The organism is Gilliamella sp. ESL0250 (assembly GCF_013345045.1).
Lineage (GTDB): Bacteria > Pseudomonadota > Gammaproteobacteria > Enterobacterales > Orbaceae > Gilliamella > Gilliamella apicola_H.
The window spans coordinates 1-56,093 of the sequence record NZ_JAAEDV010000016.1 but is presented as its reverse complement, the minus strand read 5'-3'; the positions used below and the strand labels follow the sequence as shown (position 1 = coordinate 56,093).

Genomic DNA, 56,093 nt, shown 5'->3' with positions numbered 1-56,093 from the left:
ATTACAATTTTTGGTGTTAATCATAAAACTGCGCCAGTCGCTTTAAGGGAAAGGCTTGCTTTTCCTACTGAGATTGTCGATAAAGCGCTATATAGCTTATACCAACATCCTTTGGTTGAAGGGTGTGTGATTTTGTCTACCTGTAATCGAACAGAAATTTATTTGAGTTATGAGCATCAAACCGACTATCTAAGATTAAAACAGTCGGTAGAAAGTTGGTTGGGGCAATTTCATCATCTTGATATTGAGCTATATAAAGACTCACTTTATTGGCATGACGGTCAACAAGCTATCGAGCATTTGATGTCGGTTGCTAGCGGTTTAGACTCAATGATCATTGGTGAGCCACAAATTTTAGGACAAGTTAAGCAGGCATATAGTTTTGCTCAAAAACAAAACTGCTTATCTGTCCAATTAAAAAAACTATTTCAAACAGTATTTCATGTGGCAAAAATTGTTCGAAGTGAAACTAATATTGGTGCTAATACGGCATCTGTTGCTTATGCCGCTTGTTTAGTTGCTCGCCATCTTTTTGTTGATACGTCTAGCTTAAATATTATGCTTGTTGGAGCAGGGGAAACAATAGAACTTATCTCGCGCTACTTAAAACCGCATGGGTTTAATCAAGTGATTATTGCTAATCGCACCCGTGAAAAGGTATTAAAACTTGCGGTAGGTATCGATGCAGAAATCATTTCATTGCCTGATATCGCTAATCGACTTAAAGATGTTGATATTGTGATTAGTTCAACAGCGAGCCCTTTACCCATCATAGGTAAAGGTATGGTTGAACGCACCTTACGAGCTAGAAATTATCGCAAAATGCTGTTTATTGATTTAGCTGTTCCCCGCGATGTCGAGGAAGAGGTTAATCAGCTTGATAATGTGCATCTTTATACTATTGATGACTTACAAAAAACGGTTGAAAGTAATTTAGAGCAACGCGCTATTGCTGCTAAAGAAGCACAATATCTTATTCAAGAACAAGCTGAACATTTTATTGATTGGCTTAAGACTAGGCATGCCGTTACTTATGTTAAGCAGTATCGTAGTAATGCGGAACGTATTAAGCGTGAGTTACAAATAAAAGCCTTAAATGCCATTAAGCAAGGCGCTAATATTGACGATGTTTTTACTGAATTTTCCCATCGTTTAACCAATAAATTAATTCACGCACCGACTCAAACATTACTTCATGCTGCTACACATGATTGTACTGACTGTTTTAAAGTGCTTAGTAAAGGTTTAGGCTTAAAAGAACATTAGTAAATCAATTGCTTTGCCTAAAAAGACGAGGAATAAATTGGATCAGATTGAATTTTTTGAAATCCCAAGTCCTTGTAAACGGGTTTGCGAAACCGATAAGCAAGGCTATTGTATTACCTGTTATCGCTCAAGAGAAGAAAGATTTAACTGGTTAACCTTGAGTGATAGCCAAAAGCAAGAAGTCTTACGTTTATGTAAACAACGGGCGTTGAGGCGCCGTTATCTAGTTTTACAGCAACAACGACAACCACAATTGAATCAAATCACATCACAATTTGATCTTAATTTCTGAAATCTATTTATCTATTTTTAACTGTATATTGTAATCTTGTTTAACTAAGAGTAGGATTTTTTGTACATATAAAGATGGCAATTATTGAGTCACCTTTTTTAATTTTATTGGAATTTAGAATATGAAAATGTGTATTGCTTGTGGCATGCCAATGATAGCTATTGCTGATTATCCATTGCTTGATATGTCTAAAAGCTATTGTAAACATTGTGCCCGTAAAGATGGCACAATGAAAACATTTAACGAAAAATGGCATGAAGTCACATTACAATATGCTAAAAATCACAATATTGATAATGCTGCAGCTAAGCAAACGGCTTATATAATCCTTAAAAAATTACCCGCATGGAAATCTAGATGGCAGCTTGTTTTTTAGGCATATAAAGCACTTTACGATAATACTTGTTGCAGATATTACAAAGCTAAGTATAATGCTTACGTTTACTTATTTACACGTTTAATGCCAGTGTGGCGAAATTGGTAGACGCAGCGGATTCAAAATCCGCCGCCCTTAAAAGCGTGTCGGTTCGAGTCCGACCACTGGCACCAAGTATAAAAAAGAACACCAGCTAAAAGCTGGTTTTTTTATGTCCAAAATCTCATCAAGACACGATTCTACAATATTTAGTTTGGTAACTGACTCTACCGAAATCAATCCCAATTGACCCAAATCGATCACGAAACTGAATGTGATAGCGCAATCATTGATCGAAATAAACGATCAATAAGCATTAATTGATCGAAAAGATCGATATGACAATATCCCTCTATTCATTAATAATTAAATAAAAATAATAATTCTTTTTTATTTCTTGTTCCGTAGATTGGAAAAACAATTTGATAATTTAACACATAATTAAAATATAACGCGTGGGTGTAAAAGCTATCGGATTTTTGTTCAGATAACGAATAAAGTTCTATTTGTGAATTTAGTTAATACTATATTTACAAAAAATTATATTACTTTATAAGAATTAATTGATTAAAAATAACGCAACATTTCTATTTTGGGAAAGGATTATAATAGGTAAATAGACGATGGGCAGAAAGAAAGATTCAAATGTTAGTGCCGGACAAAAACTGTTGAAAATGTATCACATTTTGCTATCTGATCATAAACCGCATTACCAATCAGATTTAGCCGAAATACTGAACTGTTCTGCTCAAACAGTCATACGGCTAGCTGAACAGATTGAGTTATCTTTCCCTGAATGTTTCTGTTCTGGCAAGGAAAAAAATCGTCGTTGGTATAGTCTGCAGATCAAACATAAAAATACACTAGGTTTAAATTATCAGGAATTACGATATCTAAATTTGTGCCGTGAACTATCCAAACCCTTTATTCCACCAGAGATTGGTGAACGTATTGATCGAACATTATTGCATCTTTCTATGTTGTTATTAGAGTTAGATACAAGAGAACACTTTTCACTAAGTAAACCTATTGCTTTTTTTAGTAAAGGGAAGATTGATTATTCAGAGAAAGTTAGCATTATTGAGGACTTATTAAAGTGTATTGAAAATAAGACTTTTTGCCACATTCATTATATTGCTAGTGGTAATCAACAAGGAAAAAACCACTATTTTATTCCGCAAAAAGTAATTGCAATGAATCATGCCTTATACGTTTATGGCGCAATTTCAAATAACGTTGCGACAGAATTAAAACACAGTACTTGTTTGGCAATCCACCGAATAAAAAAATTAGATTTTATTAACCAAAAAGTTGCTATATCAGTACCAGATCACATTCAAAATAAAACTACGTTTGGTTTACCAGAACATGAACCTCGTACTTTTTCAATTCAATTTACCAAATCAGCGGCTGGTTATGTCAAAGAAAGAATTTGGTGCGATGAACAGAAAATCGAAGAAATCGAAAATGGCGAAATTATTCTTACTATCACCACATCTAGTGAACGTGAGTTAAACGCTTGGGTTAGGGGGTTTGGAGAGCAAGCAAAAATGCTCACATCTTAAGTTTGTTGTAACACAAATATAATATATTTTTAATTAACATGAATTTAACGAGGAAATAACAATGGCATTACCTTTTATTATTGCAGGTGCAGCTGCAGTCGCTGCAGCAGTTGGTGGCAAAAAAGCATACGATGGTTATCAAAAAAAATCTGAGGCCGATGAAATTTTAGATGGATCCAAAAATCGATATGACAAACGAGAAAATGAAATTAAGGTATTAAATAAAGTTTCAGAACAGAAATTAGAACAGTTAGGTACATTGGAACTTAATATTGGTAAGTCATTTGGTGAATTTAAAAAAATTTCCGACGAATTATTAAAACAATTAAAACGCAAAGACAATAAAGATCTAACGTTATCTATTCCTAAATTTAAGATAGATAAAATTGAAGAATATTCTTTTTCTACAGTGGAGTTTTTAGGTACGGCTGTAGCATCTGGTGCAGCAGGAGCTGTTGCAAGTTTTGCAGTATATAGCGGAGTGATGGGGTTTGCAGCTGCTTCAACAGGAACACCTATTGCCGCTTTATCTGGCGTAGCTGCATATAATGCCACTATGGCTGCTATTGGAGGTGGATCACTTGCTGCTGGAGGTTGGGGAATGGCTGGTGGAGCAATGGTTTTAGGAGCAGCAGCCATTGCGCCAATGATTGCTATTGGTGGTTTTGCTTATGATAACTATGCTGAAAAAGCATTAGTAAAAGCAAAAAAAACAAGATGTGAAATTGACACGGCAATAATAAAAATGAATTTAATTGATAAACATTTATCTAATACAAATAACTATGTGGATAAAATTTATACGTCGTTAGAAAAAATTAATCAGACCTTTAATGAATATTTTTCTGCATTAAAAGAGATACATGAAAAGATAGTGGTTCTGGGTGGATGGCAAGCAATAAGCGATATGAGGGAAAAAAGCCTAAGAATTATTAATAACGGTTATTTATTAGCAGCTATTATGACCGATATTATTACAACCCCTCTATTTAAAATCAAAAAGGTATCCGAAGATGGTATTATTGAAGTTGAAAAAGATAGTGATGGGTTCAATATTTTTAATCAAGAAGTATTAGATAATGTATTAATTAACAAAGAAAAAGAATATAAAGATTTTATTCTAGGAGTGTAATGATAAAAGCCAAGGGAACTTGGCTTTTTTTGTTGATTATATTAACGAGGATTAAAAATAATGATGAAACAGGAACTGGATTGGAGCGAAGAGTTACATAATACTGTTGTCAAATCTTTGGTGACTTCATTTGGATTAGATTTTTTATTATTTAAGGATAATGTAGGAGGAGATGTTGATACTGTTCATAATGCACGACAAAACATTTACGCAACTAATAGAGAAAGAATAAGAAAAGAGCAACAACCAAAATATGATTCACATGAATATCATTCTCATGCCAATTATATTGAGACAAATCGACAAGGAAAAATCGCTCATCAAGCAAATACTTTAAAAGATGCTTACACAGGGGAAATATTTGCTCAACATAATAAAAAAAATTTAGATCATGTTATTGCTGCAAATGAAATACATCACGATCAAGGCCGAATATTAGCAGAATTATCAGGAACTGACCTTGCTAATGACAGTAGTAATTTATATTTCACCAATGAAACATTAAATAAATCTAAAAAAGCAAGTTCAATGTCTGACTTTGTCAGCAAACTTCAAAATGAACTTACCCAAACCCGTCAAGAAATAGCTATATTAAAACAGAAAAAATCGTTAACAGATCAAGAAAAAAAGTCATTAGAAAAGTTAGAAAATAAAGAAAAAGCAAACTTCAATAAGATGCTTGAAATAGACAAAAAAGCACGGGCTAAATACGAGAGAACTGTCAATATAGCCTATTATACTAGCAGTAAGTTTGCTAAAGATGTCGCTTATCAATCAGCACTTTCTGGTTTTAAAATGGGAACAAGACAGATGCTAGGGCTTATCCTTGCCGAAGCATGGTTTGAACTACGAGATCAATTCCCTTCTATTTATGTAAATAATAAATATAACTTTTCTATAAAAAATTTTTTAAATGATATTAGTGATGTATTTAATGCTATATGGGAACGAATAAAATTAAAATTTAAAGATTTTTTTAATTCTTTCAAAGATGGCGCTGTTAGTGGTGCACTATCGAGTGTAACCTCTACTGTTACCAATATATTTTTCACTACGCAAAAAATGCTTGGAAAAATGATTCGGGAAATGTGGGGCCATATTACGGCAGCTATAAAATTAATCTTTTGCAACCCTGATTCATTGCCTTTAGGTCAATTAGTCAAAGAAGTAAGTAAAATTATTAGTGCTGGAATTTCCGTTGTTTGTGGTACTGCTATTTATAGCATATGTTCACAATTATTTGCTTTTCCATTTGGCACTGAGTTATCTGCATTTTGTAGCGCACTAGCCACTGGTATTTTAACATTAGCATTTAATCACTATCTAGATAAAGGGGCTCTTCCTCAAAAAATTTGGGCATTTTTGGATAAATTTAAGGATAAATACGAAAGAACACTCGATTTTTTTAGAGCTTTAAATGTTGAGTTAGATAATTATTTAAAAGAATTGGCAAGGCTAGAGTTCAATATGGATACACAACAATTAGCGTCGTTTACATTGCATCTTACCACGACCAATAATGAACTAGAACGCAGCTTTCTGTTAAAAGAAGAAGTCACTCGCCGAGGAATTAAATTACCATTTGAAGCTGGCAATTTAGAATCAGTGCATTCATGGGTAAAATCATTATGAGTCATACCTCCCCATTTCCTTGTTATCAATGTGGAGCTTGTTGTTGCAATGTTAATCGCTCGCAAGAAACGCAATTTCTTGATAGTGGTAATGGGGTATGTCGTTATTATGACTATAACACTAAATTATGCACCATCTATGATACAAGACCTGAAATTTGTCGTGTAGATAAACAATATCAGCTCAATTATAAAGATAAATATAGTTGGGCAGAGTTTATCGAGATAAATACTATTGCATGCAAAATATTGAATTCGAAATAACAAATGAATTAGTAATAACAAAATTAGATCTGAAAATATTTTTTCTAATTCCGTATTAAGGAAACTCTTATTGTTATAGTGTTGTGATTATCAATAATTAATAAGGAGAGTATTAATGGCTATTTATAGAGATGATTCAGATCTAGTATTTTTAAAACAATGCACTAACGAAGATTTGGAACTATTGATTTCAATATTAACTGTTGATCCTAATGATAATGTCACTCGATTTACTGAAACATTAACGAGTGATACAAGCTATAAACGCCATTATCCTAATCATCAATTATATTGGAAATCTATTGCTGCAGAACTTCAAACATTTGGCGCAAATTCTGGAATGAACCTATTAAGGCAGGGAAAAGGGGTTTGTTACCGCGAAATATTAATAGATGTGTGTAATCAAACTAATACAACTTTAAATGAGCCATCCTCTTTTTTTATTGAAAAAATTGAAGATGCTTTATTGAGTTCGCTCCTTAAGCAATCATTAGAAAATATAAGCCAAAACGATCTTAAAAAAATAGCGGCAGAATTAGGTAAAGTCAATTCCAAAGTTACTCCAGCCATAGTAATGATGAGTCTTCAGAATTTTATAACTTCATCCTATTTAATGTCGAGCTATTTGACATTTAGCATTTTAGAAAATTTTGGATTTAAAGTCGGAAATTTAATCAAAACGACATTCCCAGAACCTTATCCTAAAAACACTCTGCAACTAGTATCTTCTATCTGTTTAGCAATAAACCATTTATGGTTACTCTTTAATATTACAGGTCCAGCTTATCGCGTAACAATCCCTGCTTGTTTATATATAGCGACCTTAAGAAAAAAATACAATGATGCAACAATAACGAATCAGATATTAAAAAATGACATAGATATTAAAAAATTTATGGGAAAAAATCTTTAAAAAGATCTTTTATTTTCCTTATAAGGGAAATACTTATTGTTATAGTATTACTAGTAAAAACAAATAATAAGGGCTTAATTATGTCAATTTTTAAATTAATTAGTGTGGGAACAGGACTTCTTTTAACAACAACCGCCGTATATACTGCACAAGATCAAATAGCAAAAGCGTGTGAAGAAGATGAAGAGCTTAAGTCAATCAAAACAGAAGGACGGGTATTAGCTAGTTTTGTAACATCGGTTATTGTTGGTGGAGTTGTGAATAAGCTTATTAATCGTGTTTTTAATTAGATATTATAAATAATAGGATGAAAGATATTATGAAAAAATTTATTACATTAATTTTTTTATATGGTGTTTTATGTGGTAACTCTGTTGCAAATATAGGTGAATATTCATTTAAAAAATATCCAGTTGAAGGTAGTAATGGAAAGTTGATTGAATATAAATCTCAACTTAATGAAACATTTAGTTTTTCATTTTTTGTTGACACGAAAAAAGAAACTGCTGTACCTGTTATATCTGATAAGTTAAAAAAATATCAGGCTGTAAGCGTGCGTTTTTGTGTAGATGAAACAGATGATTGTTGGCGAGTTCCAATATATGGCGATTTGTTAAATGTATTTGTCGATAACATTAATAACAAACAAAACGTTTGGGATATTGAATTTCTTGATAAAGATAAGTTACTCACAACAGGTATAATGAGTATACCTCAGTTAGGTGATCTTTCTAATTATGCTGGTATCGATGAAACTGATTATGATGGATTGCTACCTTACGTAATTTGGCAAACTGATGTTAAGGCTTATGAATAAAATATAGTGTAGGAATTACTCGCGTTGTTTATAGTAATTTAAGAAACGACAGTGATGAATATACATAAAACTAACGCCTATATCATAAAAAAATTTCCGTCCCGATTTAGCTAAACTTTTTATGGTCAGGCGTCTAACCATTTATAGCACCGAAAGAGCTCATTAAGTATTAAATAACATAACTCTCATAGAATATAAAACATGAAAACAGTTAGTATCATTTTCTAGGTGAGCAGTGTGCTCACCATGGGTATTTACACAGGTGTCGTTTTTTAGGTTCTATTTTTTGTAAAAAATATTCAGGATTCTATACCTTTTGGTGATTAATTGAGACTTGGTGGTATCCCATTTGTCAAAATATGTAATCTCTATCGTATCAGTTAAAAATTTACGAAATCTGCTAGCTATTAAATGAATAGGTAAGTTGAAAACGTGATTTGTACTTTAATGAAGATGTAGCATAATCAGCTAATAGTTCACGATTCAAAAGATAAAAAACAAAAATTTAAGTGATTTCTGGCAAAACGCTGTATAAATTTTTGGAAGATTATTTTTATCATGAAGTGTAAACAGCCTGATGTTTTCCTACAGGATTTTGAATTTATGGTATTACTACAAATAATATTAAAAATAATAGCTAAAATAGTTGTTTTATCAAATTTATGATAATATTTGGTTTCTTTTAAAACCTTTACAAAAAAATGAATGCGATGAAAAAAGTAAAATATTCTTTGTTGCTAGTTTGCAATATAACATTGGTCGGTTGTTTTGGTTCTGATACCTCTTCTTCTAGCTCAGTTGATCGTATGATTGACAATCCAACTCCAAACGAAATAAAAGTTGTTGTGGATGGAAAAGAATTAACCATTCCAGCGAAATCAAGTGTGAATTATACATTTGATTACGGTAAGCATACATTGTCTTATGGTGATCAATCGTTAAATTTTATAGCTAAACCTTCAACAACTGATAGTTCTGGATTAATTAATCCTACTCAAAGTAACTATTATTTGTTAACTACTTTCTATACAACTTCGAATGTGAGTGATGAAACTTATGATAAGTTGATAGCTAAACATTTAAATTCAGTTCCTGTAATTATTAACGGTGAACAGCAAGAGCTTGAACTGCCGGTTAAAGTTATTAATGATGTTTTTATTGAGCGTCGAAAGGATTTTTGGGATTATTCCGTTGATGAACCTTATCCAGATGAAGTGACTTTGCGAGGAAAGGGGCAATTCCAATCTCAAAAAATTAAATTATTTCGCGAAGACAGTTTTATTGAATCCTTGAAATCAGAAGGACTTAATGAAAAAGTAAACTTCATAAATCAACATCCTACATTTTCTGAGATCAAGAAATATACGATTCCAAATATTCAGTTAGATGCGATTGCCTGTAAAAAAGGCCGTGAATTTGTGGAAACTCAATTAAATGATTGGAATAAGTTTTTTACCTCGACAGGTAAAGACTTAGCATCGTTATATAAACAGTTAACATCGAATGAAACTTTTCAGAAAAAACATGCCATTATAAAAGAATGCACATCGGAAGGAGATACGAATCAAAGTTATCAATCAGCGACAAGACAACTTGAGGAAGCTTTCGATGAAACCAAACAAATCAATTTTTTTGTTACTCAGTAAATAAAATGCTTTTAGTATCAGGAAAATTGTTATTTAGCATTTTAGCTGTATAAGCATAAAACGAGTGTGAGCATAAAAGAGCTATGTTTCAGGGCATGGCTTTTTTATTGTCATGTATGATGGTTATTTTATTGAAAAAACGGGCATAAGCCCGTTTTAGTGATTGGTTAGTTGTAAACAACTATTGCTGTGAGATGATGCTTATCTTTTGTCCACTTGTTGATACAGCTTGAATATCACGATCATACATAGCTTCACCAAATGCAGGTGGAATGCTGTAGGTTCCTACATTAGTTGCTTTGATTTGATAAGTAAATTTCTGTATTTTATCATTATAGGTTGAACCATAGATAATAACACGATCTTCACGAACATCTGTATATTCCGGATAACAAGTATGTTTGTCTGTTTTTATAACAATTTAGATAGAATAAAAATAAGCAATAAATTACTATATATTACAGAGTTAAGTTAAGTAAAGGTGAGTTAATATGCATAACTCAAATATTGATATTAATGATTTCATTATAACTATAGTTGAAAAATTAAGGTTTGCAGAAAAATTAGACCAAAATAGCGTTAATTATCTCTATGATTTACTTGATCAAACTGCAGTTAATTATACGCAACAATCTGATATTCCCAAGCAGCTTGCTTATAGTCTTTTGGTACTACATGATAATTTAGAAGGAGCTTTAAATTATTATCAAGGTGATGAGCTAGCTTATATATCAGGTATAAATTCGAGAATAAATGGGTATATTGAAAAGATTTTATTGTGAAATGATAATAAAATTAATTAGTTACAGATAAATTATCAATAGAGCAGCAATTGGCAATATTAAAGCAGAAATATAAACAGTTAATGTTATCACCACAAGAATATAGATAGATTAATCCGTTGCAATAACCAACCTGCATATCATTAAAAGTATACTGTTTATGATTATCTTGTTAAAAAATAATGTATATCTATCTGAATGCAATTGATTTTCTACGTACTAGTGTAGTGACAACAATATACTTTAGTTTAGTCCTAAATTTGAGTTATTATAATCATTTCAAATTATTGGCTAGCCGGTGGCCATTGACAATAATCATTATGACTAATAGTCGATATTCATTAAGTTCAATTGGTTAAAGTAGAATTCACTACTAATATTAATGAATAAACACAATATTTAGCCAATTTCTTCTTATTTTTTAGCAATAAAAACCGCCCGCATTGGAGCAGGATAGCCTTCAATGGTTTTTGTTAAGTCGGTTGGATCTAAAAAGTCCGCGAGTGAATCCGATGTCATCCATTCTGTTTTACGTTGTTCATCCAAACTGGTGAGTGATATATCAACCAGTTTTGCATCAGAAAATCCACATTTTTCTAACCAATTAATCATTGTTGGAACTGATGGAATAAAATAAACATTCCGCATTTGAGCATAGCGTTCACCCGGCATGAGTGCTGTATGTTCAGCACCATCAATGACTAATGTTTCGAGTACTAATTGACCATTTTCAACGAGTTGATCTTTTAATTGAAATAAATGATCAAGTGGCGACCTACGATGATATAAAACGCCCATTGAGAAGACTGTATCAAAAGCGCCAAGTTTGGGTAACTGCTCAATACCAAGTGGTAATAAATGCGCTCTTTGATCGTTACCCAATAATTTACGAATAGCCTCAAATTGGCATAGATAAAGTGCCATAGGATCGATTCCTACAGCAAGTTTTGTTCCAGCGCCAATCATGCGCCATAAATGGTAACCACTATTACAACCCACGTCTAAAACAATCTTACCTTCTAAATTATCAATATGCTTAATTAAGCGTTCCCACTTCCAATCTGAACGCCATTCTGTATCAACATCAATACCATATAAGTGAAAAGGGCCTTTGCGCCATGGCATCATGTTTTTTAGTAGTTGAGTAATTCGTTGCTGTTCACCAATCGAGATAGGTTGTTCACTATTGACTGTTACACTATGCAGTAAATCAATTTGATAAGGGGTGATAGTTGGTAAGTGTTTAATACTATTGAGCCATTGATTAAAACGGTTATCAATATTTTGATTTTGCCAGTTTGCCAGTTGTGCTGGTAAGACTTCTAGCCAGTGGCTCAGTTTACTTTTTGCGATAATCTGGTAAAAATCACCAAAGTCAATCATTCTGTTTTCCTTATCAATTAAGCTTAAATCAATCAGTTATTTTATGGCAATGATAGAGCCAAAATTAAAACATTGAAACCATGTATCTATATGTTTAAAACCAGCTTCAGACAGTCGCTGTTTATGAGTTTCAATGGTGTCTGTTAGCATGACATTTTCTAACATATTACGTTTTTGGCTGATTTCTAGTTCACTGTAGCCGTTAGCACGTTTAAAATCATGGTGCATATTAAATAACAATTCGTCGATAGTTGAATCACTAAAACTAAATTTTTCAGACAGCACTAAAATACCATTAGGATTTAATGCGCTATAAATGTTATTTAAGATACGTTGGCGATTTGCTGGCGTCAAAAACTGCAAAGTAAAATTAAGTACTACCATTGACGCGTTTTGCATATTGAGGTTACAAATATCATCACAAATTACATCCACTGGTGTATTTGCTTTATATGATTCAAGGTGCCTTTTACAGCGATCAACCATGGGCTGGGAATTATCTACCGCAACAATATGGCAGTTTTCGTGATTAACATGACGACGAATAGATAATGTGGCAGCACCTAAGGAACAGCCTAAATCATAAATCGTTGAATTAGGCTGTACAAATCTTTCTGCTAACATGCCGATCATTGAGATGATATTAGAATAACCAGGTACGGAACGCTGCACCATATCAGGAAAAACTTCAGCGACTTTTTCATCAAATGTCCAATCGCCTAATTTATCTATTGGTGTCGAGAATAGCTGGTCTTTTTTGGTATCCATAAAACTAATTGGTACTATAGAAATTAATTCTGTTATCATATCATTTTTTTATATTTAATTGCTCGGATAATTATGGGTTTTGTCGATTTTATTACTATTGTTATAGCGATTGTTGTTAGTGTTTTAATAACTATCTATCTTGGAAAACGATGGCTATTTTGGTTTGATTTTAATTTTATCGGCTATCATCAATTTATTTATTGGATCGTTGTTTTTATAGCTGGATTATCGCTAACCTTTTCTAAAATATTTAATAATATATCAACTTATTGGCTACCATTATGCTGTAATGTCATTACTGGTTTGATGATTTGCTGCGTTTTTACCTCGCTTATTTTTGACACTGTACGTTGGCTTAGTAAAAAAAAGGTTAAACCCAATTTATGGCTTAAAATTGTTTATATTATTGCCTCGGTATTATTGTTTTGTTTTGGTCATGAAATGGCAATTAATCCCAAGATTGTGCATTACCAAGTTAAAATTGATAAACCTGCAAATGTTGAGCATTTACGTATTGTTCAACTTTCCGATATTCATCTTAATGAACAAACGACACATCGATTTATTCAACAAATGGTTGATGAAGTGAATAAGCTTAATGCTGATTTTATTGTGATTACGGGGGATACATTAGATAAACGTTTAAAACCTTTTACACAAAATGGTTTTGATAAGCAATTTCAACAATTAAGATCAAAATATGGTACTTATATTATATTTGGTAATCATGAATACTTAGCCACTAACCTAGAAAATAACCGCGAAGAAGATATTGCTAATGCTTTTAGGCAAGCAGGTATGAAAGTACTAAAGGATGATATCATTTATTTCGATGATATAGGGATTACATTAGTGGGCCGAGATGATTTTTCTTCATTTCGTTATAATGTAAATAGGGCTTCACTGGCAGATCTTATTATGTTTACTAATACTGATTCGCCAATTATTTTATTAGATCATCAACCAAAAGACCTTACTGAGCCAGAAAAACTGGGGGTTGATTTGATGATTTCTGGACATACTCATGCTGGGCAAATATTTCCTATTAATATTATTGAAAAATTAATGTATAAAAATACTTATGGATTATATAGAAACGAAGATCATCATTTTAGCAGCATTGTGAGTAGTGGATATGGATTTTGGGGACCACCAATTCGCTTAATGACTCGTTCCGAGATCGTGGTAATGGATATCGTTTTTGACAAAAATACACACAATGAATAAATATATTTGAACAGGAATTTAATTTTGTCTTATCAACTTATTATTAGTAATGATCAGCTAGCTGATTATTGTTCAAAAATCGAAAATAGCTCGGCTTTGGCTTTAGATACTGAATTTGTTCGAACCCGAACCTTTTACCCTCATTTGGGTTTACTGCAGGTATTTAATGGTGAACATGCAGCATTAATTGATCCAATTAGTATTACTGATTGGCAGGCTTTTTTGGCTATATTAAATAATCCAACTATTGAAAAATATTTTCATTCATGTAGTGAAGATATTGAGGTCTTTTCTTATCATTTTGGCTGTGTTCCAACACCGATTGTCGATAGCCAAATATTAGCTTCATTTTTAGATAATCCATTAAGTAGTGGTTATGCTAGTTTAGTAAAAAAATATTTAGGGGTCGAACTTGATAAGAGTGAAACCCGAACAGATTGGCTAAAACGTCCATTAACTGAAAAACAGTGTAAATATGCTATTAATGATGTGTTATATCTTTTCCCATTAATTAATATTTTAAAATCACAGTTAAGTACTAATCATTATTTACAAGCAGCTTATCAAGAGTGCCAAATGGCGGTTGTCCGTAAATCGGAATTAATGGATCCAAATGATGCTTATCTAAATATTAAAAATAGTTGGCAATTGAAAGGGAAAAGTTTAGGGCAATTGTATAAATTAGCGAGCTGGCGATATAGATTAGCAAAAGAACAAGATATTGCTATAAATTTTGTAGTACATGAAGAAGTATTATTGAAAATTGCACGCTTTTCACCGACATCATTAGGAGAACTTGATAAGTTAGGTATGAAAGGGAAAGAAATTCGCTTGTATGGTCAAATAATTTTGGATCTTTTATCTACTCCCATACCCGAAATTCAACCAATTCGCCGAGTTAATAGCTATCCAGATTATAAAAAAATTACTAATGAATTAAAACAAGCAGCACTGACTATTTCTTCACAAACAGGTCTTAGTGAGGATTTATTGCTTTCACGTCGATTAATTAATCAATACATAAAGTGGAAAATCGATAAAAAGGGGAAGGTACCAGAATTATTAATAGGTTGGCGTAAACCTTTATTTGAGCAGTATTGTCTTTGATTATTGGTTAAATGTAAGCATAGTTTGTACATTTAATGATTTTTTAATCCAACAATAGGCAAAGTCAGGTTACGATAGATAGCTAATAATCGAATAACCAGTGTAACCAAAATACCAATGAGTGTTGAATATTCCAAAGGTAGTTTGAATGCATTATAGGCGATAACATGGATTGTTCCGCCGATGACGCAAGCAGTGGCATAGATATCGGTTTTAAATACCATTGGAATATCTCGAGCAAGTACATCTCGAATAATACCACCACCTACTCCAGTCATCATTCCCATACAAACCGCCACTAAGCTGTTTACGTCAGAATAAATCGCTTTGTTCACGCCAATACCCACAAATACAGCAAGGCCGATTGCATCTAATACAGAAAATAACCATTTAGGGACTGTAATTGATGATGAGTAACGTAATAAGAGCATGGTGACTAACGAGGTGATGATAGCAATATACAGATCAGTGGAATCAGTGATCCAAAAGATCGGCCCATGATTTAAAACAATATCGCGGATTGTACCACCACCAATAGCGGTGATGACCGCTAGCACTAAGGCTCCGATTGGATCCATCTCTTTTTTAGCTGCTAGTAATACACCAGAAATAGCAAATACAATAGTACCTAATATGTCAAACCCAAAAAGATAACTCACGCAAGCTCACTTAGCATTGATTCAACAATGAGTGATGATTGTGTTGCAGCTAATTTTAAAAAGGATTGAAAATCAACTGCAGATTCATTATCTCCATTATCCGAGATAGCACGAACAACCACAAATGGTACTTTAAATAACCAGCAAACATGACCAATAGCTGCGGCTTCCATTTCAACAGCAATAGCATTTGGGAAAGTTTGTTTTATTCTTGCTAAATTGCTTTTACCATTTATGAAAGCATCTCCACTACCAATTGAACCTTCAATCGCATTAACTCCGTGCTTTTTGATACAGATTTTTGCTAATGATTGGTATTTTTGATCAGCATCAAATGCTACAGGACAACCTGACATTTGACCTGGCTTGTAACCAAAAGCAGTCAAATCAACATCGTGGTAAAAAACATCCTTTGAAACAATAATATCACCAATATTAAGGTCGGACGATAACCCACCAGCCGAACCAGTGTTGATAACAGCATCTACTTTATAATTATTTAATAATAACGTAGTACCTGATGATGCTGCTACTTTACCAATACCAGATTGGAGCAGTACGATTTCACAACCAGCAATTTGACCTAAATGAAAATCACAACCTAAATAACGCTCAACGTGATAATGGGTGATTTTACTTTTTAATATGGCTACTTCTTCTTCCATTGCAGCAATAATAGCAATTTTCATGCGATCCTCTTGGCTTAGTTTGGGTAACTTCAAATTAGATGTGCTATCATAGTTTGAGAAAATAAATTTGACAATATATGAATCAATCGGAGCTGAAATTGCGAACAATATTTATTACAGGCTGCTCAAGTGGAATAGGGCTGATCTCGGCCATTGCTTTAAAAAAACGTGGTTATCGTGTTATTGCTTCGTGTCGCAAATCATTGGACCAACAAAAACTTATCGAGCAAGGATTTGAAACTGTGCTTCTTGATCTTGACAATCCTGAATCAGTCAAGCAAGCTGCTCAAGAAATTCTCGCTTTGTCTGAAGGCAAATTATATGCGTTATTTAACAATGCAGGTTACGGTGTTTATGGTCGATTAAGCACGATCAGTCGGGAGCAGTTAGAATCTCAATTTTCCACCAATTTTTTTGGTGCCCATCAGTTGACGCAATTACTGCTTCCAGCCATGCTAGAACAAAATGAAGGGCGTATTATTCAAACAAGTTCAATTGTTGGTATTGTTGCAACGCCAGGGAGAGGTGCTTATTCAGCCAGCAAATATGCCTTAGAAGCTTGGTCTGATGTGTTAAGGCTGGAATTAGCACAAACCAATATCAAGGTTTGTTTAATTGAACCTGGCCCATTAAAGACATATTTTTCAAACAATGTAAATCAAACAGAGCAAAAGAATATGGTAAAAAATCCACCTATAGCTAAACGATTTACTTTACCGCCCGAGGCTGTTTTGCCTTACTTATTCCATGCCCTTGAACACAGCAAGCCTAAAATACGTTACAGGGTAACAAAAATAACAACAATAGCAGCTATTGCTAAACGTTTGCTTCCTGATAGATTAATGGATAAAATTTTAAAGAATAAATAATAAATCATTATACCCTAGGACATAATATGCAAAATCAATTTATTTTTGATGTTAATGAGCAAAATATTCAAGAGGTGATTGAAAGATCATCGACATCCCCAGTGTTATTTTATTTTTGGTCAGCTAGAAGTCCAAATTATGAGGTAATGACTCAAACATTAACTAAATTGGCTAATGAACATCATGGGCAATTTATTTTAGCCAGTATTAATTGTGATGAACAACAAATGTTAGCTGCTCAATTTGGTTTACGGGCTATCCCAACGGTTTATTTATTTCAAAATGGTCAACCTGTAGATGGTTTTCAAGGACCTCAATCTGAAGAAACCATCAAAAATTTTTTAGAAAAAGTGTTACCAAATGAAGATGAGCTTAAATTAATTGAAGCACAAAATTTATTTCATGAAGCCAAATATGAAGAAGCATTACCACTGTTACGGCAAACTTGGAAATCACTTACCGATCATTTGGGTAAACCAAGAACAGATATTGCATTAATGCTAATAAAATCACAAATTGAACTTAAACAGCTAAATGAAGCAAAAGAAGTGCTTGCAACTATTCCTCTACAAGATCAAGATTCAAGTTATCATGGATTACAAGCCGAAATAGAACTACTTGAACAAGCCGCTAATTCTCCTGAATTACAGCAATTACAAGCGGAATTTGCTCAACATCCTGATAACGTTGAATTAATGATTCAATTGTCTTCCCAATTAATGCATGTAGGGCGTCATGAGGAAGCATTAGAGTTGTTATTTAAACCGTTGACAAAAGATCTTAATGTTGGTGACGGACAAGTGAAGAAAACATTACTTGATTTACTAGCAGCATTAGGAACAAGTAACCCGTTAGCTAGTAGTTATCGACGTAAATTGTATACTTTATTATATTAAGATTTTATGAAATTTAAACTGGAACGAATTTTTAAGCGTTTACTTATAGGTTTATTATTTTTGCTAAGTGTAAACAGTGGGTTTGCTATTCTATGTGCTTCTTATGTTCGTTCTCTAAAAAAAGATATACATAGAAGTAAACTCGATGAACTAAATAAAAAATTAGCACAAAAAAATTCGAATATAAAAATTATAGATAGAAATTTATAAGTGAAAAGATTCAACAATAAACTATTGTTGAATCTTTTTATTTAGTGTTCAATAATGCGAGGAAAATCTTCATTACTACGTAATGTTAAGACTTCAACACCATTTTCAGTAACTAAAATGGTATGTTCATATTGTGCCGAAAGACCATGATCTTTGGTTTTGACTGTCCAGCCATCTTTCATGGTACGGGTACGCCAATCGCCTGTATTTATCATAGGTTCAATAGTAAAAGTCATGCCTGGTTTTAAAATTACACCGCCGTCATCAGCGTCATAATGTAAAACTTGAGGTTCGTCATGATAGACTTCACCAATACCATGACCACAATATTCCCGAACTGAAGAAAAACCAAATTTATCGACATATTTTTGAATCGTTTTACCAATTTCCTTTAAACGTATGCCAGGTTTGATAATTTTAATCGCCTCGTAAAGGCTTTCTTGTGTAACTTGGCATAATTTTTCACCTGCGATAGTTGGTTTGCCAGCAATGTACATTCTAGAAGTATCACCGTGATAACCATCTTTGATAACTGTTACATCAATATTTAAAATATCACCATCTTTTAGCTTTTTGTCAAAACTTGGAATACCATGGCAAACCACATCATTAATTGAAATGCAACTAGTGTGTTGATAGCCACTATAGCCAATATTAGCTGGAATAGCTTTTTGAACATTAACAATATGTTCATAACAAATTTTGTCTAGTTCACCAGTACTAATGCCCGGTTTAACATAAGGTTCAATCATTTCTAATACTTCAGCTGCAAGTTTTCCAGCTATTCGCATTTTTTCAATTTCGACGGGGGTTTTTAACTTTATAGACATTAAATTTTTCCTGTAATATTAATGACAATATCCTATCATACCCCGCTATTTCGTCAAATCATACCGGATGATTAATTATGCATTTTGCTTATATTCTTATAAAATTTTGTAAAAAAGTTTCAGGAAAGTATATGTTTTAGTATAAAATAAAAAATTATACTTATTTCAATACGGTTTTATATATATAATAACTCATTATAAGAAAGGGTTTTATCGCAATGCAATGTCGTTTTTATCAGCAGAAAAAATGTTTATCTTGTCAGTGGATGGATAAGCCCTATCATGCACAACTAGCAGAAAAACAAAATAATCTGTTACAACAATTAACTCAATTTAAACCTAATGACGTTGTTGAACCGTTTGCTAGTAATGAGTTTGCTTTCCGTAATAAAGCAAAAATGGCGGTGTTAGGTACTGTTGAAAGACCTATTTTAGGGATACAAACAGATAATGAGATGGTCGATTTATGTGATTGTCCTCTTTACTCAAATAGTATGCAAAACATCCTAAAACTTGTTCGAACTTTCATCCGTAAACAGGGGCTTGTACCTTATAATATTAATAAGCGAAAAGGAGAGTTGAAATTTGTTATTGTTACTGAAAGTAAAGAGAATAATATAAGCTGTTTTATGCTGCGATTTGTTTTAAAATCGCACAAACTTGTCGAAAAAATAAATAATTCTTTTAAACAATTACAAGATAAAATACAAAACTTAAAGGTAATTTCAATAAATATCCAACCTAATCATGCAGCTATTTTAGAAGGGGAAGAAGAGTTAGTTTTAACCGACACCTCATTTTTACCAATGACATTAAATGGCGTTCCTCTTTTCATTAAGCCTAAAAGTTTTTTTCAAACAAACAGTGATGTTGCCAGCAATCTTTATAAAACTGCAAGTGACTGGGTCACAAATTTATCTATTCACTCAATTTGGGATCTGTTTTGTGGTGTAGGTGGTTTTGGCTTAAGTTGTGTTAGTCTTGCTATTGAAAATCAAATCCAGCTAACAGGAATTGAAATTAGTCCAGATGCGATTGAATGTGCAACAAAATCAGCTAACAAGTTAGGTTTTAAGCGGTTAACATTTAAATCACTTGATGCTACTCAATACGCTATTGCTGAACAACACACTCCAGATCTAGTGCTGCTTAATCCACCAAGACGAGGGGTTGGTAAAGTGCTTATGCAGTATTTAGAAAATGTACAACCAAGCTATATTTTATATTCAAGTTGCAACTTAACCTCGTTAGTCGAAGATTTGATGTTGTTATCCAACTATCAAATCATGAAAGTGCAACTGTTTGATATGTTTCCCCATACTTCACATATGGAAGTCTTGGTTTTATTACAAAGAAAAGATAAATAATTTAATTATCAAACCCTAATATTATCTTCAATCTATGAGGTAGTTGTTATATTTAAAAATCTGCCAATATTCAATTATCTGTAATAAAAATAGTGAATTGTATTTTCTAATCATTAAATTACAAATTATATTTAGTTTTTATTTTAAAGGTTGTTATAAATTAGACCATTGTTAATATCAAATTATGTTAATATAAAAAAATAAATAATTTCATTTAAGGAAGGCAAAATATGATTCCTGATGTTTCTAAAGCGCTTAACTGGTTAGAAAAACACTACACCATCTTACAAGGTATTCAACGCGGTGTTGAACGTGAAACTTTACGCATTTTGCCTGACGGGACATTGTCGAAAACTTCATTCCCCGCAAAAATTGGCGCAGCGTTGACTCATCCTTGGATAACAACTGATTTTGCTGAATCAATGCTAGAATTTATTACACCGGTTAATACCAATATCGATTATATGCTAACGTTTTTACGCGATCTGCATCGTTATGCTAGTGTAAATATTGATGACGAAATGATGTGGCCATTAAGTATGCCATGTTTTGTTGCCAATGAAGAAGATATTATTTTAGCTCAATATGGATCATCAAATGAAGGGCGTTTTAAAACGGTTTATCGAGAAGGTTTAAAAAACCGTTATGGTGCAATGATGCAAACCATATCTGGCGTTCATTATAATTTTTCATTACCTATGGCATTTTGGCAAGCAAGAGATGGTGTAAAAAATACAGAAGAGGGTAAAGCTGTTATTTCTGAAGGCTACTTTACATTGATTCGTAACTATTATCGCTTTGGTTGGGTTATTCCTTATTTGTTTGGAGCATCACCATCGATGTGCTCCTCATTTATTCAAGATCCACAAAAAGCAAAAGCCTTTATTGAACAAACAAATGGTAATTGTTATTTGCCTTACGCAACCTCTTTAAGGTTAAGCGATATAGGGTATACTAATAATGCACAAAAACAACTAGGCATTACTTTTAATCATTTAGATATTTATGTTGAAGGATTAAAACGAGCAACGCATACAAAATCAGCGGAATTTGCTAAACTGGGTATCAAAGTCGATGGTCATTATCGTCAATTAAACGATAATGTATTGCAAATTGAAAATGAATTTTACGGGCCAATTCGACCTAAAAGAGTTGCAATGACTGGGGAGTCGCCGTCGGATGCACTTTTACGTGGTGGTATTGAATATATTGAAGTACGCGCATTAGATGTTAATCCATTTTCACCGGTGGGGATTACTGAAGAACAAATACGATTTATCGATCTGTTTTTAATTTGGTGTGCACTAGCACCAGCGCCTGAAATGAGCAGTCAAGAACTTGAGTGTGCCAAATTAAATTGGAATAGGGTAATAATGGAAGGACGAAAACCAGGGCTTGAGATTGGTATTGGTTGCAATAGCTATCGAGAACCTTTGGCCAAAGTTGGACACCAATTATTCAAAGATTTATTACGTGTTGCTGATGTTTTAGATCATCAAGATGACAAGCAGGGTTATCGTAATGTTTGTGAGCGTTTAGATTTGATGTTTGATCAACCTGAATTAACTTTATCAGCAAGAACACTACAAGCAATAAGCGATTTAGGTACAGCAAAATTTGGTTTAGCTTTAGCAAGCCAATATAAAAAACAGCTTATGGCAGAACCTTTAACATTATTAACTGAAGGTGATTTTGTTCAACAACGCAATTTATCTATTGAAAAACAGACGAAGAAAGAGCAGAGTGATACTTTAACTTTTGATCAATATTTGCAGAAAAAGTTGAACGATAAAAATGTTTAAAAATCGATGTTATACTTTACGTTATCAGGCAAGCAACGAAGTTGAGTTGCTATTGCCTAACCAACAAATTACAGTTAATAAACCGTTAATCGATCAAACATCATTTACTGTTTTAGTTTGGAATATTTTTAAACAAAAGAAATCTGATTGTATTACTGTACTCAAACAATATGCTGATAAAGCTAAACTAATCTTATTACAAGAAGCACAAACAACATTACCTTTACTTCATTTTATTTCACAGCATAATAAAATTGCCGATCATGTCCCTGCATATTGTTTTAACAATATTTATGCTGGGGTCATGACAATCTCTGACTCGTTACCAACTTCACTTTTCTCTTTTAGAGAGAAAGAACCATTAATTCGTGTTCCTAAATCTGCTTTAATTACTATTTATCCGATTAGAGATTCTAAGCAACAATTATTAGTTGCTAATATTCATGCTGTAAATTTTAGTATTGGTGTAAAAGTCTACCGCCAACAAATACGCATGTTATTAACCCGAATAAAAGAACATAATGGTCCAGTTATTTTGGCTGGGGATTTTAATGCATGGAGTAGACAGCGACTAAATTTATTGTATCATCTTGTTTATTCAATTGAACTTAAGCCTGTTAATTTTTCAATCGATATTCGTAAGAGATTTATGGGCAGACCGTTAGATTTTATTTTTTACCGAGGATTACAACTTAATGCAGCTGAAATTATTAGCACAACCGCATCAGATCATAATCCTCTATTAGTAAATTTTAGATTGGATTTGCATTGGCAAGATTGATTGTTAAGATATCACCTTCTTGAACTCTAGAATTTTTTAGATTATTCCACTGCAATATATCAGTAATTTTTACACGATAATTTTTTGCTATGGAATATAAACTATCTCCTGCTTTGACAAGATAAGCAATCTTTTTTTCATTTCTAGAAAAGTTATTTCTACTTACAATGCTTTTGCTTTGAATGAAACTTGATCCAAATTCAAATGGCATATTAGCATGAGGAGTCTCTTGTAGAAGTTCTGTAACTTCATTTGCAACAAGATTTTCTTTTTGTAATTTTTTAAATAAATCATGAGCATGAGTATAAGGAACAAGCAGATGAAAAGGACCATTTACTGTTTGTTGTACATATCCTGCATTATATGTTGTTAATTCATCAAGCGATAATTTAGAATATTTAGCAATTTTAGCTAATGAAATATTTTTAGAAATATCAATTCTAACAAGCGAATTTTCGTAATTACAATCAGGTAACTTAATACCATATCGTTTATTATTTTTAACAATATCAATGATAGCTAAAATTTTAGGCACATAGTGCATGGTTTCAGTTGGCAAGTCTAATGACCAATAATTTGTTGGTAAACCTTTTGCCTGATTTTTCTCAATGGCTTTTCTGACTCGACCTTCACCCGCATTATAAGCTGCAAGTGTTAAAAGCCAGTCCCCATTAAAACGGTTATTTAAATTTTGTAGCAGCGATATTGCAGAATTAGTGGAGGCAATTAGATCCCTACGGGCATCAAATGAATTACTTTGTTGTAACCCATACTCTCTAGCTGTCACTGGCACAAATTGCCACAGTCCCGCAGCTTGTGCAGGTGATGTTGCAAGTGGGTCATAAGCGCTCTCAATAAGAGGAACTAAAGCTAATTCAGCAGGTAGATTATTTCTACGAAGTTGATTAATAATGTAATAAACATAAGGTTCAGAACGTAAGGCAACCGTTTCAAATCCTTTAGGATTACGTAATAATCGTTCTCGTTCTGCTTTAATTCGGCTATTTTCAGGAACATTGGCATCAATCTGATTAAGCATATATTGCCATGGATTCTGAGTGATAGATACATAACTACTAGAATTACTTCTGTTATTAGCCGTGTTTTTCGAATACTTTATTCTAACAACAGGATTATATCGCGGTGCATGATGATGGCACGCACCTAGAAACAAACATAATGTTGTAAATATTAATAACTTTTTCATTATTCCGTAAGTTTTACCCAAATTAAGTTTAATATTATACCTAAAAAATGTCTTTTTGGCTCCTAAAAAAAGCAAACAAATCTAACTCATTATTAAAATTGAACTTATTTTGTAATTGATGTTCATGGCATCGCAAAAATAAGTTAATTTGCTTTTCTTTAAACAAAATAGACGGTAATGTTTTTGATTTTTTTGAAATCAGATCTATATAGCTTTTGATGTTTTTATCATTAGGCAATATATGGGACGCAAAGGCTAAATTTGATAGAGTATATTCATGACCAGCACAGATTAAAGTATCATCAGGCAGCCGTTTTAAATGTTCTAATGAATCTAACATTTGTTGATAAGTACCCTCAAAAACCCTTCCGCAACCAGCCGAAAATAAAGTATCGCCAGAAAACAAATAAGGGTAGCAATAATAAGCTAAATGCCCAAGAGTATGTCCGGGTACTGTTATAACATCAAAGCTAAAATTACCAATACAAACTTTATCTTGATTAACAAGATAATTAATCGGCAGATCGATTTCGCTAGGGCCGTAAATATCAATATGCTGATATTGAGCTTTTAATTCACACACCCCACCAGTGTGATCAATATGGTGATGGGTAAGTAGGATTCCAAGGGGGGAATAATTTATACTTATTAATATAATTAATAACAGGTCCAGCTTCGGCAGGATCAATAATCACGGCTTGATTATCAGAGTTGCTTAGAATCCAAATATAATTATCTTTTAAGGATTTGATGCTATTCAGTTGATACATATTATTTTTATACCATCAGTTATCTATTTAAAAGCAAGTAAATTTATATCAGTTTCATAAAAGTATTTTTATAAATTAATCAGTTAGAGATTGTTCAAATATAGCGTCTTGCATAGTAGGGGATTGCGCTTGTGTTTTAGCTATAATGTCACAGCGCTCATTTTCAATATGACCAGCATGACCTTTGACCCAAATCCATTTAATGTTATGGGGTTGCACTAATTCATCAAGCTTTTTCCATAAGTCGACATTTTTTACTGGTTGTTTGCTGGCTGTCTTCCAACCATTTTTTTTCCAACCGTGGATCCAATTCATAATACCGTTACGCAAATACTGACTGTCAGAATATAACTCAATTTGACAAGGTTGCTTTAATTGTTCTAAAGCCACAATTGCAGCTAATAATTCCATGCGATTATTCGTTGTTTTAAAAAAACCTTTCGATAATATCTTTTCAGTTTGTTTATATTTTAAAATAGCAGCATAACCACCAGGACCCGGATTACCAAGGCAAGAACCATCTGTATATATTTCGATTTTTTTTAACATTTTTTAAAATTATTTAATAATTGTTGGGGATAGAATTTAAATCTCTTGCTTATTTTAATTGAAAGTGCAAGTTAACAGCCATTTAATTTATTTACTGTTATTCTATAACTTTAGCAAATTGACGATTATCTTCATTTATGAAAGTATCAACATTAAAGTTTTTTGGTGCTAGACTATACCACTAAAAATGTTTTTTCCCAATCATTGATATAAAAAGAGAAGCAAGTGATAAATCATTCTACGCGACAAATTGTATTAGATACTGAAACAACTGGCATGAACCAAGAAGGTAACAATCACTATGAAGGACATAAGATTATTGAAATTGGTGCTGTTGAAGTCATTAATCGCCGTTTAACGGGTAACCATTTTCATGTTTATATTAACCCAGAACGCTTAATTGATGAAGATGCATTTAAAGTGCATGGCATAAGTGACGATTTTGTTAAAGATAAGCCGATTTTTAAAAATATAGCGCATGATTTTATTAAATTTATCGATGGCGCTGAATTAATTATCCACAATGCTTCGTTTGATGTGGGCTTTATGGATTATGAATTTCGTCTTTGTGGGTTTGATTTTAAAACTGCTGATCATTGTATTGTTACTGATACCTTAGCCATGGCAAGGCGCCTATTTCCTGGTAAACGTAATAACCTAGATGTGTTATGTGAGCGCTATCAAATTGATAACTCTCACAGAACCCTGCACGGCGCGTTATTAGATGCCGAGATTTTAGCTGAAGTGTATTTAGCGATGACGGGGGGGCAAACGACCTTATCTTTTAATGCAGAGGATAATAACTCATCTTCATCGGAAAATAATATAATAAAAAGAGTAGAACGTAACGGCGCGCCTTTAAAAGTAATCAAAGCAACTGAATATGAGCTTTCTGAACATGAATCAGTTTTAAAAAAAATTGATAAAAAAAGTGGTGGAGCATTATGGAATTTGAACAAATGATTGCTTTATGGTCAATTAAACGGTAATTTTTAAAATTTTATTGACGATAATAAAAAAAATCTTTAACATCACACCCGATTTAATGTTCTAACATTAAAACTATCAAATAAAAGCGGAGCGGTAGTTCAGTTGGTTAGAATACCTGCCTGTCACGCAGGGGGTCGCGGGTTCGAGCCCCGTCCGTTCCGCCAATTCATTAAGAATATCAATCGATTAAAGCACTCCGCGAAAGTGCTTTTTTTATTGCAATACTCTTTGTGTCAAATTTGTGGCACTTTCTGATAACGCGTTTTCCGAAGCTACCAGCAAATGCCTAGAAGATAAGTGGGCATATCTTCTAACTGTATCAGCTTTACTCCACGCTCCTAAATCTTGTAGTGCGTGTGGATGAGTGCCATTCATTGAGTGTCTGCTTGCCCAAACATGCCTTAAATCGTGAAATCTAAGATGGGATAGGCCAGCTCTTTTACGAGCGTTTCTCCATGCTTTTGAATTAGCGCGCTTTATTGGATTACCTTTGTAAGTAAAAACATTGGTTGGGTGTTTGCCTTGCAAATTTTCTAAAACATACAATGCAACGCTGTTTAATGGAATACCAATCCCTTTGGTTTTTACTTTACCACTACCGATGTTAACCCATGCATGACGATTTTTAATATCGACATTTTCCCACAAAAGGCCTGTGATATTACTCATCCTTAAACCTGTTGCTAGTGCAAAAATAACAATAGGTATTAAATGATCAGGTAATTCATCAACAAGCCTTTTTTCCTGATTCGGTGTTAGCATAACTTGTCTTGGTGGTGGTTCTGGTAACATTTTTATAGCGGGTACTTTATCAAGCATGTCATTCTCATATGCGCAATTAAGTACGCCTCTAATTTGTTGCAGTACGCCGTTAACAGTTCTGTTTTTTACACCTGTTTCCTGTTTTTCTTTTTTGATAAAGTTTATTAAATTGCGATCAATTTCTGAAATATATTTATTAGCTAAATATTTATCCAACCAAATTAGATCGTAATTTTTATTTTCCTTTCTTTCTGGTTTCTCGTTTAACCAGACAACAACAGCTTCTATCCAAGTATATTCTGGTCGTTCACCTAATTTTGCCACTCGCCAGCTTGTATCATATTCGCGAGCAGCTAGCTCTAATGCTTTTTGCTGATCGCGAGTCCCAGAGCTTTTGCGTACTCTTCCGGTACCATTCGGTGAGCTGTACGCGTAGTGCCAGATTTCGCCCCGTTTGTATAATTTAATTGGTTGCTTTGACATTTTTTTAACTCCTCAAACTCATTATGTCGCAGCACCTCTTGCGAGGTGTCATTTTGATTTCTTTTTATGTAATTATCAAGATCTTCTTTCTCAAAAAGCCAGTGTCCTTTTTTACCGTTACGTTTGTATCCCTTGATAATTCCTTTTGATGCTTTAGCTCTTACATTAGTTGGATGTTCTTTTAAATAACTCGCAGCTTCTTTTGTTGTGTAATACATAATTTTTTATCTAAATTTAATATTTTCACCAAATTTGGCGTTAATTCATTAGAAGTATTATTTCCCCAATAGGGAATTAGGATATTTACGCTAATTTAATTTAGCCATTAGCAATCTCCAGTTTTGATTTTATTTCTTCATATGACTCTTGAACAAAAAGGGTTTTGTCATTAAATATTTCAATAACCGTTTCAATACTATCGGTTTTTTGAATATAAATAATGCATTCTATGTTAACTAACATCTTACCTTCTTGGTCTGTTACCTCAATAAACTTAGCCAATTATAAACCCCTCTTAGTCGTTAACTATTGTTGTATTAAGTAATTGCCACTCTGTCGCCAACGGCGTGACACTACCGTCTGGAAAGTATTTTGGCTTGTATATTTCAAATTAGTGGGCTAACCGTATAAGGAACAGATCACTGCTAACACTAATTATCAACGCATATACCAGACGCCACCTGCGTTATTGCACCGCTTTAGTAAAATCGTTGATTAAATTAGCTAGTTCATTAGCAACTAAAAAGAAATCAGCTTCTATTCGTTTTGCTTTATCATCTAGTGAGATATCGCTATTTTCATCTAACATTTCAGATGAATAGCTAATTTTTGAAAAAACGAGCTCAGTATTTACTGTAAAAACTGTTTGCTGTTTATATGAGAACGATAGCGATTTAATTTCATGCCCGCCATTTAGATAACTTTTGACTTCTTCTGCAGTGAGGTTTTCGTCAATAAGTTTTATTTTTCCATTACCGTCTAATGGGTCGGCTAACATTGCATCATTGAGTACAAAAAAGTTTGGTGGAGTGCTGTCATTACATACCCATTCTTTTAACGTGAATGATATATAATTTTCAACAAAAAGTGGTTTGAGTGCTAATACGCCTAATTCTTTTCTTATCAATGCAAGAACGTCCTCGGCTTTTTTAAAGCTTGCTGTTTCTACCGCTATAAATTTATCTTTATCATTAATCCAAACATAGACGTATTGATCTTTTGTGAAAGCAACAGGCAGTAAGTCAACAATAACATCATCTTTTGCACGAAGTCTTTCACTCTTAGTAACGCTACGACCTAGTTTTTGTTCGAGTTGTTCAATTCGTTCAGATGTTTTTTTCTTGATAACAGATGATGGTAACAGCTTGCTTTCAATGCGTAACTTTAATAACGAGTGCCCTTGGACCTGTAATTTTAATACGTCATCGTCATCAATTGGCGAAACAAAACCTTTTTTAATTGAATCTGTTGGTCCGCAGGGTGTGAATGCCATGTTTTTTAACATGTCGTTGTCTAAACGTTCTATGCCGCTGTTATTTTTATCGAATTGATAAATAATTAGGTTTTTGAAAAACATATTTAATACTCCACATTTTATTTTATCTTTCTGCACTAAGATGTTTAATTAATCGCAATGGTTCGGGTAAACAAAGTCGTCTATCATGTCACAGTCAAATACAAGTTTGGATTGTCCGTAATAAAGAGCAATAATTAAGTTTTGATATTTTGTGTTTGTGGGTTGAATTAATTTCCCAATACATTCGCCATCAATTTTTGCTGAATAAACTTCATAAGCGTAACATTCAGCTAGCTCAAATTTATCTTTTACTTTTTCGTCTAAACGGCGACAAGCGAGATTGTTGTCCAATTCGTACTCACTTCCATCCATGTATGATGAATAACTCTCATTTTTAGGTATCTTATCAAAATAGATATGCATATAATAACAACTGCTTTCATTAGTTCTGACGTCTGGTCGATCCCATCCCTTCTCCATGGCTTCTTCTGCATATTCTTCAACAAAAGCCTCCAGTAAATCAGAAAGATAAATATATTCAGGAATAGGGTATTCATTAATAATGTTATTAAGCATTTTTGTCGCTTTATCCACAAAATTTTGCTCAACATTCGATGAAATCCATTGTCGTTGAAGCGAGTTGACAATTAATTGGTTATATTTAGGTAGAGAAATAACATCTTGAATATTAGCAGGTAATGCTTCTTTGAACGCTTCTTTTACAGCTAGCCCAAAATCGCTATACCGGCCAAATGCAGATTCAATTGTATTTTTAAATAATTCTTCAAGTGCTTCATCAATTATTGAGGCAGGTTTATCACTATTGTTAAAACGGTCAACACCTTCTAGTAACAAGTCTTTTAATGTTTTATCTGTCATTTCCATTCTCCACAAATGTTGTAAATAATTTTGTTCGTGAGACCTATGCACAGGACTCATATTTTATTTATTTAGATATGACAATCATATAAACTAAATAATGTGTTTTCAGATGCGCTGTTTACTAATTCCCAGAACTTAGCATTCCAGTCCGCTTGTGAAACATCGTCAGAAGATAAGCCAAACCAGCCCATTTTTCCTTTTGAGTACCACTTACCATCTTTAATTACTGCATATGTAACGCAGGTTGATTCAGTACAACGTTTGATAAAATCATCTTTTGATTTGCCAAAATAGTCAAACGGGCAACATAAAAGGGGATATAACTTAGAAACTTTAGAGTTTTGTGTAATTAATTTGACAGCAGGTTGTTTATTGTAGAAATCCCTTGCACTTTCAATGTCTTCATGTTCTTTTTTACATTCTTTCCATGTTTTAGGAAACTCTAAATTTTTGTCCAATAAAAATGATTGGAATAGGTCATACTTCATTTCGGCTTCTAGACGCTCGTTGGAAATAGCTGTATCAAAATCAATATTACGTTTTAACGCAAATGGTGATGTTGTTTTGTCTTTTAGTTGGAAGCCTCCAAATCTTCCGCCTAGGCTATACCAATCCCATTGGTAGTTCGGGTTTGTTCTTTGAACTGCTTTAATTAATTTGCCGTCTTTAACTATTGCATAACCAAATTTATGTTGTTCAAGTTTATTAATTTGACTTTCATCTTCAACAATTGAGTCTTCTAGACCGTGATAATACAAGGCAGAGTCTAAACTACCTTGTTCACCGGCGGATGATAAAACATCTTCTGTAATGTCTATATCTTGAACATATTGATCATTTTTGCCAGTACTTTCAAATTCATGAAATGGGGCTAATTGTGCTTCTGGATTTTCTCCGATAACTAAAACTGCAAAATGACTCATATTAATACTCCACGTGTTTGTTAAAAAATCTTTAAAAACGCTCTGGTCTGCACTCCAAGAGCGTACGATTTACTCCACTAACATTCTGTAATCAGGAACTGCATTAACTAAGTGTGCCTATCTTTATACTTGTTAGGCTCAAGTGTCCTTTTTGTCACCACAACAGCAAGGAATCTATTTATAAAATAATGTTATTTATGTATAATTTATACACCACAACAATAAGGATAAGACTAATGTCAAATGAAGAACAAAATATAGCAATATTACATGCGACCATGAAAGCAAGACCTAAAAGGCTTCAGCCTGTTTATGAGCCTATTCAGGAAGAAAAAGGCGCTCCACCAAAACCACGTCCACAACCAAATCCTAATAAGTAAGGTTAAGTGTTATGAGTGATGAGGATAAATACAAATATAGTGTTCCCCCTAAAAAAAGGCCAACACCTATACCAACACCTAAAAAGTAGAGATAAACGTGAATAAACCAAAATTCAACGGGGGTGTTCCTCCTAAAAAACGACCAACACCAAAACAAGACAATACAAAAAATAAGTAATGCTGGTTGTTTTACCACTCACAGCTATCGTGGTAAGATTAGTTGTCACGCCAATCTTAGATTTAATAATTTAAGATAAAGGGGAGTATTATGTCTGAAACTGACCAAACACAAGAATTATCATGTCGAGATACTTTAATTTTCGATATTCACTATAACTATTACATGAATAAAATGACTTCACTCCTATTAGGACGGATTGATCGTTTTTTATCTTTTATTGTTGTATTCTTAGGTGGTGCTGTTTTTGGTGATGTTAAAAACACTATTTGGTATGGTTTGTTAATTGCATCATCAATGGCGCTTAAACAAGTATTTCAGTTCTCTGAATCATCAGCTAGAGCTGACTCTCAGTGTAAAGCTTTTCTTCGATTGATTAGAGATCAATCTCATATTACTTGTGATTTAGAATTAACAAAACAAATTAAAGATGTAGAAAAAAATGATATACATCATTTGAAAGCAATCGAATTCGCTGCTATGCAAAGGGCTACTATTGTTTTAAGCGCAGATGTTGAACCTGATAGTGCCGTTTCTTTATCTAGACTACAAAAATTAGTTGCATGGTTTGCTGGCGATCTTCCCGAAGAGAAAGACTACAAAAGCCTTATCAAAAATAAACCCCAAATATAAAATACACTTAGTTAATGCTGTTCCTGATTTTTAAAGAGCTAAATAGCTTTTTACATAGTTCTGTTATAAAATATAGGCTCAATATCAATTATCAGTAAATGGAGTGTGAAAATGTCAGCTACAGATTTCACTAATAAAAAAGATGATACAGATAAATATCACTGAAAATAGTAACAAACGTCCCGTACCTAAACCTCAAAAATAAGGAAATAAATCATGACTAAACAAAAAATACAATTAGACGATGCTGTTGGATTAGAGCATTATCCCCCCAGAAAAAGACCTACTAACCCTAAACCTGAGCCTAAACCTGACTCTAAACCTAAACCCAAAAGTTAAAAAGGTGAATAAGATGGAAATAAAGAGACAGGATATTATTTATGATATTAACTACTCATATGCTTTAGAAAAAATGCAAGCCACATTGTATGGTAGGGTAGATCGTTTCTTATCATTTCTAATCTTATTCTTTGGCGCCGCTGTTTTTGCGGATTTTCGAGGTACCATTTTTTATGGTGGACTGATAGCATGTGTTTCTGCATTTAACTCAGTTTACCAATTTGGTAAAAATTCAGAGGTAGCACAATCCAGGGCTTATCAATATTTGGCATTAATTCGAGATGTTGACTCTTTTGAAAATGAGCAATTAGTATCAAAACTAAAATTAATGGAAAAAGATGATAGCCATGTTTTTTCTGTTCTACGTAACGCTGCACAACAAAGAGCAGCTATTTGTCTAGGTCTTAGATATAATCCTCCAATAAAGCTAACTAAATTTGAAAAAATCATATCTTGGTTAGCTGGTGATTTACCTAATCAATCTGAATATTTAAATAACACGGTACTTTATCCAGAAAGCGAATCTGATAATTGATATTGAGCCTGATTTTTAAAGAACCATCAAAACAATTCATCAAAAAACACTGAATATAAATTCAGTGTTTTATTATAATGAATAACTCTAATTAACTGATTAACTTATCTAAGACTATGGACGAGATTAAAACAATAAAACACAGTTGTGTTATATGCCAAAGCCATGAATATCTTTTCGAACATGAACCTAAGCTAAATCCAAATGATGAAGCGGTTTTTGTGAAAAGCATCTCATGCGCTTTATGCGGTTATCCAATTTCAGCAATAGAATTCATGGAATCAGAAACGGGGTTTAAATACGACGAACTGAAAACAAGAACAATTAATTAGATGTTTTGATTTTTAAAGAGCTATGTAAAATTAACTGCATCTAATTTTAGATAACTAAACAAAAAAGTCAATATTATTTTTATAGAATAATAAAATAATTTTAGAAAGGTAAACGTTATGGTAGGAGAAAGTGACCTGATAAGGTCACTATTTTATTGTTATTTTATTTTGCACGTTTTTTCTACATCTGTAACGATACTATCGTAGTTATCAAGATCAAAAAATGCAATGAATTCCGCTTTAGTATTCTTTGTTAATGGTTTCATTGTAACAATGATACGTTTCTTATGTTTCATGAAGTTAAACACTTCTGTAACATCATGACTTCCTTGTTCTAGCACTATATATTTACCACTAGAAAACATTTTTTTTCTAGTAGAGTTATTATTAAGATCTTCAATTAAAACATCTATTTCACCTGCATTTTTAAAATTAGGGTCTTCTGTATAAATGAAAAATGTTAAATCTCCATTATCATTTACACTAAAAAGATCTGTGCAACCAATCGACATTAAAGTGTTTTCTTCAGAGCTTCTTTCTGCATGCATACTCGCTGTTATTTCTGTTTGACCTTCTTTTTTTACTTCCCAGTCCGCATAAGCCATATTGCTCATACAGCTCAACAATAAAATTAATGATATACATTTATATTTCATACTCGTCTTTTCCTAAATATTCTATGTTCAACCATTGTACCTATTATACGTATTTGCTGGTTTAATGTGCTCATGGGGCTATAATCTGGGTTTAATGGTATTAATTCAAACTGCATCCTATTATGCTTGTCATAACCTAATTCACGATATTTTTTAAAGGTTGCTTCTGATTCGCCGTTCATTGCGACAACAAATTCACCAGGATATGGCAGTACTTCAGGATCTACGATTATTAAATCGCCTTCTTTAAACTCGGGCTCCATGGAATCCCCTTTTATTTTAAGTGCAAATGCTTTTTTTGATAGATCTAAAGAGGTTATTATATATTCAAATCCTGTAGAGTCTCTTAGTTCACAAGACTCTGTCCACGCTCCAGCTTGGACGTAGCTAATTAATGGTACTTTGTATGAATGTAATTCTACTGGGACTACACTAGATTCAAAGTTTCCCTTTAATAACCACGCAAAATCACAATTAAGAGCAATTGACAGATCAAATAAATTTTTAGAACTGGGTGTAGATATATCTGACTCCCATTGCGAAACAGAAGAATGGTTTGCCCCTTTTATTGATTTAGCTAGTTCGCGTTGGGTTAAGCCCAGTTCTGTTCGTTTTTGTTTTATTCTAGATCCAATTGTATTCATAAAGACACCTATTAATAAATAGTTTAGTTATCTTAACACCTGTTGACTTTAGATAAATAAACATATAATATTTAGAAAACTAAACAAAAAGGAGGCGTAAATGTTCAAAAATATCGTTTTAAATTATTTTAATGGTGTAACTCCATTAGCTAAAAGTTTAGGTATATCAAAAGGGGCTATCTCTCAATGGGGAGACATTATTCCCGAAAAAAATGCGTATCGGATTCAGGAAATAACCAATGGAGCATTAAAAGTTGATACAAAATTATATCGAAATAAACATTAAAACAACCACCAAGAATAGAGGTAAATGTGGACAATAGAAATTATCCAACACCGAAAGAGATAACCGATGCAATTCATCAGTTAATCACATCATTTGACGGTAAGTACCCTGAAATGGCGAAACGACTAGATCCAACATCGGGTACAGAAAACGCATTACGCAATCGTGTGCGGCAATTAAATGGGCAAATGGTACCGCTGGGAATGATATTAGAAATGGAAGCAGAAGCCAATTCTAATGTTATTACAGAGGCAATTGCAAAATATAGAGGCGGTGTTTTTGTTAAGCTGCCTGAGTTTAGTGAGTTTGATAATGATGATCTACTAAATAAATTTAATAATTTGATTGCAGAGCTTGGTCAGTTTTGTCGGCAACATAATGAATTTACCGCAGATGGAATACTGGATAAAAAAGAAAAAAAGTCATTAAAAGCTACGTCGTATGCAATTCAATGTAGATTGAGTGAAATTATCGTTATAACTGAAATGATTTTTGGAAAGGGTGACCGATAGCAATTTTGCAGAAGGCTATCGGTCGGTTGCGAAAAAACACTTGTGGAGTATTAGTCGCATGAATAGTTTAACACTAAATTGTACTGTAACGCAATTGCGTTGTAAGTTTTCACAATCAGGCTTTGAATATGAAGCCATGATAAATCACATCTGGACACCTGTCAGCCACCAATTTGTTGAGGATTTGTGGAATTACTTTTACAAACAAGCTCATAGAAAGGTGGCGTCATGAACCTGCTATTTGATAATGAGTTATTAGTTGTTAATCCAAAGTTAGCAACACTTATTGGGCTAAATGAAGCCATTATTTTGCAACAAATGCATTATTGGATAGGAAAAACCAATAATAATTATGATGGCAAAAAATGGATTTATAACAGCGTGTCCGAATGGGCAAAACAATTTCCCTTTTTTAGTGACTCAACGATTGTCAGAACGATAAAAAATATTGAGAAAAAAGGGTTGGTTTTCGTTGGTAATTATAACAAAGATGGAAGAGATAGGACTAAATGGTATTCCATAGATTATACAAAGTTAGATGAACTTGAACAACTTGCATTTAGTCAAAATGACAAAATGCAATCAGCCAATTTGACTAAATGCATTTCGTCAAATTGCGATAATGCATCTAGTCAAAATGAGTCAATGCATTTACCCAAAATGAGTAAACCATTACCAGAGACTACTACAGAGACTACTAATAATATTTTATTGTCTGGAAATTTTGACAAATTTTCAGACGATGAAAAATTAAAGCGCTTTTTGCATAAAAATCCTGATGCCCATATTTATACGACATTGGGTAAAAAATGGGGAAGTATAAAAGATTTAGAGTGTGCTAAGTGGATTTATGAAAAATTATTAATTGTGAACCCTACCGCTGTTGAACCTAATTGGGTTGATTGGTCTAACGATATTCGATTGTTAAGGACACAAGTTTTAGGCGATCACGTTGATAACCCTCACAAAGAAATTTGTAGGCGATTCAAAATAGCCAACATGGATAGCTTTTGGAAAGATAATATCCAGTGTCCAGCAAAACTACGTAAGCACTGGGATAGATTCCATTCTACAACAAACAATAAACCAACATCATCAGAAATTGATTGGCACAGTACTGGCTGGGCAGGAGGAACGGTATGAAATCGTTAGCCGAAATTTATGACAATGGTAATTGTTTAGCCGTTAAAGCTCAGCCTGTTGATCGCAAAACTTATGTTATTAATGAAATTGAAAAACAATTCAATCAAATATTCATTGAGTTAAAAGCAGTATTTCCTGCGATAACTGCTGTTATTAAAACACAATCAGATCTGGATACGTTTAAAAAACAATGGTTATTGTCATTTGCTGAAAACGGCATAACAACGTTACGTCAGTTTGAAATTGGTATGAAGAAAGCACGTCAACAAAGCACGCCATTTGTCCCATCGCCTGGTCAATTTATTTCATGGTGCAAAGAGGGCGAGGCATCAGATATTGGGTTACCAACAGTTGCTCAAGTTATGCGAGAGTTCAACAAATATAGTGCTGAGATTGGTTTTTCATGTCAAACAGCGGAGCAATTCCCTTGGTCTCATCCAGTCATGTACTGGATTGTTACCGACCTTAGAAAGCACATGCGCCAATACAATCAATCTGAGTTCGAGGTTGAAAAGCGTGCCGAAATGCTAATCAAAAAATGGGCAAAAAAATTGAGTAACGGTGAAGTAATACCTGAAATTCGTATCCAACTAGAAGAAAAGAAGTCAGGCTGTGGCGTATATTATTGCAATTCTGATGCAGTCAACGCGATGAGAGAAAGGGCGAGAGAGAAAGCAAAAAGGAGTGAAAATGGCGAAAGTTGATTATAAACATTCAAAAAGCAAAACTGATTCAGATATAAAAGATCTATGGCAAACGCCGATTGAGTTATATGAATTTTTAAATGCTCGTTTTAGTTTTGTTTGTGATGTGGCTGCTAGTGATCACAATCATTTGCATTTGAATTATTTAACTGAGTCATATGATTCGTTACTAAATGGATGGTCACACTTAAAAAGCGGTTTTGCTTTCTGCAATCCACCTTACTCTCGTATATTGCCATGGGTCAAAAAGGCACGAGAAGCCGCAGATCATGGTGTTGGTACCGTGATGTTGTTACCCGTTGATACGTCGGTTGAGTGGTTTAACGAGTTACGAAAATTAGCTAGTGAAATTTATTTTATTGTGAATGGTCGTATTTCGTTTGTCCGTTCTGACAATAAGCAAAAAATTAACGGTAATAACCGAGGTTCATTATTTGCGGTATTCAATCCAAAAGCGTTTGGCGATTGTCGTGTTTCATTTGTTGATAGAAGTGAAATTTATGCAACATACGAAAAAATTAAAGAGGCATTACCAGATCCTAATGTGAGTGCGGTATGGCCGAAAGAGGTTGATCAGATATTTAATTCAATTGAGTATGCAAAAAATTTAACAATTGAACATCAAACAAAAGTTAAACAAAGCATTAACAAAATGATTATTGATCGGCTATCGCCAGAGCAAATCAATAATGCTGCTCGTTTTTTGGTAAATAGAATGGAGGCTATGCCGTGAAAGCACTTGCATTAGCAGTAACTTTTATTTCTATTTTCTTTATTGGATATGGTGTGGCACATAGTGAAATATCAACAGAATGCCAAAAGCTTAATGCTTTTTATGTTGGTAATGTTGTATATGAATGTAGGGTCAAATAATGATAAATATTAATTTAGAACGCATGGAGTTTGAAAAAACAATGCGTAAAAAAGGGTGTCCTGAAAGGGGTAAATGATGAGTGATGGAGCGATTGTAGTAATAGCCATGCTGATTTTTGCAGGATTTGTCGTTTGGAGGATGACTAAGTAATGGGTCAAACAGTAATGACTAAAAGTGAGGGAATGGTAATTTTGGTTTTGCCATTCCCTCCATCAATGAACACGTATTGGCGTAATTTAAATGGAAGAACGTTATTAAGTGCTAAAGGTCGCAGATATAAAAGTGAAGTTATTGCTGCAGTATATGAGCAGTTAAAAAAGAAGCCTAAACCAATTACAGATAATGTTGCTGTCAAAGTTGAATTTTATCCGCCTAATAATATTAGGCGTGATATGGATAATTATTTTAAGGCGTTGTTTGATTCACTTACAACAGCAGGTGTTTGGGTTGATGATAGTCAAATAAAAAGAATTGAATCTGACTGGCATGATCCTATAAAAAATGGTAAATTATTAATCAATATAAAATTAATTGAAAGATAGAAGCTGAATGCAAAAAGAGCAAAATAATCGGATTATTGAAGATATTTCTGCTTGGCTTTTTTGGTCATTAGTAGATCGGTTTGGTTTTAGAGAAACATTATCCGATGTGACAACAACTAAAGGTTTTTCAATTTTTGATTCACCTGATAAAAAAGCTATTTTAGACCGTTATAATTTAAGCCAGTTATCGGAAACAGAATTGACTAATTTTTATAAAATAGTTGCTGAATATGCTTATAATCGTTGTTGTATTGAGGAAAAAAATCTTGTAGGTATTGTATATCTTGAAGATATGCAGTCGGGACGTTCTCCTTCAGCTAAATATATTAATACTAAAAATTATAATGTTCCTGTAAGCGTATTAGACGATAATTTAGAAAAATTGGGGTCTCTTTGTATTCGTTATCCGCTTCCAGCTGTTATTTTTTCAAGAACCTTACCTAAAAAGCATTTTTTCCGAGTTGAAAATACTGATAGTTTAGGATTTGAGATGCCTATGTATATTAGTGTAGATGGTATTACTAAATGTGCAGAAGATATATGGATGATTACAGGAATTTTTCGTATACCAGAAAATGTATCTCTAATGGGTAAAAAATGGAGTAAGATAATACCAAATTCGATATGTTTTCAAAAGGGAATTAGCATTTATACAGAAGATGGAAAAATTGATATTGTTGTAAATTGGCACACTAATTTAATAGATAAAATTAAAGAAATAATTAATAAATTAAGTTAAATATGAATGTTATAAAAACAGCATTGATAATATGTAAGAAGAACGCTCAGCATGAGCGTAACAAATTAATAAAATTTTTCATCTAGCTAATAACTCCAATTTTTTTATATCACTATCAAGCGACGCTCCGTCGGTTTTTATCGCTCTGCGAATGATTGACTTAACATTTTTATGGGATGAAAGTAATCACGTAACAATAATTTTTTAAATTTTATTGATAAATAATTTTGGACTTCTTTACGTCTATATATCTAGATGGTAAAATGACATTATTGTGGAGTTTGAGCAATAAACAGAGTGCAGACTGTTTTTGTGAAAGTCCTCTCTATAATTTTACGGAGAGTATATGAAGAGAGATATTAAACAAGTCCTTGTCGCATGGGCTAATGTTAGACGTAGTATGAGAGCGGGTTTAGAATACCCTTACAAATCACCATCAATGCTTAACAATAATAATGGCTTTGATTCTCGCCCATTACTAAGTGAAGATGAAGCTCAGCTCGTTGATAATGCAGCGCTTAAATTATCGAAAATAGATCCGATTTCATATTCAATTTTAAAATCTGTTTATATTCATAAACAGTCATGCAGACAACTCGCAAAAAATATTCACAAAAGCAACGATTTTGTTGGGGATAAGCTAAAAATAGCGGAAATCTATGTGTTAGCTAAAATCGATGACGCAATGAATGATGTCATATTATAAATTTTTATATTTGAGGCTTGACGTGTCGCGATGTCTCGACATATAATGTGCCTAAATTGCGGTTTTCGCATTTAAATTAAACCCCGACTTATTCAGTTGGGGTTTTTTATTGCACAGAAATTATGGCGAGAGATATAAACGCTATTACTCCACATTAGCTCCACAGTGTTTATATCGCTGCAACTCGCCGCCTTTATTTAAGTTAAAAGGGTAAAAACATGCAAGAGCCAGCCCTCGTACCTCTACTTATTTTGGTCAAGTAGCTATACAATTATAATGTGATAACTAATCGTAATTATGAAATAAATAATATGATACATTTAGAGCATTACACCAGTATAGAAAAAATGACAGGAATTTTGAAGTCCAAAAAATTTCAAACAGCATATCCTAATAATCCAGGCGCTGCAGATGCGGTTTTTAACTGCTTTATTGTCGGCTGTCAATATAACAAAGTACAGGAATATGAAGGAATGGGTGTGAAGATTATATTTGAATGGAGTGGGGAAACGGATTATTCTGCCAAATCCTGTGTTTCGCCCTTTCTGGTCGATTGGAAAGATGTAAAGTCAGGTATTTTGTATAATAGTCCTGGTTGGCGTGCTTTTATTAAACCCCCTCTTTGTGGATGCTTTCTTAAAGTTTATGAGGTAAAAATAGGAGATAGTTATTTAAAAAAATATATTGAGGAAACAACTAAATCATGTAGTTGGTTGCCTAAAACAATAAAAGAAAAGAAATTAAAAGATAGTAAAGAAAATTTTAAAGAAAAAATTCATAAATCGTATAAAAATAAAGATTTATATATTGAAATTACTAATTAAAAAATTTGAATTAGTAGTTGTCTACCTCTACACCTAAAACATACTTATATAATGTTTTTCACATATACAACAAACCTGACCTAACCGTTAGGGTTTATTATCTTTTGGTAAGTATATATAAGAACATTACAAGCTCGCCTATTTTCACTTAGTTGTCTTAACCTAATAAATCAAAACTACAGTAATGTTTGATATTCATCAGTAATATCTAGAACAGTATGCTGTATTATTTTTAACAGCCTCACTGGAGGCACATCATGAATATAAACAAAATGGATAACAATAAAACATCGATCTTCACATACCTGTATGGTTGGACCGTCATGTATCTCGGCTCGCTCTCGCTGAATGACTGGGCTGTAGTTATCGGTATGTTAGCAACCATTTTTGGCTTTCTCATAACGTGGTACTACAAGCATCAAGAGTTCAAACTTAAGAAGCAGAATTTTGTGAGTAATAAAAATGGCAACAAAAAAAAGAATCGCAAATAGTGCGATATGCTCAGTAGCCGTAATCATTGGTATTGTTATTGCTAATTACTCAGACGAAATCAGAACGAGCAAAGCAGGGCTTGAAATAATCGGTAACGCTGAATCATGCGTAAGAGAGCCGTATTATTGCCCAGCCAATGTGTTAACGGTTGGTATTGGCTCTACGGGTAATATTCAACAAAAAGTCTACACAGACGAGGAAATAGCAAAACGTTGGGTAGATGATATCAAAACAGCAGAAATGTGCGTTAATCGCTATGCTAATGGTTTTCACTTATCTCAACCCATTTTTGATGCTGTAACGTCAATTACTTTTAACGTTGGATGCTCAAAAATGAGAACATCAACAATGTATAAACATCTGAACAATGGCGATTATAAAGCGGCGTGTAATGAGTTTCCAAGGTGGAATAAAGTAGGTGGTAAAGTACTGAATGGCTTAGTAATCAGACGAGAAAAGGAGAAAGCATTATGTCTATCTTATGCTTCATCATCGCTTCAATAATGGCGGTTAATGATGTCAACGGTTGGGGTTGGTTTTTATTTGTATCGTTATTGTTGAGTGATTCGTCATGTTCAAATTGTCAAAAGTAAATATAACGTTGATTAGCATATTGGCTTTTGTTAGTTATTTTGCATACAACTGCTGGCAAGATAAACGTCTTGCAGTCTCAAGAGCGAATAAAGCCGAAGCAAAGTACGAAAAGTATATACAAGATAATAATGAAGTTAAAAAAATTGAATCAAACATTATTGAGGCAATAAAAAATGGTCAAGCTAAAACAGATGCTTTACGTAATGATATCGATAATGGTCTTGTCGAGTTGCGCGTCAAAGTCGAATCAGTCGAGCGAAATAGTGCCACCGCCGGCAATGCTGCTATCCAAGCCATGCGACTTGCAAAGTCTTCTCAACAAGATTATTACAATCTCACCAACGCAATCGAATACAACAAAGTAATAATTGAAGGTTGGCAGAAATACTATTGTAAAGAGATTGCGCCTAAGAACGGCACAGAGTTTATGTGTGACTAAGTTAATACCATGATAAACGTATACAACAACACTAGATGGCGTAAAGCCAGATTAACCTATCTACAGCGTAACCCATTTTGTGTTATGTGCTTAAAGCAAGGTAGATATGAGCCAGCAACAGCGGTAGACCACATTATCCCCCACAAACTCGAACAAGCATTAATATCTAAAGACCCGATAAAGATAAAGAAAGCTCAAAAGCTATTTTGGGATTCATCAAACTATCAGGGCTTATGTAGCACTCATCACTCAAGCACTAAACAACGTATTGAGAATAGAGGAGTAGAGATAGGATGCGATGTGAGCGGTATGCCGTATGGTGGGTATTGGGTTGACAGTAAAAAATAAATTGTTTATTTACAATAACTTATCATAAAATCATAAATGAGGGGAGGGGGTGGTAAATTTCTACAACTTTTGGTCGTCCAAACCGCCCACCCTCCTTTTTATGCAAAACCGCGAATTGAACCCTTTTTTTTGGAGTAATTATGGCAGGTCGCAGACCAACACCAACGCCTTTTAAATTGGTGACAGGCAATCCCGGTAAACGACCGTTAAATAGTAAAGAGCCTAAACCCAAAGAAGGCTATCCCGATATTCCTCAGCACTTCAACGAACAAGCTAAAGATATCTACCTTTGGTTATGTGACATGCTCAATGACATGGGTTTATTGACTGTTGTTGACGGGATCGCAATTGAACGTTTAACAAAATGTTATATAGAAATTTTAGAATGTGACAAGGTAATCGAAGAGCATGGTCAAGTACAGCAAGTAGTTAATACTCAAGGGGAGTTAGTTTTAAAGTCTAACCCTGCGGTAGCTCAACGCGCAGATGCTGATAGGCGATTACGTGCTTGGATGATTGAATACGGTTTGACACAAGCATCTAGATCAAAGGTGAAAGTAAATGGCAAAGAGGAAGCAAACGAACTCGACCAATTCTTTGGTTGATAAAGCGACTCAATACGCCATTGATGTGACATCAGGAAAAATCTTAGCCGGTCCTGATATCCGAAACTCATGTAAAAGACATTTAGATGATTTAAAAAATGCAAAAGAAAAAGGGTTAATATGGGATATTGAATCTGCTGATCGTGCTACTGCATTCTTTGAGAAAGTACTTAAGCTAAATGGCGGTGAGCACGAAGGGAAGCCTTTCGTATTACTACCGTGGCAATGTTTTATTGTCGGCTCAATATTTGGTTGGAAAACATTAGACGGTTATCGCCGCTTTCGCATGGTCTATATTGAATCAGGTAAAGGTTCGGGTAAATCGCCGTTAGCCGCAGGGATAGGGCTTTATTGTTTAATGGCAGATAACGAGCCGAGAGCAGAAGTCTACGCAGCGGCAACAAAGAAAGACCAAGCAATGATATTATTTCGTGATGCTGTTGCTATGGTTGATCAGTCCCCAGCGTTATCCGAGCGAATAAGAAAATCAGGCACGGGGCAAAATGTTTGGAATTTAGCTTACTTACAAAAAGGTGCTTTTTTCCGCCCAATATCATCAGATAACGGACAATCGGGTCCACGACCTCATTGCGTATTAATTGACGAAATACATGAACACAAATCGAATGAAGTTGTTGAGATGATGAGAGCGGGTACAAAAGGGCGTACCCAAGCCATTATATTAATGATAACTAACTCGGGACATAACAAAACAAGCGTTTGCTATGAGTATCATGAGTACGGTCGAAAAGTAGCGGAACAAACATTAACTGATGACGCCTTTTTTTCTTTTATTTGCTCATTGGATGAAGGGGACGATCCGCTTACTGATGAATCTTGCTGGCCAAAAGCCAATCCGTCACTAGGTCACACATTTACACATAAGTATTTACGCGAACAAGTCACACAAGCAAAAGGGATGCCGGCCAAAGAATCCATTGTCAGACGCCTTAATTTTTGTCAATGGGTAGAGGCGGATAACCCGTGGCTTGCTGCTGACATTTGGATGGCTAACGAGCAAGATTTTAATATAGAAGAATTTGTTGGAGAGGAGTGTTACGGCGGGTTGGATTTATCTGGTACTCGCGATTTAACGGCTCTCTCCCTCTACTTCCCTAAATATAAAACAGCATTTACCGAGTTTTGGACACCGCAAGAAACGTTATTAGACAGGTCAAAGTCCGACCACGTTCCTTATGATGTATGGGTAAAGCAAGGTCATTTATTTGCGACTCCCGGACGTGTTGTTGATTACGATTATGTTGCAAAGCGCCTCGGTGAGCTAAAAGCAAAATTTAACATTATTAGCTTGGCGTTCGATCCATACAGAATTAAATACTTTCAAAAGTCGCTTGATAATGAATCCATTGATATTGAAATGACCCCGCACGGACAAGGTTTTTTTAAATCTCAAGAAAGCGGTTTATGGATGCCTCACTCCATTGAACTATTAGAAAAAGATATCACGGAAAATAATATCACGATTAAATTTAATCCATGCTTGCGATGGAATGCGGCTAGCGCTGTGCTTGAATCTGATAACAAGGAAAATAAAGTCTTTGCGAAGAAGAAAAGCTCAGGACGAATTGATGGTGTTGTATCCCTAGCTATGGCTAGGGGGTGTGCTGATGCAACGTATGAACAAACAAATAACTTATCCGACCACATATTAAACGTAGGAATACGGTCCTTATAATGAATATTTTTAATTTATTTAAACGTAAATCGCAAGCTAGCACTGCTTCTCAAGGGTTATCCAATCACATCGGCTTTTCACTAGATACTTACGCTGGTCGCAGAGTTAGCCCGGCCCTAGCTATGCAGTTAACGGCGGTATTCGGTTGCGTGAGAGTGCTAACGGAATCGGTTGGAATGTTACCTTGTTTTTTATATCAAGCGACCGATAACGGGCGAAAGAAAGCACCTAAAGAAAAACTGTACTCGCTTTTGTATGTTGCTCCAAACGAATATATGACACCACAAGAGTTTTGGGAATATTTGATTGGTTGCCTTTGTTTGCGAGGTAACTTTTATGCTTACAAAGTCAAAGTATTTGGTGAAGTTGTTGAGTTACTCCCTCTCTTGCCCGGTAGCGTACAGCCCAAGCTTAATGAGAAATGGGAACCTGTTTATCAAGTCACATTCCCCGACGGATCTTGTGATGTTTTATCGCAAGATGAAATTTGGCATGTACGCACATTCTCAATGGATTCTTTAGTTGGACTAAGCCCAATTAGTTATGCCCGGCAAGCTATAGGGCTAGGCTTAGCAACGGAAGAGCACGGCTCTAGACTGTTTAGTAATGGTGCAGTATCAAGCGGCGTATTACAAACTGACCAAGTATTAACGGATGAAGCGTACAAGCGATTAAAGGATAATTTTCAAGAACGTCATCAGGGTTTATCAAATGCACATAAGCCGATGATCCTAGAAATGGGGCTTAAGTGGAATAACATCAGTATGTCCGCCGAAGACGCCCAATTTCTAGAAACACGGAAATTTCAATTAGAGGAAATATGTCGAATATTTCGAGTACCCATGCACATGGTGCAAAACACCGATAGGGCTACATTTAATAATATTGAAAATCTAGGTATGGGATTTGTTAACTACTCATTAGTACCATACTTAACACGCATCGAACAGCGCATAAATGTTGGTCTGGTTAATAAAGAAAAGCGAGGGCAATTTTATGCCAAGTTTAATGTTGGAGCGTTATTGCGTGGCGATATGAAATCACGTTATGAATCGTACGCCACGGGTATTAACTGGGGGATTTTGTCACCGAATGAGTGCCGGGATTTGGAAGAGCGTAACCCAAGAGAGGGTGGAGACATCTATCTAACCCCAATGAATATGACTACTAAACCACAGGATAATAACAAAAATGCTAAACAAAAAGAGACTTGATATACCCTTTGAAATTAAGTCAATCAGTGATACAGGTGCGTTTACGGGCTACGGCTCGGTGTTCGGCGTAAAAGATAGCTATTCCGATATTGTGATTAAAGGCGCTTTTGCGAATTCGCTTAATAAGTGGAAAGAAAAAGGACGTTTACCTGCACTCCTTTGGCAACACAAAATGGACGAACCTATCGGTTATTACACAAAAATGGTTGAGGACGATAACGGATTATACCTTGAGGGGCAGTTGTTAATTGATGATGACCCACTCGCAAAACGAGCACATGCTCATATGAAAGCAAAATCATTATCTGGGTTATCAATTGGCTACATATTAAACGATTATGATTATGACAAGGAAAAATCCGCATTCATTTTAAAGGATATTGACCTTTGGGAGGTTTCCGTTGTCACGTTCCCTGCCAACGATGAAGCAAGGATTGATAACGTAAAAAGTATTTTCGAAAGTGGGGATATACCGCCGCCGAAAGAAATAGAAAGAGTACTGCGCGACGTTGGACTCTCCAGAACTCAGGCAAAGGCGTTTATGTCTGAGGGATATTCTTCACTAAAACAGCGAGACGTTAGTAATAGCGAAGAAAACGCATTAAATATTTTAAAATCTATTTTTAACTAGGAGCTTATATATTATGGCAACAGATCAAAAAGATGTTGAACTAGTCGCGCAAGAAATTAAAAATCAATTTGAGCAATTCAAAGCAACAAATGACAAGCGATTAGACGCTATCTCACAAGAAAAAAGCGCATTAGCTGACAAAGTTGAAACTTTGAATGGCAAATTATCAGAATTAGATAATGTAAAAACCGTACTAGAAAACGAACTAAAAGAGGTCAAACGTCCCACAGGCGGCAACAAACAAGCAACAGCACATAAAGAAGCGTTTGCCATGTTCATCCGCAAAGGTGACGAACAAGGATTAGCCGAACTGGAACGAAAAGCAATGCAAACTGGTGTTGATGCTGACGGTGGTTTTGCAGTACCAGAAGAACTAAATACCGATATTTTATCCGCATTACGTGATGAAGTTGTGATGCGTCAAGAATGTACGGTAATGACAGTAGGTACACCAGACTGGAAAAAACTAACCAATAAAGGTGGTATTGCTAGTGGTTGGGTCGGTGAAACCGATGAGCGAACAGAAACCGGTACGCCAAAGCTCGGTGTTATTTCTCCTGTTTGGGGGGAAATTTACGGTAATCCGTACGCCACGCAAACCATGCTTGATGATGCCTTTTTTAATGTTGAATCTTTTATTGTAAATGAACTTTCCCAAGAGTTTGCAGAAAAAGAAGAAGAGGCATTTACACTCGGTGACGGAAATAAAAAACCGAAAGGCTTTTTAGCTTACGAAACTACAGCGCAAGCAGATAAAGATCGCGATTGGGGTAAATTACAAAACGTTGTAGCAGGTGCGGCGAATCTAACAACTGATGATATTGTGAAGTTAACTTACACACTGCGTAAGGTCTATCGTTCAGGTGCTAAATTTATGATGAACAATCAATCATTGTTAGCGGTTCGTTTACTAAAAGATTCTAACGGTAATTACATCTGGCAACCAGGCTTACAAGTTGGCCAACCATCATTATTATCGGGTTTTGCTGTTGCTGAAAATGAGCAAATGCCTGATATCGGCGACAGCTCAGGCAAAGCACCAATCGCATTTGGTAACTTCAAACGTGGCTTTTATATCTTTGATCGCATTGGTATTCGTATGTTACGAGACCCATACACTAAGAAGCCATTTGTTGGATTCTATACAACCAAACGTGTTGGCTCTATGTTGAATGATAGCAATGCTATTAAAGTGTTAACTATGCCAGCAGTTCAATCACGTTCAGCAAAATCTTAATTAAAATGACAATGCCCTTTATTAAATAAAGGGCTTAGAGGTTTTTATGTCTACCATAACTTATAAATTTCCAACGCTAGATGAAATCAAAAACCAATGTCGAATTGATAATGATGATGAAGACAATTTATTAAATATATATTTAAAGGCCGCAATTAGTAGAGCACAGAACTACACCAACCGTATATTTTATGAGGATGAAATACCGGTTGACGCATGTCCATCCGCCATGTTAGTTGAACCAGATGTAAAAATTGCAATTTTGTTGGCTGTGGGGTATTGGTATCAACAACGTGAAGATGTTGCTAACGAACAGTTATATTCTATTCCTCTTGGCTTCAATGCCTTATTAAACTCTTACAGGTATATACCAATATGATTAGAGCGGCAGGCAAACGAAATCAAAAAATATTGATTCGCCGAAGGTTTGATATCCCCGTTGGTTTTAGTGATGTAGATCCTGAATACTCAAAAGGTTTTTACAAATGGGCTAAAGTCACACAACCAAACTCAGCAACCTATTTTAATTCAATTCAGACCGAGAATGTAATCACTCATTATTTCGAAATAATTGCCAACGACGGGATGCCAATATCTGTTGATTATGAAATTGTTTGGAACGGTTCAGTTTATCGAATTAAACGATGTCGTTGGTTAGATCAGTTAAAAAAATATCTTTTACTTGAATGTGAGGAGTTTGCACTAAATGAATGATTACAACGTTCATGTTGATTTTAAATTAACCGAAGTGGCTGAACTTGATAGGAAAAAGGTGCGTAAAACATTCGTCAAAATCGGTCGAAAAATTCAAGCAACATCACGCGCATTAGTTAGTAAAAAACAGATTTCCAAAAGTGGCGAATATCCGGGATATCGAAGTGGTAAGTTGAGTCGTTCAATCGGTTATAAAGTGCCTCGCCCTACATCACGGCGACCAGGATTAATGGTTATTGTGATGCCGAACCTTAAAGGTGGCAGTAACATGGAAAAGCTAATGGGTCCGTATTATCCTGCATTTTTATTTTATGGCGTTAGGCGTAATGCAAAACGAGGGAAAAGCCATAAAAAAGGAGCATCAGGTGGAACGCCGTGGCGCATGGCACCGCGTGGGAACTTCATGATTGACGCATTAAATAAAGAATCATCATGGAGTAAATACACGTTAGCTAAAGAGCTGGTCAACTCAATGAAGCAGGTTAAACAATGAAATTATCACATATCGTCCACACATTGCGTCATTTTAGTCCTAGCTTTGAAGGTCGCGTTGGGGGGGCTGCTGAATTTTCAGCTATCAAAGATACGGCATTCTTAAAATTACCTGCCGCTTATGTGGTTCCGCTTGATGATAGAGTAGAAGATAACAAGTCACAAACTGACTATTGGCAAAATGTGACAGAGGGATTTGGGGTTATTGTTGTATTAAAGCCTCTTGATGAGCGAGGACAACACGAAGCATACGACATTGTCGAAAACATAAAAACCGAACTTTGGCGAGCATTGCTGGGTTATGAACCTTCACCTGCGCATTATCCTATTCAATATGATGGCGGTGATTTACTTGATTTAGATCGAGGGAGAATTTTTTATCAATTTAATTTTAGTTCAGTGCGGGAAGTTGGGTTTGAGGATACTCGACAATATTTTGATTTAAACGCTATTGATAACCCAATTCCTGATCCTGATTGGCAACCAAATCCAAACAAACCAGATATTACCGAACCTCCGCAGTATAACCCGTTAAACATCGGCAATTTCGAGGCTTTAGCAGGGACTGTTAATGAACAGGATTCGCATGTAACCGTTAATTTTGAACACAATAATATCTATGAAGGCAATAATGATAATTAGACCAGTGAGTGGCAAGCAGGTATATGACCCCGATAACGGGGATTATTTACCTGTGGACGGCCGTAATGTTGAGTTTAACCAATATTGGGCTAGACGACTAACAAATAATGATGTTGAGGAAGTTACAAACATCAAAGTAAAGCAAGAAAAAAAGGTAGCTAAAAATGACAATTAGTTTTAACAACATTCCTAGCAATATAAAAGTGCCGCTATTCTATGCGGAAGTGGATTCATCAGCGGCCAATACAATTCAAGATAGCGGTGCTTCATTAATCATTGCGTATCCATTGGCTGAAAGTCTAATTGAGCGTAATAAACTTATTATTATGCCAACAGCAGATCACGCTAAAAAACTCGCAGGCCGAGGCAGTCAATTATCTAGAATGGTTGAATCCTATCGCAATATTGATAATTTTGGTGAGCTTTATGTAATTGCTGTTGAAGAACCAACGGCAGGGGCTAAAGCGACAGGAACAATACAAATACTTGGCACGGCCGAAGAAACCGGCACATTAAGTTTATATATTGGTAACACTAAAATTCAATCACGAGTTACCATTTCTGATACCGCTGAAAATATTGCAAATGCGTTAAATAGTGCAATCAATGCTAACCAAGATTTACCACTCACGGCAACAGTTACAGACAGCACAGTAAAGCTGACTGCAAAAAATAAAGGGCTAAATGGTAATGATATCCCGCTATGCATTAACTATTACGGATCGATTGGTGGTGAAGAAACGCCGGACGGATTAAAAATTACTATAACTCCAATGAATGGTGGAACTGGCACTCCAGATTTAACGCCCGTTATTGCCGCTATGGGTGACAAACTCCTTGATTTTATCGCATTTCCATTTAATGACTTATCATCTTTGGCAACATTTAATCATGAAATGGATGATACTACGGGTAGATGGAGCTATACGCGTCAATTATATGGACATGCTTATACCGCTAAAAAAGGTGATTTATCCGAACTTATAGAGTTTGGTGATAAATTAAATTACCAACATATTACCGTTGCAGGTTATGAGAAAACCATTCAAACGGGTATTGATGAATTAATTGCGATGCGAACTGCTCGTAATGCTGTATTTATTCGTAATGATCCGGCTCGACCAACGCAAACTGGATTATTAAATGGTGCATTGCCAGCATCTGATAGCAATCAGTTTACACTAACAGAGCAACAATCATTATTAAGCCACGGCATTGCAACAGCATATGCTTCTAGCGGTAATTTATTAATTCAGCGAGATATCACCACATATCAACGTAACAGTTACGGTGTAGCCGATAATAGTTATTTAGATAGTGAAACACTTCATACACTCGCTTATGTATTACGTAAATTACGTAGTGTGATCACATCTAAATACCCGCGGCATAAATTGGCAAATGATGGCACTCGGTTTGGTGCTGGACAGGCAATTATCACACCCGCAGTAGCTAAGGCGGAAATCAACGCCACTTATCGTCAATTAGAATTACTAGGCTTAATTGAAAATTTTGATGTGTTCAAGAAGAACTTAATTGTTGAACGAAATGTTAACGATCCAAATCGATTGGATGTGTTATTCCCACCCGATCTCGTTAATCAACTACGCGTTTTTGCTGTGTTAGCACAGTTTAGATTGCAATATCAATAGGAGAAAAACTAATGACACAACGACGTATCGCTGGAACAACTTATATTAAAGTTGATTCCAACCAACTATCATTAACGGGCGGTATTGAAATCCCGATGAATACTAACGTTAAAGAAAGTATTTTGGGGTTAGATAATAGCGTTCACTATAAAGAAACATTCCGTGCTCCCTACATTAAAGGGACTTTTAAAGTACCGAGTGATTTTCCAATCGACAAGTTAATGTCTAGCGATTCAATGACCGTCACCGCAGAACTGGCCAACGGTAAGGTTTACGTTTTATCTAATGCTTGGGTTGAAGGTGAAGTTAATCACAATGCCGAAGAAGGTACAGCAGAAATCGAATTTCACGGTGAAGAAGGATTTTATCAATAATGAAAGAATTTAAATTATCACAGCCGATTATGGCACACGGCAATGAGTTACATGTGCTGGAATTAAAAGAACCAACAGTCAAAGATATCAAAAAATTAGGCTTCCCATTTGATAACCAAATGATTGGTGACCCTAAAAAAGTGTCCGATTACATTGTTGCGCTAGGTAACGTTACACCAAGCTCCGTTGAGCAACTTACACCCTATGATTTTTTAATGATTACGAGTGAAATTATGATGTTCTTCGGCCCAAAGGAGAAGGTGGAGAATACAGCGGAGGAACAGGCGACAGCGGAATAATTACAATCGAATATCTTGTAAACCTTTGTTTTGACCTTGCCAAGTACTGGCAACTCTCCCCTTTTTATATCATAGAAGAACGTTCACTATCCGAAGTTTTTGAATTATGTGAACAAGCAAATCGCATAGAAAATAGCAAGGAATCATAAATGGCAGGCTTTAACTTAAAAGCAGTGGTGACATGTGTTGATAAGCTGTCACCTCAATTAAATACAATGAAAGGCAAACTTGAAAAGTTCCAAAAAAGCATGAACAAATCAGGCTTTGGCAAACTTGGTTTAAAAGATGCAGTAACTGGGCTAACTATCTCTGCGCCGTTTGTTAAAGGGGTGAAAGATGCGATGGGGTATGAAGAAAAAATGGCTGACATTAGGAAAGTCGTTGACTTTGATACGCCTGAACAATTTAAACAAATGGGTCAAGATATTCGTGAAATGTCATTACGCTTACCAATGGCGGCTAAAGATATCGCCTCTATCGTTGCAGAGGGTGGTCAGGCAAATATCCCAAAGGATGATTTGCTACGATTTGCCGAAGATGCCGTAAAAATGGGTATTGCGTTTGATACCACAGCCGAAGAAGCGGGCAGTACAATGTCAACATGGCGAACAGCTTTAAAACTGACTCAAAGTGAAGTAGTTGAATTATCTGATAAGATTAACTTATTAGGTAATAGCCAGAATGCGAAAGCAAAGGAAATTTCAGATGTAGTTACACGAATGGGTACGCTTGCCGCACAATCAGGGGTTAGTGCAGATAAATTAGCCGCATTAAGTTCTACAATCATAGCGACAGGGACAAATACCGATCAGGCTGCGACGGGTATTAAAAACTTTATGTCGACGCTAACATCAGGAAAAGCGGCGACAGCGAAACAACAAAAGGCATTTCAACAACTTGGATTCACATCAACCCAAATAGCAAAAGGGATGCAAAAAGACGCACAAGGGACAATTATGTCTGTATTGGAATCGCTGAGTAAAGTATCAAATTATAAACAATCATCGGCATTAACAGTATTATTTGGAAAAGAAAGTGTTGCCGCAATATCGCCATTACTCAACAATATGGAGTTATTAAAAAAGAACTTTGATCAGGTTGGTGACGCATCTCATTATGCTGGGTCAATGCAGAATGAATATGAATCCCGTTCAAACACAACTGCAGGCAAATTACAATCATTTAACAATGCTCTTACCGATGTTAGCCTATCAATTGGTGATTCATTACTACCATCTTTCGCAGAATTATTAGTTGGACTAAAATCATTAGTTGTTTCATTCGGTCATTTCATCCAAGAAAACCCTGAACTAGTGAAAATGGTGGCGATGGCGGTTGCGGGGTTAATTGGATTACGGGTTGCGTGTGCTGGTGTGAACTTTATTGTAGGTTCATTATCAACGGGGATCACCATTTTCAACGGCATATTAAAAGGTGTTACTTTTGCCACAAAATTATTTTCATTTGCACAAATAGCCTTATCAAAAGCTTTTAAAATTGTGCGCATAGCGTCAATAGCTTTGAACGCTGTGATGGCCATGAATCCAATAGGGCTTATTATGGCGGGCATTGCTATCGCCGCAGTGTTAATCATTACATACTGGGATGATATAGTTAAGTTCTTTCAATGGTTGTGGGGGGTAATTAAACCTTATGTCATGCCTATTTTTGATGTCTTTATTGACGGATTTAAAGCTGGAGCGGCACTAATTGAAGAAGGTTGGAATGCTGTTATTAAGTTTTTCAGTGAGTTATGGGAATTTATCAAACCATTTGTTATGCCTATTATTGACTTCTTTATAGCAGGCTTCAAAGCAGGCGGTGAAGATATTGTAAAATCATGGGAAGTGGTAAGTAAATTCTTTAATGGTATCTGGGAGTTCATCCAGCCATACGTAATGCCCATTTTTGATGTCTTTATCGAACCTTTTAAAAATGCGGGTGAAGCTATACCAAAAATGTGGGAAAGCGTTCAGAATTTCTTTAAAAACTTATGGGATAACGTTAAGTCCGGCATCCAGCCGTTACTTGATGTCTGGAACTCTATTTTTGGTGAAAAAGAAAAGCAAGTAAAAATAACAGTTGATACGTCTAATTTACCGAAAGAAATGATCCGTCCAATGGTTACATCCCCATTTTATCAAAAACCGCAAATGCCGCTAAATAACTTTTCAAATAGTAATACAAATCGAAATAGCAACGGTGAATTGGTCGTGAAGTTTGAAAATGCACCACAGGGAACCGTTGTAAAACAAACTAAACAGGCATCAGGCTTTAACACTAAAGCTGATGTTGGCTGGAATCCATACGCTAACTTTGGGAGAAATTAATGGGGTTTATGAGCTTTATGAACTTAAGCTGGTTAAACAATTTACTTCCAGCCAGTTTCCGCGGTGTACCGTTTCAAGTTAGCGGTACATCATCAGAGTTTGGACGGCGGAATCAGACGCATGAATACCCATTCAGGGATGTTCCATACACCGAAGATCTGGGGCGTTCAGCACGTAAAAATAAAATTGACGCCTTTGTGGTTGGTGATGATCACAAAGAACAAGCTGAAAAGCTGGTAGAGGCAATTGAAGAAGAGGGAGCAGGAATATTAATACATCCTATTCTTGGTGAACTTAATGTCAATATTGTGGGTACCGCAACAGTAAGTAACTCCGTTGAAAACGGTCGAATGAGTGTTATTTCATTTTCATTTGTCGAAGCTGGTGAGTTAATATTCCCTGATTCGTCAGTAGCGACTGATGATGTAGTTGATGAAAATGCAGATAATGTAGATCAAGCACTATTAGATGCGTTTGAAGATTTTGACTTAATTGATGCGCCTGATTTTGTACAGCACAGTATTCTTGATGACACCATGTCAATTTTAAATGATATAGCTGATGCTTATAATGCGATAACTCCATATGTTAATGATGCGGTTAAAATCCTAAATGGTGACTTGTCGCCAATTCTCGGTGCTGGTGGTTCATCCATTATTAATTCAATTAAAAATGTTTGGAAGAGTGCAACAAAATTTTCCAATTCTATAAATGGGTTGATAGCAAGGGTAAAGGTGTTTAACGGTATATCATTTATAAAAAGCATTTTACCCGGTGCTATTTGGTCAACGGATAGCAAATCCACCAAAAAAAGAAAGAAAAATCAAAACTTAATTAATACTGCTATTCGAGTAACCGCACTAACAGAAGCATCACGAATAATCGCATCACTACCGAAACAGGTTGAAGATAAA

At 34.6% G+C, this 56,093-nt stretch carries 70 protein-coding genes, 2 tRNA genes and 1 pseudogene (1 of these 73 running past the window's edge); 56 read left to right on the top strand and 17 right to left on the bottom strand.

The window, feature by feature from the left end:
- From hemA to GYY69_RS11570, 12 genes are all read left to right on the top strand, one after another.
- Positions 1-1,266 carry the 3' portion of a glutamyl-tRNA reductase gene (gene hemA, locus GYY69_RS11625; protein ID WP_174797825.1) on the top strand. The gene continues 6 nt to the left of window position 1, outside the view, so 1,266 of the gene's 1,272 nt are visible here — the last part of the coding sequence; its start codon lies off the left edge, out of view; its stop codon occupies positions 1,264-1,266.
- A 37-nt stretch (positions 1,267-1,303) separates the two neighbouring features.
- Positions 1,304-1,558, top strand: a complete 255-nt coding sequence (locus GYY69_RS11620; protein WP_174797824.1) for a DUF1289 domain-containing protein — start codon at positions 1,304-1,306, stop codon at positions 1,556-1,558.
- A 121-nt stretch (positions 1,559-1,679) separates the two neighbouring features.
- Positions 1,680-1,934: a zinc ribbon domain-containing protein gene (locus GYY69_RS11615; RefSeq protein ID WP_174797823.1), complete on the top strand. Its 255-nt coding sequence runs from the start codon at positions 1,680-1,682 to the stop codon at positions 1,932-1,934.
- Positions 1,935-2,020: 86 nt separating this feature from the next.
- A tRNA-Leu gene (locus GYY69_RS11610) sits at positions 2,021-2,107 on the top strand.
- Positions 2,108-2,596: 489 nt separating this feature from the next.
- Positions 2,597-3,538 carry a WYL domain-containing protein gene (locus tag GYY69_RS11605; protein WP_174797822.1) on the top strand — a complete coding sequence of 314 codons (942 nt, stop codon included), beginning with the start codon at positions 2,597-2,599 and terminating at the stop codon, positions 3,536-3,538.
- Positions 3,539-3,599: 61 nt separating this feature from the next.
- Positions 3,600-4,670 (top strand): chemotaxis protein, encoded by a 1,071-nt coding sequence (locus tag GYY69_RS11600; RefSeq protein WP_174797821.1) that lies wholly within the window; start codon positions 3,600-3,602, stop codon positions 4,668-4,670.
- Positions 4,671-4,730: 60 nt separating this feature from the next.
- Complete coding sequence (locus GYY69_RS11595) at positions 4,731-6,302, top strand: cobalamin adenosyltransferase (RefSeq protein ID WP_174797820.1); 1,572 nt, start codon at positions 4,731-4,733, stop codon at positions 6,300-6,302.
- Complete coding sequence (locus GYY69_RS11590; RefSeq protein ID WP_174797819.1) at positions 6,299-6,565, top strand: YkgJ family cysteine cluster protein; 267 nt, start codon at positions 6,299-6,301, stop codon at positions 6,563-6,565. Before GYY69_RS11595 ends, GYY69_RS11590 begins: the two co-directional genes overlap by 4 nt.
- A 115-nt stretch (positions 6,566-6,680) precedes the next feature.
- Entirely contained in the window at positions 6,681-7,478 is a 798-nt protein-coding gene (locus GYY69_RS11585) for a DUF3944 domain-containing protein (protein WP_174797818.1), read from the top strand.
- Positions 7,479-7,558: 80 nt separating this feature from the next.
- A complete protein-coding gene (locus GYY69_RS11580; RefSeq protein WP_174797817.1) occupies positions 7,559-7,768 on the top strand; it encodes a hypothetical protein in 210 nt (69 codons plus the stop codon).
- Between the two features lie 29 nt (positions 7,769-7,797).
- Positions 7,798-8,295 carry a hypothetical protein gene (locus tag GYY69_RS11575; protein ID WP_174797816.1) on the top strand — a complete coding sequence of 166 codons (498 nt, stop codon included), beginning with the start codon at positions 7,798-7,800 and terminating at the stop codon, positions 8,293-8,295.
- Positions 8,296-9,005: 710 nt separating this feature from the next.
- Complete coding sequence (locus tag GYY69_RS11570) at positions 9,006-9,941, top strand: hypothetical protein (protein WP_174797815.1); 936 nt, start codon at positions 9,006-9,008, stop codon at positions 9,939-9,941.
- A gap of 181 nt (positions 9,942-10,122) precedes the next feature.
- Here the strand turns inward: GYY69_RS11570 and GYY69_RS13220 are convergent, their stop codons facing one another.
- Positions 10,123-10,356, bottom strand: a complete 234-nt coding sequence (locus GYY69_RS13220; protein ID WP_446718904.1) for an alpha-2-macroglobulin family protein — start codon at positions 10,354-10,356, stop codon at positions 10,123-10,125.
- 76 nt (positions 10,357-10,432) lie between these two features.
- Between GYY69_RS13220 and GYY69_RS11560 the strand changes: the two genes are divergently transcribed.
- Entirely contained in the window at positions 10,433-10,723 is a 291-nt protein-coding gene (locus GYY69_RS11560; protein WP_174797814.1) for a hypothetical protein, read from the top strand.
- A 414-nt stretch (positions 10,724-11,137) separates the two neighbouring features.
- On the opposite strand, the gene cmoB is transcribed toward GYY69_RS11560, so the two are convergent.
- Both cmoB and cmoA read right to left on the bottom strand, forming a co-directional pair.
- Positions 11,138-12,106, bottom strand: a complete 969-nt coding sequence (gene cmoB, locus GYY69_RS11555) for a tRNA 5-methoxyuridine(34)/uridine 5-oxyacetic acid(34) synthase CmoB (protein ID WP_174797813.1) — start codon at positions 12,104-12,106, stop codon at positions 11,138-11,140.
- 36 nt (positions 12,107-12,142) lie between these two features.
- The gene (gene cmoA, locus GYY69_RS11550; RefSeq protein WP_174797812.1) at positions 12,143-12,913 is read right to left on the bottom strand and encodes a carboxy-S-adenosyl-L-methionine synthase CmoA; all 771 of its coding nucleotides are present in this window, start codon (positions 12,911-12,913) and stop codon (positions 12,143-12,145) included.
- A gap of 33 nt (positions 12,914-12,946) precedes the next feature.
- On the opposite strand from cmoA, the gene GYY69_RS11545 reads away from it, so the two are divergent.
- Both GYY69_RS11545 and rnd read left to right on the top strand, forming a co-directional pair.
- A complete protein-coding gene (locus GYY69_RS11545) occupies positions 12,947-14,101 on the top strand; it encodes a metallophosphoesterase (RefSeq protein WP_174797811.1) in 1,155 nt (384 codons plus the stop codon).
- Positions 14,102-14,125: 24 nt separating this feature from the next.
- A complete protein-coding gene (gene rnd / locus GYY69_RS11540) occupies positions 14,126-15,208 on the top strand; it encodes a ribonuclease D (protein ID WP_174797810.1) in 1,083 nt (360 codons plus the stop codon).
- Between the two features lie 32 nt (positions 15,209-15,240).
- Here the strand turns inward: rnd and GYY69_RS12975 are convergent, their stop codons facing one another.
- Positions 15,241-15,867 (bottom strand): TRIC cation channel family protein, encoded by a 627-nt coding sequence (locus GYY69_RS12975; RefSeq protein WP_202985009.1) that lies wholly within the window; start codon positions 15,865-15,867, stop codon positions 15,241-15,243.
- A complete protein-coding gene (mtnN, locus tag GYY69_RS11530) occupies positions 15,864-16,556 on the bottom strand; it encodes a 5'-methylthioadenosine/S-adenosylhomocysteine nucleosidase (protein WP_174797809.1) in 693 nt (230 codons plus the stop codon). The genes GYY69_RS12975 and mtnN overlap by 4 nt, the downstream gene beginning before the upstream one ends.
- A gap of 77 nt (positions 16,557-16,633) precedes the next feature.
- Between mtnN and GYY69_RS11525 the strand changes: the two genes are divergently transcribed.
- Together GYY69_RS11525 and GYY69_RS11520 are read left to right on the top strand one after the other, a co-directional pair.
- On the top strand, positions 16,634-17,425 hold the full coding sequence (locus GYY69_RS11525) for an SDR family oxidoreductase (RefSeq protein WP_174797808.1): 792 nt from the start codon (positions 16,634-16,636) through the stop codon (positions 17,423-17,425).
- 26 nt (positions 17,426-17,451) lie between these two features.
- Complete coding sequence (locus tag GYY69_RS11520; protein ID WP_174797807.1) at positions 17,452-18,321, top strand: co-chaperone YbbN; 870 nt, start codon at positions 17,452-17,454, stop codon at positions 18,319-18,321.
- Between the two features lie 251 nt (positions 18,322-18,572).
- Here GYY69_RS11520 and map read toward each other — a convergent pair whose 3' ends face one another.
- Entirely contained in the window at positions 18,573-19,361 is a 789-nt protein-coding gene (gene map / locus GYY69_RS11515; protein ID WP_174797806.1) for a type I methionyl aminopeptidase, read from the bottom strand.
- 218 nt (positions 19,362-19,579) lie between these two features.
- On the opposite strand from map, the gene rlmC reads away from it, so the two are divergent.
- The 3 genes from rlmC to GYY69_RS11500 all read left to right on the top strand — a co-directional run bounded on the left by rlmC (position 19,580) and on the right by GYY69_RS11500 (position 23,311).
- A complete protein-coding gene (gene rlmC / locus GYY69_RS11510; RefSeq protein WP_174797805.1) occupies positions 19,580-20,728 on the top strand; it encodes a 23S rRNA (uracil(747)-C(5))-methyltransferase RlmC in 1,149 nt (382 codons plus the stop codon).
- Positions 20,729-20,958: 230 nt separating this feature from the next.
- Positions 20,959-22,530, top strand: coding sequence for a glutamate--cysteine ligase (gshA, locus tag GYY69_RS11505; RefSeq protein WP_174797804.1), 1,572 nt, complete (start codon positions 20,959-20,961; stop codon positions 22,528-22,530).
- Positions 22,523-23,311: an endonuclease/exonuclease/phosphatase family protein gene (locus GYY69_RS11500; protein WP_174797803.1), complete on the top strand. Its 789-nt coding sequence runs from the start codon at positions 22,523-22,525 to the stop codon at positions 23,309-23,311. The genes gshA and GYY69_RS11500 overlap by 8 nt, the downstream gene beginning before the upstream one ends.
- Here the strand turns inward: GYY69_RS11500 and GYY69_RS11495 are convergent.
- The 3 genes and pseudogenes from GYY69_RS11495 to rnhA all read right to left on the bottom strand — a co-directional run bounded on the left by GYY69_RS11495 (position 23,283) and on the right by rnhA (position 25,837).
- Positions 23,283-24,518: a transglycosylase SLT domain-containing protein gene (locus tag GYY69_RS11495; protein ID WP_174797802.1), complete on the bottom strand. Its 1,236-nt coding sequence runs from the start codon at positions 24,516-24,518 to the stop codon at positions 23,283-23,285. The two genes, GYY69_RS11500 and GYY69_RS11495, sit on opposite strands and share 29 nt — an antisense overlap.
- Before the next feature lie 40 nt (positions 24,519-24,558).
- Positions 24,559-25,288: pseudogene (gene gloB, locus GYY69_RS11490) on the bottom strand (hydroxyacylglutathione hydrolase).
- Between the two features lie 75 nt (positions 25,289-25,363).
- A complete protein-coding gene (gene rnhA, locus GYY69_RS11485) occupies positions 25,364-25,837 on the bottom strand; it encodes a ribonuclease HI (RefSeq protein ID WP_174797801.1) in 474 nt (157 codons plus the stop codon).
- Between the two features lie 225 nt (positions 25,838-26,062).
- On the opposite strand from rnhA, the gene dnaQ reads away from it, so the two are divergent.
- Positions 26,063-26,800 carry a DNA polymerase III subunit epsilon gene (dnaQ, locus tag GYY69_RS11480; RefSeq protein ID WP_174797800.1) on the top strand — a complete coding sequence of 246 codons (738 nt, stop codon included), beginning with the start codon at positions 26,063-26,065 and terminating at the stop codon, positions 26,798-26,800.
- Positions 26,801-26,914: 114 nt separating this feature from the next.
- A tRNA-Asp gene (locus GYY69_RS11475) sits at positions 26,915-26,991 on the top strand.
- A gap of 49 nt (positions 26,992-27,040) precedes the next feature.
- Here the strand turns inward: GYY69_RS11475 and GYY69_RS13215 are convergent.
- The 6 genes from GYY69_RS13215 to GYY69_RS11450 all read right to left on the bottom strand — a co-directional run bounded on the left by GYY69_RS13215 (position 27,041) and on the right by GYY69_RS11450 (position 31,393).
- Positions 27,041-28,033, bottom strand: coding sequence for a tyrosine-type recombinase/integrase (locus GYY69_RS13215; protein ID WP_446718903.1), 993 nt, complete (start codon positions 28,031-28,033; stop codon positions 27,041-27,043).
- Positions 27,949-28,290, bottom strand: a complete 342-nt coding sequence (locus tag GYY69_RS12790) for a helix-turn-helix domain-containing protein (RefSeq protein ID WP_238786564.1) — start codon at positions 28,288-28,290, stop codon at positions 27,949-27,951. The genes GYY69_RS13215 and GYY69_RS12790 overlap by 85 nt, the downstream gene beginning before the upstream one ends.
- Before the next feature lie 100 nt (positions 28,291-28,390).
- A complete protein-coding gene (locus tag GYY69_RS11465) occupies positions 28,391-28,573 on the bottom strand; it encodes a flagellar FlbD family protein (protein WP_174797798.1) in 183 nt (60 codons plus the stop codon).
- 184 nt (positions 28,574-28,757) lie between these two features.
- The gene (locus GYY69_RS11460; RefSeq protein WP_174797797.1) at positions 28,758-29,648 is read right to left on the bottom strand and encodes a recombination-associated protein RdgC; all 891 of its coding nucleotides are present in this window, start codon (positions 29,646-29,648) and stop codon (positions 28,758-28,760) included.
- A 48-nt stretch (positions 29,649-29,696) separates the two neighbouring features.
- Entirely contained in the window at positions 29,697-30,467 is a 771-nt protein-coding gene (locus GYY69_RS11455; protein ID WP_174797796.1) for a hypothetical protein, read from the bottom strand.
- A gap of 71 nt (positions 30,468-30,538) precedes the next feature.
- Positions 30,539-31,393, bottom strand: a complete 855-nt coding sequence (locus tag GYY69_RS11450) for a hypothetical protein (RefSeq protein WP_174797795.1) — start codon at positions 31,391-31,393, stop codon at positions 30,539-30,541.
- Positions 31,394-31,629: 236 nt separating this feature from the next.
- On the opposite strand from GYY69_RS11450, the gene GYY69_RS11445 reads away from it, so the two are divergent.
- The 4 genes from GYY69_RS11445 (at position 31,630) to GYY69_RS11435 (ending at position 33,458) form a co-directional block, all read left to right on the top strand.
- Positions 31,630-31,773, top strand: coding sequence for a hypothetical protein (locus tag GYY69_RS11445; protein ID WP_160406149.1), 144 nt, complete (start codon positions 31,630-31,632; stop codon positions 31,771-31,773).
- Between the two features lie 268 nt (positions 31,774-32,041).
- Complete coding sequence (locus GYY69_RS11440; protein ID WP_174797794.1) at positions 32,042-32,584, top strand: hypothetical protein; 543 nt, start codon at positions 32,042-32,044, stop codon at positions 32,582-32,584.
- Positions 32,585-32,800: 216 nt separating this feature from the next.
- Positions 32,801-32,923, top strand: a complete 123-nt coding sequence (locus tag GYY69_RS12885) for a hypothetical protein (RefSeq protein ID WP_255458459.1) — start codon at positions 32,801-32,803, stop codon at positions 32,921-32,923.
- Positions 32,924-32,936: 13 nt separating this feature from the next.
- Positions 32,937-33,458 (top strand): hypothetical protein, encoded by a 522-nt coding sequence (locus GYY69_RS11435; protein ID WP_174797793.1) that lies wholly within the window; start codon positions 32,937-32,939, stop codon positions 33,456-33,458.
- Between the two features lie 490 nt (positions 33,459-33,948).
- Here GYY69_RS11435 and GYY69_RS11430 read toward each other — a convergent pair whose 3' ends face one another.
- Both GYY69_RS11430 and GYY69_RS11425 read right to left on the bottom strand, forming a co-directional pair.
- Positions 33,949-34,446 carry a hypothetical protein gene (locus tag GYY69_RS11430; protein ID WP_174797792.1) on the bottom strand — a complete coding sequence of 166 codons (498 nt, stop codon included), beginning with the start codon at positions 34,444-34,446 and terminating at the stop codon, positions 33,949-33,951.
- On the bottom strand, positions 34,443-35,090 hold the full coding sequence (locus GYY69_RS11425) for a LexA family protein (RefSeq protein WP_174797791.1): 648 nt from the start codon (positions 35,088-35,090) through the stop codon (positions 34,443-34,445). The genes GYY69_RS11430 and GYY69_RS11425 overlap by 4 nt, the downstream gene beginning before the upstream one ends.
- Positions 35,091-35,190: 100 nt before the next feature.
- On the opposite strand from GYY69_RS11425, the gene GYY69_RS11420 reads away from it, so the two are divergent.
- From GYY69_RS11420 to GYY69_RS11275, 30 genes are all read left to right on the top strand, one after another.
- Entirely contained in the window at positions 35,191-35,376 is a 186-nt protein-coding gene (locus GYY69_RS11420) for a Cro/CI family transcriptional regulator (protein ID WP_065611330.1), read from the top strand.
- A gap of 26 nt (positions 35,377-35,402) precedes the next feature.
- Positions 35,403-35,888, top strand: coding sequence for a YmfL family putative regulatory protein (locus tag GYY69_RS11415; protein WP_174797790.1), 486 nt, complete (start codon positions 35,403-35,405; stop codon positions 35,886-35,888).
- A 58-nt stretch (positions 35,889-35,946) separates the two neighbouring features.
- Positions 35,947-36,120 carry a hypothetical protein gene (locus tag GYY69_RS11410; protein WP_174797789.1) on the top strand — a complete coding sequence of 58 codons (174 nt, stop codon included), beginning with the start codon at positions 35,947-35,949 and terminating at the stop codon, positions 36,118-36,120.
- Positions 36,117-37,031 carry a replication protein O gene (locus GYY69_RS11405; RefSeq protein ID WP_174797788.1) on the top strand — a complete coding sequence of 305 codons (915 nt, stop codon included), beginning with the start codon at positions 36,117-36,119 and terminating at the stop codon, positions 37,029-37,031. The genes GYY69_RS11410 and GYY69_RS11405 overlap by 4 nt, the downstream gene beginning before the upstream one ends.
- Positions 37,028-37,735, top strand: coding sequence for a replication protein P (locus GYY69_RS11400; protein ID WP_174797787.1), 708 nt, complete (start codon positions 37,028-37,030; stop codon positions 37,733-37,735). The genes GYY69_RS11405 and GYY69_RS11400 overlap by 4 nt, the downstream gene beginning before the upstream one ends.
- Positions 37,722-38,468 carry a phage N-6-adenine-methyltransferase gene (locus GYY69_RS11395; RefSeq protein ID WP_174797786.1) on the top strand — a complete coding sequence of 249 codons (747 nt, stop codon included), beginning with the start codon at positions 37,722-37,724 and terminating at the stop codon, positions 38,466-38,468. Before GYY69_RS11400 ends, GYY69_RS11395 begins: the two co-directional genes overlap by 14 nt.
- Positions 38,465-38,608, top strand: coding sequence for a hypothetical protein (locus GYY69_RS11390; protein ID WP_174797785.1), 144 nt, complete (start codon positions 38,465-38,467; stop codon positions 38,606-38,608). Before GYY69_RS11395 ends, GYY69_RS11390 begins: the two co-directional genes overlap by 4 nt.
- 150 nt (positions 38,609-38,758) lie before the next feature.
- A complete protein-coding gene (locus tag GYY69_RS11385) occupies positions 38,759-39,151 on the top strand; it encodes a RusA family crossover junction endodeoxyribonuclease (protein ID WP_202985007.1) in 393 nt (130 codons plus the stop codon).
- 7 nt (positions 39,152-39,158) lie between these two features.
- The gene (locus GYY69_RS11380) at positions 39,159-39,890 is read left to right on the top strand and encodes a hypothetical protein (protein ID WP_174797784.1); all 732 of its coding nucleotides are present in this window, start codon (positions 39,159-39,161) and stop codon (positions 39,888-39,890) included.
- A 346-nt stretch (positions 39,891-40,236) separates the two neighbouring features.
- Positions 40,237-40,596 (top strand): antiterminator Q family protein, encoded by a 360-nt coding sequence (locus GYY69_RS11375; RefSeq protein ID WP_174797783.1) that lies wholly within the window; start codon positions 40,237-40,239, stop codon positions 40,594-40,596.
- Positions 40,597-40,907: 311 nt separating this feature from the next.
- A complete protein-coding gene (locus GYY69_RS11370) occupies positions 40,908-41,420 on the top strand; it encodes a hypothetical protein (RefSeq protein ID WP_174797782.1) in 513 nt (170 codons plus the stop codon).
- Positions 41,421-41,677: 257 nt separating this feature from the next.
- Positions 41,678-41,911: an HP1 family phage holin gene (locus GYY69_RS13210; RefSeq protein WP_202985006.1), complete on the top strand. Its 234-nt coding sequence runs from the start codon at positions 41,678-41,680 to the stop codon at positions 41,909-41,911.
- Entirely contained in the window at positions 41,883-42,416 is a 534-nt protein-coding gene (locus GYY69_RS11360; protein WP_174797781.1) for a lysozyme, read from the top strand. The genes GYY69_RS13210 and GYY69_RS11360 overlap by 29 nt, the downstream gene beginning before the upstream one ends.
- A 67-nt stretch (positions 42,417-42,483) precedes the next feature.
- Positions 42,484-42,945: a lysis system i-spanin subunit Rz gene (locus tag GYY69_RS11355; RefSeq protein WP_174797780.1), complete on the top strand. Its 462-nt coding sequence runs from the start codon at positions 42,484-42,486 to the stop codon at positions 42,943-42,945.
- A 9-nt stretch (positions 42,946-42,954) separates the two neighbouring features.
- Entirely contained in the window at positions 42,955-43,293 is a 339-nt protein-coding gene (locus GYY69_RS11350; protein WP_174797779.1) for an HNH endonuclease signature motif containing protein, read from the top strand.
- Between the two features lie 140 nt (positions 43,294-43,433).
- Complete coding sequence (locus GYY69_RS11345) at positions 43,434-43,898, top strand: phage terminase small subunit P27 family (RefSeq protein ID WP_085248042.1); 465 nt, start codon at positions 43,434-43,436, stop codon at positions 43,896-43,898.
- Complete coding sequence (locus GYY69_RS11340; RefSeq protein ID WP_174797778.1) at positions 43,855-45,594, top strand: terminase large subunit; 1,740 nt, start codon at positions 43,855-43,857, stop codon at positions 45,592-45,594. The genes GYY69_RS11345 and GYY69_RS11340 overlap by 44 nt, the downstream gene beginning before the upstream one ends.
- Entirely contained in the window at positions 45,594-46,808 is a 1,215-nt protein-coding gene (locus GYY69_RS11335; RefSeq protein WP_174797777.1) for a phage portal protein, read from the top strand. The genes GYY69_RS11340 and GYY69_RS11335 overlap by 1 nt, the downstream gene beginning before the upstream one ends.
- On the top strand, positions 46,786-47,439 hold the full coding sequence (locus GYY69_RS11330; protein WP_174786603.1) for an HK97 family phage prohead protease: 654 nt from the start codon (positions 46,786-46,788) through the stop codon (positions 47,437-47,439). The genes GYY69_RS11335 and GYY69_RS11330 overlap by 23 nt, the downstream gene beginning before the upstream one ends.
- 13 nt (positions 47,440-47,452) lie before the next feature.
- Entirely contained in the window at positions 47,453-48,676 is a 1,224-nt protein-coding gene (locus tag GYY69_RS11325) for a phage major capsid protein (RefSeq protein ID WP_174797776.1), read from the top strand.
- Between the two features lie 46 nt (positions 48,677-48,722).
- Positions 48,723-49,055 (top strand): head-tail connector protein, encoded by a 333-nt coding sequence (locus GYY69_RS11320; RefSeq protein ID WP_174797775.1) that lies wholly within the window; start codon positions 48,723-48,725, stop codon positions 49,053-49,055.
- On the top strand, positions 49,052-49,390 hold the full coding sequence (locus GYY69_RS11315) for a phage head completion protein (RefSeq protein ID WP_174797774.1): 339 nt from the start codon (positions 49,052-49,054) through the stop codon (positions 49,388-49,390). The genes GYY69_RS11320 and GYY69_RS11315 overlap by 4 nt, the downstream gene beginning before the upstream one ends.
- The gene (locus GYY69_RS11310; protein ID WP_174797773.1) at positions 49,383-49,883 is read left to right on the top strand and encodes a hypothetical protein; all 501 of its coding nucleotides are present in this window, start codon (positions 49,383-49,385) and stop codon (positions 49,881-49,883) included. The genes GYY69_RS11315 and GYY69_RS11310 overlap by 8 nt, the downstream gene beginning before the upstream one ends.
- Positions 49,880-50,524, top strand: a complete 645-nt coding sequence (locus GYY69_RS11305; RefSeq protein WP_174797772.1) for a phage tail terminator protein — start codon at positions 49,880-49,882, stop codon at positions 50,522-50,524. Before GYY69_RS11310 ends, GYY69_RS11305 begins: the two co-directional genes overlap by 4 nt.
- Positions 50,514-50,699, top strand: coding sequence for a DUF2635 domain-containing protein (locus GYY69_RS11300; protein WP_174797771.1), 186 nt, complete (start codon positions 50,514-50,516; stop codon positions 50,697-50,699). The genes GYY69_RS11305 and GYY69_RS11300 overlap by 11 nt, the downstream gene beginning before the upstream one ends.
- Positions 50,689-52,176: a phage tail sheath subtilisin-like domain-containing protein gene (locus GYY69_RS11295; protein WP_174797770.1), complete on the top strand. Its 1,488-nt coding sequence runs from the start codon at positions 50,689-50,691 to the stop codon at positions 52,174-52,176. Before GYY69_RS11300 ends, GYY69_RS11295 begins: the two co-directional genes overlap by 11 nt.
- Positions 52,177-52,187: 11 nt before the next feature.
- On the top strand, positions 52,188-52,550 hold the full coding sequence (locus GYY69_RS11290; protein WP_174797769.1) for a phage tail tube protein: 363 nt from the start codon (positions 52,188-52,190) through the stop codon (positions 52,548-52,550).
- Positions 52,550-52,849: a phage tail assembly protein gene (locus tag GYY69_RS11285; protein WP_174797768.1), complete on the top strand. Its 300-nt coding sequence runs from the start codon at positions 52,550-52,552 to the stop codon at positions 52,847-52,849. The genes GYY69_RS11290 and GYY69_RS11285 overlap by 1 nt, the downstream gene beginning before the upstream one ends.
- A 149-nt stretch (positions 52,850-52,998) precedes the next feature.
- Positions 52,999-55,179 (top strand): phage tail tape measure protein, encoded by a 2,181-nt coding sequence (locus GYY69_RS11280; protein ID WP_174797767.1) that lies wholly within the window; start codon positions 52,999-53,001, stop codon positions 55,177-55,179.
- Positions 55,179-56,093, top strand: a 915-nt coding sequence (locus GYY69_RS11275) for a DNA circularization protein (RefSeq protein WP_174797766.1), incomplete at its 3' end; no start/stop codon positions are given. The genes GYY69_RS11280 and GYY69_RS11275, both read left to right, overlap by 1 nt.

Excerpts from the sequence above, each read along its gene's own strand:
- GYY69_RS11615 (WP_174797823.1), top strand. The coding sequence starts at position 1,680 with ATGAAAATGTGTATTGCTTGTGGCATGCCAATGATAGCTATTGCTGAT.
- GYY69_RS11605 (WP_174797822.1), top strand. The coding sequence starts at position 2,597 with ATGGGCAGAAAGAAAGATTCAAATGTTAGTGCCGGACAAAAACTGTTG.
- GYY69_RS11600 (WP_174797821.1), top strand. The coding sequence starts at position 3,600 with ATGGCATTACCTTTTATTATTGCAGGTGCAGCTGCAGTCGCTGCAGCA.
- GYY69_RS11595 (WP_174797820.1), top strand. The coding sequence starts at position 4,731 with ATGATGAAACAGGAACTGGATTGGAGCGAAGAGTTACATAATACTGTT.
- GYY69_RS11590 (WP_174797819.1), top strand. The coding sequence starts at position 6,299 with ATGAGTCATACCTCCCCATTTCCTTGTTATCAATGTGGAGCTTGTTGT.
- GYY69_RS11585 (WP_174797818.1), top strand. The coding sequence starts at position 6,681 with ATGGCTATTTATAGAGATGATTCAGATCTAGTATTTTTAAAACAATGC.
- GYY69_RS11580 (WP_174797817.1), top strand. The coding sequence starts at position 7,559 with ATGTCAATTTTTAAATTAATTAGTGTGGGAACAGGACTTCTTTTAACA.
- GYY69_RS11575 (WP_174797816.1), top strand. The coding sequence starts at position 7,798 with ATGAAAAAATTTATTACATTAATTTTTTTATATGGTGTTTTATGTGGT.
- GYY69_RS11570 (WP_174797815.1), top strand. The coding sequence starts at position 9,006 with ATGAAAAAAGTAAAATATTCTTTGTTGCTAGTTTGCAATATAACATTG.
- GYY69_RS11560 (WP_174797814.1), top strand. The coding sequence starts at position 10,433 with ATGCATAACTCAAATATTGATATTAATGATTTCATTATAACTATAGTT.
- cmoB (WP_174797813.1), bottom strand. The coding sequence starts at position 12,106 with ATGATTGACTTTGGTGATTTTTACCAGATTATCGCAAAAAGTAAACTG.
- cmoA (WP_174797812.1), bottom strand. The coding sequence starts at position 12,913 with ATGATAACAGAATTAATTTCTATAGTACCAATTAGTTTTATGGATACC.
- GYY69_RS11545 (WP_174797811.1), top strand. The coding sequence starts at position 12,947 with ATGGGTTTTGTCGATTTTATTACTATTGTTATAGCGATTGTTGTTAGT.
- mtnN (WP_174797809.1), bottom strand. The coding sequence starts at position 16,556 with ATGAAAATTGCTATTATTGCTGCAATGGAAGAAGAAGTAGCCATATTA.
- GYY69_RS11525 (WP_174797808.1), top strand. The coding sequence starts at position 16,634 with ATGAATCAATCGGAGCTGAAATTGCGAACAATATTTATTACAGGCTGC.
- GYY69_RS11520 (WP_174797807.1), top strand. The coding sequence starts at position 17,452 with ATGCAAAATCAATTTATTTTTGATGTTAATGAGCAAAATATTCAAGAG.
- map (WP_174797806.1), bottom strand. The coding sequence starts at position 19,361 with ATGTCTATAAAGTTAAAAACCCCCGTCGAAATTGAAAAAATGCGAATA.
- rlmC (WP_174797805.1), top strand. The coding sequence starts at position 19,580 with ATGCAATGTCGTTTTTATCAGCAGAAAAAATGTTTATCTTGTCAGTGG.
- gshA (WP_174797804.1), top strand. The coding sequence starts at position 20,959 with ATGATTCCTGATGTTTCTAAAGCGCTTAACTGGTTAGAAAAACACTAC.
- GYY69_RS11500 (WP_174797803.1), top strand. The coding sequence starts at position 22,523 with ATGTTTAAAAATCGATGTTATACTTTACGTTATCAGGCAAGCAACGAA.
- GYY69_RS11495 (WP_174797802.1), bottom strand. The coding sequence starts at position 24,518 with ATGAAAAAGTTATTAATATTTACAACATTATGTTTGTTTCTAGGTGCG.
- rnhA (WP_174797801.1), bottom strand. The coding sequence starts at position 25,837 with ATGTTAAAAAAAATCGAAATATATACAGATGGTTCTTGCCTTGGTAAT.
- GYY69_RS12790 (WP_238786564.1), bottom strand. The coding sequence starts at position 28,290 with ATGTATTACACAACAAAAGAAGCTGCGAGTTATTTAAAAGAACATCCA.
- GYY69_RS11460 (WP_174797797.1), bottom strand. The coding sequence starts at position 29,648 with ATGTTTTTCAAAAACCTAATTATTTATCAATTCGATAAAAATAACAGC.
- GYY69_RS11455 (WP_174797796.1), bottom strand. The coding sequence starts at position 30,467 with ATGACAGATAAAACATTAAAAGACTTGTTACTAGAAGGTGTTGACCGT.
- GYY69_RS11450 (WP_174797795.1), bottom strand. The coding sequence starts at position 31,393 with ATGAGTCATTTTGCAGTTTTAGTTATCGGAGAAAATCCAGAAGCACAA.
- GYY69_RS11445 (WP_160406149.1), top strand. The coding sequence starts at position 31,630 with ATGTCAAATGAAGAACAAAATATAGCAATATTACATGCGACCATGAAA.
- GYY69_RS11440 (WP_174797794.1), top strand. The coding sequence starts at position 32,042 with ATGTCTGAAACTGACCAAACACAAGAATTATCATGTCGAGATACTTTA.
- GYY69_RS12885 (WP_255458459.1), top strand. The coding sequence starts at position 32,801 with ATGACTAAACAAAAAATACAATTAGACGATGCTGTTGGATTAGAGCAT.
- GYY69_RS11435 (WP_174797793.1), top strand. The coding sequence starts at position 32,937 with ATGGAAATAAAGAGACAGGATATTATTTATGATATTAACTACTCATAT.
- GYY69_RS11430 (WP_174797792.1), bottom strand. The coding sequence starts at position 34,446 with ATGAAATATAAATGTATATCATTAATTTTATTGTTGAGCTGTATGAGC.
- GYY69_RS11425 (WP_174797791.1), bottom strand. The coding sequence starts at position 35,090 with ATGAATACAATTGGATCTAGAATAAAACAAAAACGAACAGAACTGGGC.
- GYY69_RS11420 (WP_065611330.1), top strand. The coding sequence starts at position 35,191 with ATGTTCAAAAATATCGTTTTAAATTATTTTAATGGTGTAACTCCATTA.
- GYY69_RS11410 (WP_174797789.1), top strand. The coding sequence starts at position 35,947 with ATGAATAGTTTAACACTAAATTGTACTGTAACGCAATTGCGTTGTAAG.
- GYY69_RS11405 (WP_174797788.1), top strand. The coding sequence starts at position 36,117 with ATGAACCTGCTATTTGATAATGAGTTATTAGTTGTTAATCCAAAGTTA.
- GYY69_RS11400 (WP_174797787.1), top strand. The coding sequence starts at position 37,028 with ATGAAATCGTTAGCCGAAATTTATGACAATGGTAATTGTTTAGCCGTT.
- GYY69_RS11395 (WP_174797786.1), top strand. The coding sequence starts at position 37,722 with ATGGCGAAAGTTGATTATAAACATTCAAAAAGCAAAACTGATTCAGAT.
- GYY69_RS11385 (WP_202985007.1), top strand. The coding sequence starts at position 38,759 with ATGGGTCAAACAGTAATGACTAAAAGTGAGGGAATGGTAATTTTGGTT.
- GYY69_RS11380 (WP_174797784.1), top strand. The coding sequence starts at position 39,159 with ATGCAAAAAGAGCAAAATAATCGGATTATTGAAGATATTTCTGCTTGG.
- GYY69_RS11375 (WP_174797783.1), top strand. The coding sequence starts at position 40,237 with ATGAAGAGAGATATTAAACAAGTCCTTGTCGCATGGGCTAATGTTAGA.
- GYY69_RS11370 (WP_174797782.1), top strand. The coding sequence starts at position 40,908 with ATGATACATTTAGAGCATTACACCAGTATAGAAAAAATGACAGGAATT.
- GYY69_RS13210 (WP_202985006.1), top strand. The coding sequence starts at position 41,678 with ATGAATATAAACAAAATGGATAACAATAAAACATCGATCTTCACATAC.
- GYY69_RS11360 (WP_174797781.1), top strand. The coding sequence starts at position 41,883 with ATGGCAACAAAAAAAAGAATCGCAAATAGTGCGATATGCTCAGTAGCC.
- GYY69_RS11355 (WP_174797780.1), top strand. The coding sequence starts at position 42,484 with ATGTTCAAATTGTCAAAAGTAAATATAACGTTGATTAGCATATTGGCT.
- GYY69_RS11350 (WP_174797779.1), top strand. The coding sequence starts at position 42,955 with ATGATAAACGTATACAACAACACTAGATGGCGTAAAGCCAGATTAACC.
- GYY69_RS11345 (WP_085248042.1), top strand. The coding sequence starts at position 43,434 with ATGGCAGGTCGCAGACCAACACCAACGCCTTTTAAATTGGTGACAGGC.
- GYY69_RS11340 (WP_174797778.1), top strand. The coding sequence starts at position 43,855 with ATGGCAAAGAGGAAGCAAACGAACTCGACCAATTCTTTGGTTGATAAA.
- GYY69_RS11335 (WP_174797777.1), top strand. The coding sequence starts at position 45,594 with ATGAATATTTTTAATTTATTTAAACGTAAATCGCAAGCTAGCACTGCT.
- GYY69_RS11330 (WP_174786603.1), top strand. The coding sequence starts at position 46,786 with ATGCTAAACAAAAAGAGACTTGATATACCCTTTGAAATTAAGTCAATC.
- GYY69_RS11325 (WP_174797776.1), top strand. The coding sequence starts at position 47,453 with ATGGCAACAGATCAAAAAGATGTTGAACTAGTCGCGCAAGAAATTAAA.
- GYY69_RS11320 (WP_174797775.1), top strand. The coding sequence starts at position 48,723 with ATGTCTACCATAACTTATAAATTTCCAACGCTAGATGAAATCAAAAAC.
- GYY69_RS11315 (WP_174797774.1), top strand. The coding sequence starts at position 49,052 with ATGATTAGAGCGGCAGGCAAACGAAATCAAAAAATATTGATTCGCCGA.
- GYY69_RS11310 (WP_174797773.1), top strand. The coding sequence starts at position 49,383 with ATGAATGATTACAACGTTCATGTTGATTTTAAATTAACCGAAGTGGCT.
- GYY69_RS11305 (WP_174797772.1), top strand. The coding sequence starts at position 49,880 with ATGAAATTATCACATATCGTCCACACATTGCGTCATTTTAGTCCTAGC.
- GYY69_RS11300 (WP_174797771.1), top strand. The coding sequence starts at position 50,514 with ATGATAATTAGACCAGTGAGTGGCAAGCAGGTATATGACCCCGATAAC.
- GYY69_RS11295 (WP_174797770.1), top strand. The coding sequence starts at position 50,689 with ATGACAATTAGTTTTAACAACATTCCTAGCAATATAAAAGTGCCGCTA.
- GYY69_RS11290 (WP_174797769.1), top strand. The coding sequence starts at position 52,188 with ATGACACAACGACGTATCGCTGGAACAACTTATATTAAAGTTGATTCC.
- GYY69_RS11285 (WP_174797768.1), top strand. The coding sequence starts at position 52,550 with ATGAAAGAATTTAAATTATCACAGCCGATTATGGCACACGGCAATGAG.
- GYY69_RS11280 (WP_174797767.1), top strand. The coding sequence starts at position 52,999 with ATGGCAGGCTTTAACTTAAAAGCAGTGGTGACATGTGTTGATAAGCTG.